At 64.2% G+C, this 44,977-nt stretch carries 41 protein-coding genes (1 of these 41 running past the window's edge); 15 read left to right on the top strand and 26 right to left on the bottom strand.

The features are described from left to right. From bchB to bchF, 3 genes are all read right to left on the bottom strand, one after another. Positions 1 to 1,549: ferredoxin:protochlorophyllide reductase (ATP-dependent) subunit B (gene bchB, locus ACTS1Z_RS12435; protein ID WP_442624791.1), on the bottom strand; the 1,549-nt coding region annotated here is incomplete at its 3' end. 2 nt (positions 1,550 to 1,551) lie between these two features. Next, positions 1,552 to 2,847, bottom strand: coding sequence for a ferredoxin:protochlorophyllide reductase (ATP-dependent) subunit N (locus ACTS1Z_RS12430; protein ID WP_442624790.1), 1,296 nt, complete (start codon positions 2,845 to 2,847; stop codon positions 1,552 to 1,554). After that, entirely contained in the window at positions 2,844 to 3,371 is a 528-nt protein-coding gene (gene bchF, locus ACTS1Z_RS12425) for a 2-vinyl bacteriochlorophyllide hydratase (RefSeq protein WP_442624789.1), read from the bottom strand. Before bchF ends, ACTS1Z_RS12430 begins: the two co-directional genes overlap by 4 nt. 220 nt (positions 3,372 to 3,591) lie before the next feature. Between bchF and ACTS1Z_RS12420 the strand changes: the two genes are divergently transcribed. The 7 genes from ACTS1Z_RS12420 (at position 3,592) to ACTS1Z_RS12390 (ending at position 10,158) form a co-directional block, all read left to right on the top strand. Then, complete coding sequence (locus ACTS1Z_RS12420) at positions 3,592 to 4,491, top strand: cobalamin B12-binding domain-containing protein (RefSeq protein WP_442624788.1); 900 nt, start codon at positions 3,592 to 3,594, stop codon at positions 4,489 to 4,491. A 16-nt stretch (positions 4,492 to 4,507) separates the two neighbouring features. Then, positions 4,508 to 5,932: a transcriptional regulator PpsR gene (gene ppsR / locus ACTS1Z_RS12415; protein ID WP_442624787.1), complete on the top strand. Its 1,425-nt coding sequence runs from the start codon at positions 4,508 to 4,510 to the stop codon at positions 5,930 to 5,932. Between the two features lie 74 nt (positions 5,933 to 6,006). Then, on the top strand, positions 6,007 to 6,909 hold the full coding sequence (gene chlG / locus ACTS1Z_RS12410; protein ID WP_442624786.1) for a chlorophyll synthase ChlG: 903 nt from the start codon (positions 6,007 to 6,009) through the stop codon (positions 6,907 to 6,909). After that, positions 6,909 to 8,225, top strand: coding sequence for a BCD family MFS transporter (locus ACTS1Z_RS12405; protein ID WP_442624785.1), 1,317 nt, complete (start codon positions 6,909 to 6,911; stop codon positions 8,223 to 8,225). The genes chlG and ACTS1Z_RS12405 overlap by 1 nt, the downstream gene beginning before the upstream one ends. Continuing rightward, positions 8,222 to 9,418 carry a geranylgeranyl diphosphate reductase gene (locus tag ACTS1Z_RS12400; RefSeq protein ID WP_442624784.1) on the top strand — a complete coding sequence of 399 codons (1,197 nt, stop codon included), beginning with the start codon at positions 8,222 to 8,224 and terminating at the stop codon, positions 9,416 to 9,418. The genes ACTS1Z_RS12405 and ACTS1Z_RS12400 overlap by 4 nt, the downstream gene beginning before the upstream one ends. A 20-nt stretch (positions 9,419 to 9,438) precedes the next feature. After that, positions 9,439 to 9,897 carry a TspO/MBR family protein gene (locus tag ACTS1Z_RS12395; protein WP_442624783.1) on the top strand — a complete coding sequence of 153 codons (459 nt, stop codon included), beginning with the start codon at positions 9,439 to 9,441 and terminating at the stop codon, positions 9,895 to 9,897. A 3-nt stretch (positions 9,898 to 9,900) separates the two neighbouring features. Beyond that, the gene (locus tag ACTS1Z_RS12390) at positions 9,901 to 10,158 is read left to right on the top strand and encodes a hypothetical protein (RefSeq protein ID WP_442624782.1); all 258 of its coding nucleotides are present in this window, start codon (positions 9,901 to 9,903) and stop codon (positions 10,156 to 10,158) included. 39 nt (positions 10,159 to 10,197) lie between these two features. On the opposite strand, the gene pufC is transcribed toward ACTS1Z_RS12390, so the two are convergent. The 10 genes from pufC to ACTS1Z_RS12340 form a co-directional block, all read right to left on the bottom strand. Next, on the bottom strand, positions 10,198 to 11,307 hold the full coding sequence (gene pufC / locus ACTS1Z_RS12385) for a photosynthetic reaction center cytochrome PufC (protein ID WP_442624780.1): 1,110 nt from the start codon (positions 11,305 to 11,307) through the stop codon (positions 10,198 to 10,200). After that, positions 11,304 to 12,278: a photosynthetic reaction center subunit M gene (gene pufM / locus ACTS1Z_RS12380; RefSeq protein WP_442624779.1), complete on the bottom strand. Its 975-nt coding sequence runs from the start codon at positions 12,276 to 12,278 to the stop codon at positions 11,304 to 11,306. Before pufM ends, pufC begins: the two co-directional genes overlap by 4 nt. A 14-nt stretch (positions 12,279 to 12,292) precedes the next feature. Continuing rightward, the gene (pufL, locus tag ACTS1Z_RS12375; RefSeq protein ID WP_442624778.1) at positions 12,293 to 13,117 is read right to left on the bottom strand and encodes a photosynthetic reaction center subunit L; all 825 of its coding nucleotides are present in this window, start codon (positions 13,115 to 13,117) and stop codon (positions 12,293 to 12,295) included. 101 nt (positions 13,118 to 13,218) lie between these two features. Then, positions 13,219 to 13,404 (bottom strand): light-harvesting antenna LH1, alpha subunit, encoded by a 186-nt coding sequence (gene pufA / locus ACTS1Z_RS12370; protein WP_442624777.1) that lies wholly within the window; start codon positions 13,402 to 13,404, stop codon positions 13,219 to 13,221. 45 nt (positions 13,405 to 13,449) lie between these two features. After that, complete coding sequence (gene pufB / locus ACTS1Z_RS12365) at positions 13,450 to 13,608, bottom strand: light-harvesting antenna LH1, beta subunit (protein ID WP_442624776.1); 159 nt, start codon at positions 13,606 to 13,608, stop codon at positions 13,450 to 13,452. Between the two features lie 123 nt (positions 13,609 to 13,731). Further along, positions 13,732 to 15,192, bottom strand: coding sequence for a chlorophyllide a reductase subunit Z (gene bchZ, locus ACTS1Z_RS12360; RefSeq protein WP_442624775.1), 1,461 nt, complete (start codon positions 15,190 to 15,192; stop codon positions 13,732 to 13,734). Continuing rightward, entirely contained in the window at positions 15,189 to 16,736 is a 1,548-nt protein-coding gene (bchY, locus tag ACTS1Z_RS12355; protein ID WP_442624774.1) for a chlorophyllide a reductase subunit Y, read from the bottom strand. The genes bchZ and bchY overlap by 4 nt, the downstream gene beginning before the upstream one ends. Positions 16,737 to 16,739: 3 nt before the next feature. After that, complete coding sequence (locus ACTS1Z_RS12350) at positions 16,740 to 17,723, bottom strand: chlorophyllide a reductase iron protein subunit X (protein WP_442624773.1); 984 nt, start codon at positions 17,721 to 17,723, stop codon at positions 16,740 to 16,742. Next, complete coding sequence (gene bchC / locus ACTS1Z_RS12345; protein ID WP_442624772.1) at positions 17,720 to 18,655, bottom strand: chlorophyll synthesis pathway protein BchC; 936 nt, start codon at positions 18,653 to 18,655, stop codon at positions 17,720 to 17,722. The genes ACTS1Z_RS12350 and bchC overlap by 4 nt, the downstream gene beginning before the upstream one ends. A gap of 121 nt (positions 18,656 to 18,776) precedes the next feature. Then, positions 18,777 to 19,928 carry a methyltransferase gene (locus ACTS1Z_RS12340; protein WP_442624771.1) on the bottom strand — a complete coding sequence of 384 codons (1,152 nt, stop codon included), beginning with the start codon at positions 19,926 to 19,928 and terminating at the stop codon, positions 18,777 to 18,779. 71 nt (positions 19,929 to 19,999) lie between these two features. Here ACTS1Z_RS12340 and crtD point away from each other — a divergent pair, with 71 nt between their 5' ends. Further along, positions 20,000 to 21,559, top strand: coding sequence for a 1-hydroxycarotenoid 3,4-desaturase CrtD (crtD, locus tag ACTS1Z_RS12335; RefSeq protein WP_442624770.1), 1,560 nt, complete (start codon positions 20,000 to 20,002; stop codon positions 21,557 to 21,559). Positions 21,560 to 21,678: 119 nt separating this feature from the next. Then, positions 21,679 to 22,398, top strand: coding sequence for a hydroxyneurosporene dehydrogenase (locus ACTS1Z_RS12330; RefSeq protein WP_442624769.1), 720 nt, complete (start codon positions 21,679 to 21,681; stop codon positions 22,396 to 22,398). Here the strand turns inward: ACTS1Z_RS12330 and ACTS1Z_RS12325 are convergent. The 7 genes from ACTS1Z_RS12325 to ACTS1Z_RS12295 all read right to left on the bottom strand — a co-directional run bounded on the left by ACTS1Z_RS12325 (position 22,324) and on the right by ACTS1Z_RS12295 (position 30,976). After that, positions 22,324 to 22,524 carry a hypothetical protein gene (locus ACTS1Z_RS12325; protein ID WP_442624768.1) on the bottom strand — a complete coding sequence of 67 codons (201 nt, stop codon included), beginning with the start codon at positions 22,522 to 22,524 and terminating at the stop codon, positions 22,324 to 22,326. The genes ACTS1Z_RS12330 and ACTS1Z_RS12325 overlap by 75 nt on opposite strands. A gap of 5 nt (positions 22,525 to 22,529) precedes the next feature. After that, positions 22,530 to 23,435: an alpha/beta fold hydrolase BchO gene (gene bchO / locus ACTS1Z_RS12320; protein WP_442624767.1), complete on the bottom strand. Its 906-nt coding sequence runs from the start codon at positions 23,433 to 23,435 to the stop codon at positions 22,530 to 22,532. Next, positions 23,432 to 25,177, bottom strand: coding sequence for a magnesium chelatase subunit D (locus ACTS1Z_RS12315; RefSeq protein WP_442624766.1), 1,746 nt, complete (start codon positions 25,175 to 25,177; stop codon positions 23,432 to 23,434). The genes bchO and ACTS1Z_RS12315 overlap by 4 nt, the downstream gene beginning before the upstream one ends. Beyond that, the gene (gene bchI, locus ACTS1Z_RS12310) at positions 25,174 to 26,175 is read right to left on the bottom strand and encodes a magnesium chelatase ATPase subunit I (RefSeq protein WP_442624765.1); all 1,002 of its coding nucleotides are present in this window, start codon (positions 26,173 to 26,175) and stop codon (positions 25,174 to 25,176) included. Before bchI ends, ACTS1Z_RS12315 begins: the two co-directional genes overlap by 4 nt. An 82-nt stretch (positions 26,176 to 26,257) precedes the next feature. Next, entirely contained in the window at positions 26,258 to 26,917 is a 660-nt protein-coding gene (locus tag ACTS1Z_RS12305) for a TetR/AcrR family transcriptional regulator (RefSeq protein WP_442624764.1), read from the bottom strand. Positions 26,918 to 27,026: 109 nt separating this feature from the next. Continuing rightward, a complete protein-coding gene (locus ACTS1Z_RS12300) occupies positions 27,027 to 29,951 on the bottom strand; it encodes a TonB-dependent receptor domain-containing protein (protein ID WP_442624763.1) in 2,925 nt (974 codons plus the stop codon). 410 nt (positions 29,952 to 30,361) lie between these two features. Next, on the bottom strand, positions 30,362 to 30,976 hold the full coding sequence (locus tag ACTS1Z_RS12295) for a TetR/AcrR family transcriptional regulator (protein WP_442624762.1): 615 nt from the start codon (positions 30,974 to 30,976) through the stop codon (positions 30,362 to 30,364). Positions 30,977 to 31,105: 129 nt separating this feature from the next. On the opposite strand from ACTS1Z_RS12295, the gene ACTS1Z_RS12290 reads away from it, so the two are divergent. Further along, entirely contained in the window at positions 31,106 to 31,783 is a 678-nt protein-coding gene (locus tag ACTS1Z_RS12290; protein WP_442624761.1) for a hypothetical protein, read from the top strand. 140 nt (positions 31,784 to 31,923) lie between these two features. After that, the gene (locus ACTS1Z_RS12285) at positions 31,924 to 32,823 is read left to right on the top strand and encodes an isoaspartyl peptidase/L-asparaginase family protein (RefSeq protein ID WP_442624760.1); all 900 of its coding nucleotides are present in this window, start codon (positions 31,924 to 31,926) and stop codon (positions 32,821 to 32,823) included. A gap of 1 nt (position 32,824) precedes the next feature. On the opposite strand, the gene ACTS1Z_RS12280 is transcribed toward ACTS1Z_RS12285, so the two are convergent. The 3 genes from ACTS1Z_RS12280 to ACTS1Z_RS12270 form a co-directional block, all read right to left on the bottom strand. Then, entirely contained in the window at positions 32,825 to 34,597 is a 1,773-nt protein-coding gene (locus ACTS1Z_RS12280; protein ID WP_442624759.1) for a Mur ligase family protein, read from the bottom strand. Continuing rightward, positions 34,587 to 37,385 (bottom strand): cyanophycin synthetase, encoded by a 2,799-nt coding sequence (gene cphA / locus ACTS1Z_RS12275; protein ID WP_442624758.1) that lies wholly within the window; start codon positions 37,383 to 37,385, stop codon positions 34,587 to 34,589. The genes ACTS1Z_RS12280 and cphA overlap by 11 nt, the downstream gene beginning before the upstream one ends. 64 nt (positions 37,386 to 37,449) lie before the next feature. Beyond that, positions 37,450 to 38,280, bottom strand: coding sequence for a cyanophycinase (locus ACTS1Z_RS12270; protein ID WP_442624757.1), 831 nt, complete (start codon positions 38,278 to 38,280; stop codon positions 37,450 to 37,452). Positions 38,281 to 38,494: 214 nt separating this feature from the next. Here ACTS1Z_RS12270 and ACTS1Z_RS12265 point away from each other — a divergent pair, with 214 nt between their 5' ends. Continuing rightward, positions 38,495 to 40,201 (top strand): solute:sodium symporter family transporter, encoded by a 1,707-nt coding sequence (locus ACTS1Z_RS12265; protein ID WP_442624756.1) that lies wholly within the window; start codon positions 38,495 to 38,497, stop codon positions 40,199 to 40,201. A gap of 6 nt (positions 40,202 to 40,207) precedes the next feature. Here the strand turns inward: ACTS1Z_RS12265 and ACTS1Z_RS12260 are convergent, their stop codons facing one another. From ACTS1Z_RS12260 to ACTS1Z_RS12250, 3 genes are read right to left on the bottom strand one after another with little or no spacing between them, the layout of a single operon-like run. Continuing rightward, entirely contained in the window at positions 40,208 to 41,122 is a 915-nt protein-coding gene (locus tag ACTS1Z_RS12260) for a TauD/TfdA family dioxygenase (protein ID WP_442624755.1), read from the bottom strand. Positions 41,123 to 41,136: 14 nt separating this feature from the next. Further along, positions 41,137 to 42,096, bottom strand: coding sequence for an aldo/keto reductase (locus ACTS1Z_RS12255; RefSeq protein ID WP_442624754.1), 960 nt, complete (start codon positions 42,094 to 42,096; stop codon positions 41,137 to 41,139). A 4-nt stretch (positions 42,097 to 42,100) separates the two neighbouring features. Continuing rightward, positions 42,101 to 43,174 carry a Gfo/Idh/MocA family protein gene (locus ACTS1Z_RS12250; protein ID WP_442624753.1) on the bottom strand — a complete coding sequence of 358 codons (1,074 nt, stop codon included), beginning with the start codon at positions 43,172 to 43,174 and terminating at the stop codon, positions 42,101 to 42,103. A gap of 146 nt (positions 43,175 to 43,320) precedes the next feature. Between ACTS1Z_RS12250 and ACTS1Z_RS12245 the strand changes: the two genes are divergently transcribed. The 3 genes from ACTS1Z_RS12245 to ACTS1Z_RS12235 all read left to right on the top strand — a co-directional run. Further along, entirely contained in the window at positions 43,321 to 43,623 is a 303-nt protein-coding gene (locus ACTS1Z_RS12245) for a GNAT family N-acetyltransferase (RefSeq protein ID WP_442624752.1), read from the top strand. Beyond that, complete coding sequence (locus ACTS1Z_RS12240) at positions 43,623 to 44,774, top strand: acyl-CoA dehydrogenase family protein (protein WP_442624751.1); 1,152 nt, start codon at positions 43,623 to 43,625, stop codon at positions 44,772 to 44,774. The genes ACTS1Z_RS12245 and ACTS1Z_RS12240 overlap by 1 nt, the downstream gene beginning before the upstream one ends. Before the next feature lie 100 nt (positions 44,775 to 44,874). Further along, on the top strand, positions 44,875 to 44,977 hold the 5' end (the start) of the coding sequence (locus ACTS1Z_RS12235; RefSeq protein ID WP_442624750.1) for an efflux transporter outer membrane subunit. 1,373 nt of this gene lie beyond the right edge of the window; 103 of the gene's 1,476 nt are visible here — the first part of the coding sequence; it begins with the start codon at positions 44,875 to 44,877; its stop codon lies beyond the right edge, outside the window.

The following is a 44,977-nucleotide window of genomic DNA, read 5'->3' as shown; positions in this document are numbered from 1 at the left end:
ACCGTGCATAATGCGCCTTCGCGTCATACAGGGTTTCGAGATCGATCGTCGCGCGGCCCTGCTCGCTCGCGAACAATTCGGTGTTGCGGCGCGCCTTGCCACGCACGAAGAACGGAATCTTTTTCAGCTCGCGCTCGGCATCCTCGGCCCAGGCGATGGCAGCCGCTTCGCCGGTCGCCGCCGGCGTTTCGTCGTTCGATGCGGCAGGCGGCGCGGCATGGCCGGGGCCGAGATGCGAGGCGCCTGCTTCGTCCGAAAATTCGAAATCGTCGCGGAACATCGTCAGCAGATGTTCTTCCAGCCCCATCACCAGCGGATGGACCCAGCTGTCGAAAAGCACATTCGCGCCCTCAAAACCCATTTGCGGGCTGTGGCGCGCGGGAAAATCCTGGACATGCACGGGCGCGGAGATCACCGCGCAGGGCACGCCGAGCCGCTTCGCGATATGCCGCTCCATCTGCGTGCCGAGCACCAGTTCTGGCTGGGCCTCGGCGATCGCGTCCTCGACCGCGAGATGATCGTCGGTGATCAGCGGCTCGACATCGTAGAGCTTGGCAGCGGCGCGGACCTCGCGTGCGAATTCGCGATTATAGCAGCCGAGCCCGCAGACCTTGAAGCCGAGCTCTTCATGCGCGACCCGGGCGGCGGCCACGGCATGGGTCGCATCGCCGAAGATGAAGACGCGCTTGCCCGTGAGATAGGTCGAGTCGATCGAGCGGCTCCACCAGGGCATGCGCGATCCGTCTTCGGCCATGGCTGGCGCCGGATCGACACCGGCAAGCTCGGCAACCTCGGCGATGAAATCGCGCGTCGCGCCGACGCCGATGGGGACAGTCCGCACGACCGGCTGCTTGAAAGTCCGTTCGAGCCAGCGCGCGGCCTCGTCGCCGATCTCCGGATAGAGCACGATATTGAAGTCCGCCGCGCCGATGGTCGCGATATCGGCAGGCGTCGCACCCATCGGGGCGACGATGTTGACGTCGATGCCGAGCGTGTCGAGCAGCCGTTCGATTTCGAGCACATCGTCGCGATGGCGGAAGCCGAGCGCGGTCGGGCCGAGCAGGTTGGCGGAAGGCCGGCGGCCCTCTTTCGCCGGGGGCGCCACATCCTGATCGGCAAGCCGGCGGACGATCTGGTAGAAGGTCTCCGACGCGCCCCAGTTTTCCTTGCGCTGATAGCTTGGGAGTTCGAGCGGCACTACGGGCACCGGCAGGTCCATCGCCTCGGCGAGCCCGGCCGGATCGTCCTGGATCAGCTCGGCCGTGCAGGAGGCGCCGACGAGCATCGCCTGCGGTTCGAACCGCGCATAGGCATCGCGCGCCGCCGCCTGGAACAGCGTCGCCGTATCCGATCCCAGGTCGCGCGCCTGGAAGGTCGTGTAGGTGACGGGCGGCCGCTCGTCGCGCCGTTCGATCATCGTGAAGAGCAGGTCCGCATAGGTATCGCCCTGCGGCGCATGGAGCACATAGTGCACGTCTTCCATGCCCGTCGCGACCCGCATCGCGCCCACATGGGGCGGTCCTTCATAAGTCCAGACGGCCAGCTGCATCTTTATACCCTCAACACATCACGGCGCCGGAGCGGCCGCGCGAACAGTTCGGCGAGATCCCCGGCCTGGTCGAAGCCGTGGATCGGCGAGAAGACGAGTTCGATCGCCCATTTGGTCGACAGTCCCTCGGCCTCCAGTGGATTGGCGAGGCCCAGCCCGCACACGGTGAGATTGGGCTTGGCCTCGCGAACCCGATCGAGTTGCTTGTCGACATCCTGCCCTTCGCTGATCCGCGTTTCCGGCGGAAGCAGCGCCAGCTCCTGCGCAAGATGCTGCGCATGGAGATAGGGGGTGCCGACCTCGATCGGGTTCATGCCCAACTCGGTCGCGAGGAAACGGGCCAGCGGAACCTCGAGCTGCGAGTCGGGCATGAAGAAGATACGGCGGCCTTCGAGCCGCTCCTTGTGATGGGCGAGCGCGCGTTTCGCACGTTCGCGGCCGGGCGCGACCACCCGGTTGAAGACCATTTCGTCGACATCGAATTCGACTGCCGCCGCCTTGAGCCAGGCGGTGGTGCCCTCCGCGCCGAACGGGAAGAGTGCATCGAGGCGAACCGCGCCCCGGGCTTCGAGTGCGCGCGCGGTATCGCCGAGGAAAGGCTGGGCGAGCAGATAGCGGGTGTTCGGGCCGACCGCCGGCAGGTCCGCCGCGGCGCGCGCCGGCAGGCAGCCGACGCGGTCGATGCCGAGTTCCGCGAACATGCGGAGGAACTGGTCCTCCACGATATCGGGCAGCGAGCCGACGATCAGCAGTTCTTTCGCACCCGCCGGATCGCCCGCCGGCATTTCGGGCACGAGCGAGGCGAGGCAGGCATCTTCGCCTTGCGTAAAGGTCGTCTCGATGCCGCTCCCCGAATAGTTGAGCACGCGGACCTCTGGCGCATGTTTGGCAGCCAGCCGCTGGCTGGCCTTGGCGAGATCGAGCTTGATGACTTCGGACGGGCAGCTGCCGACGAGGAAGAGCGTCTTGATCTCCGGCCGGCGCGCGAGCAGCCGGTCGACCACGCGGTCGAGCTCCTCGTTGCAGTCGGCGAGGCCGGCGAGATCGCGTTCCTCAATGATCGCGGTTGCAAAGCGGGGTTCGGCGAAGATCATCACGCCCGCCGCCGATTGCAGCAGATGCGCGCAGGTCCGCGAACCGACGACGAGGAAGAAGGCGTCCTGCATCTTGCGATGCAGCCAGACGATGCCGGTCAGCCCGCAAAAGACTTCACGCTGCCCGCGTTCGCGCAGGACGGGCGCGCAATCGGCCCCGTTTGCGGGGCCAGAGGCGGGGCGAGTGGCGAGCGTCGTCGTCATGCCGTCACCGCCTGGTCGGCCGCGGCGAGCCGCGCGGCGCGCAGCTTCAGGAGGAACTGTCCAGCATTGACGACATAGGCGGCATAGGCGGCGAGCGCGACGAACATCCGCGCCTCGACGCTGCCGATCCCGGCGAACAGCATCACCAGATAGGCGCTGTGCAGCGCCAGCACGAGCATCGAGAATACGTCTTCCCAGAAGAAGGGGCGGGCGAAGAGCCAGCGGCCGAACACCTCTTTCTCCCAGATCGAGCCGGTGACCATGATCGTGTAGAGCGCGATCGTTTTCGCGACGATGGAGACGTCCGCGGCGAAGGCGCCCTCGCCGGTCGCGAGATAGCGCAGCACGAGTCCGAGGCTGACGAAGAATATCGCGAACTGGATGGGGGCCAGGATGCCTTGAACCAGTGTCCAGACCGACTCGTCCCTGCGGCGGCGCTCCTCTTCGGTGTAGAGTGGCCTGCCTTGCCTCCGGTGACCGCCGTTACGGCTGCCGCTCCCGGGCGAGACGATATCCCCTGCCATTTCTCTGCGTTCAAACCTCCGCTGGCTTGTCCACAAGCTACGACTCGAACGGGCCATGTGTCAATATAGCTTGACGTCAAATTTAGTTGACAGATGGCGATTTGCCAGCGTACAAAAAAGCGCATAGCCTTTGTCCCGGAGAACAGAGTCGCGAGAGCAAAAATGATGACCGGGCTCCGAGTTGGGTATGGGATAAACCCACCAGACCGGGAGAGTCTGAATGGCATCACTAGGGACCGAAAACGCTCTGCAAACTGAGCCGGCGAAACATCGTCACAGCGACAGCAAAACCGACTCCAGACGCCGCAACGGCGCCAAACTCAAAAAGACCACCAAACCAAAACCGTCCGCCGACAGCATCGATCGGCTGATCCAGATCGAGATCATCCCGCGACTGGTCGCCGCCCATGCATTGCCCGGCGATGCCGATGAGGGTGAACGCATATCGCCAGTCGAGGCCGCAGCGTTCGCCGCCTTGCCGATTACGCTGGAGGCCAGCGAATTGCTGACCGAAGTGGAAATGTTTCTCTCGCGCGGCGTTGCGCCCGAAACCATTTTTGTCGACCTGCTCGCGCCGTCCGCGCGCCGGCTCGGCGAGCTGTGGGAAGAGGACAAGGCCGATTTCGTCGAGGTCACGATGGGCCTGTGGCGGCTGCAGGAAGTGATGCGCGAAATCGCCGCGCGTACACCCAGCATCGCCGGACGTATCTTCGCGCCGCGCGCGGCCCTCTTCGCCTCGATGCCGGGCGAGCAGCACAGTTTCGGTACGATGATGGTCGAGGAATGTTTCTCCCGCGCGGGCTGGGACACGGATTTGCTGACGAGCGGCGAACAGGAAGCGCTCGTCGACCGGCTCGGCGAACGCGTATTCGATCTGCTCGGATTGACGATCAGTTGCGACTGCCATATCGAGCCGCTTCCAAATTTGATCGGGATGCTGCGTAACGCATCGAAAAATGCGGATATCCGGATCCTGATCGGCGGACGCGTGCCCAACGAAAACCCCGGACTGGCCGAGGCCGCCGGGGCGGACGGAACGGCCACGAACGCCCGTACTGCTATTGAGGTCGCTGACGAACTGGTTGCCGATTTTGCACCCCAGGGGGCTCTATCGCGCTAGTCGAAGGGATGGTTCGGTGTTGAATCCGAGAGATGCTCTCGAAAACAAACAGGCTTTCGCAAAGCCTGAAGCGATCCTGAAAGCGCTGGACAGCGAAGCCGCGGCGAGGCTCGCCATGGCCGGCGGCGACATCGCCATCATCCTCGATGCCAAGGGCAAGATCGTCGACGCCTCGGCGAGCGTGCAGGGCTTCCCCGAACTCGGCGAATGGATCGGCAAAAAATGGGCCGATACGGTGACCGTCGAATCGCAGCCGAAAATCGAAGAGATGATCGAAGCCGCCCGCAACGGCGAGACGCAGCACTGGCGGCAGGTCAACCATCCGGCAGACGGCCTCGACATACCGGTGCGCTACCTGCTCGTCGGGCTTGCCGACAAAAAGCGCCTGTTGGCGCTCGGGCGCGACATGAGAGACGCGGCGGCGCTTCAGCAGCGCCTGCTCCAGGCGCAGCAGTCGCTCGAGCGCGACTATATGCGGCTGCGCCAGGCGGAATCGCGCTATCGCCTGCTGTTCGAAATGACGCCCGATCCGATCCTGATCGTCGAAGCGATGACCGGGCGGATCCGCGAAGCCAATATGGCCGCCCATGAGATCGCAGACGCCAAGCCGGGCAGCCTTACCGGCCGCGCGCTCTCGGGGCTCTTCGCAAGCGGCGCACGCGATACGCTTACGCGCCATCTCGGCTCGGCGATGGCGGCCGTCGCGCCGGCACCGATAACGCTCGAGCTTGCGAATTCCGATGCGGAAACCAGCCTTTCCGCGACGGGCTTCCGGCAGGACGGCACGCTCTACATGCTGGTCCGGTTGACATCGGCGGCCAAGCCGATCGACGAGCAGGTCGGCGGCGCCCCGGTGCTCGACATTCTCAACCGCATGCCCGACGCGTTCGTGATCGCGGATGCGGACATGAATATCGTCGCGGCCAATGCGGCCTTTCTCGAGATGGCGGGCGCGGCGACGCTCGATCAGCTGCGCAGCACCGCGCTCGACGACTATCTGGGCCGCCCGGGTGTCGATCTCGATCTTATTCGGACCCAGCTCAGCAACCATGGCGTCGCGCGCAATGTCGGCACGATCATCCGTTCGACGGGCGGCAGCGAGGAAGAGGTCGAAGTGTCGGCCGTCCAGACCAGCGAGGATGGCGAATATTACGGTTTCAGCATCCGGCTCGTCGGCCGCCGCCTCAGAAGCCTGTCCAAGGCGCCGCACCATCTGCCCCGCTCCGTCGAACAGCTGACCGAACTGGTCGGGCGGACGTCGCTCAAGGAGATCGTCCGCGAAAGTACCGACCTGATCGAGCGGCTGTGCATCGAGGCGGCGCTGATCCACACCTCGGACAATCGCGCATCGGCCGCCGAAATTCTCGGCCTCAGCCGTCAGAGCCTCTACTCCAAGCTGCATCGCTACGGGCTCGGCAACCTCGTGTCCCAAAAAGAGTAATCCGCGCGGCGAATAGCGGCCCGGAAGTGTCAAAATATATTGACGCCCCTGCCTGTCAGACATAGCCTGACTGTATGTCCCGAATGGCCGCTTCGACCCGCTCCGCGCCGCCCCCGGCGGTGTCGGACGTCGTCGAACTGCTCAAGCCGATCACATGGTTTCCGCCGATGTGGGCCTTTATGTGCGGCGTCGTTTCGTCGGGCGTTTCCGTTACCGACCGCTGGGCATTTCTCGTCGCCGGCATCGCGCTCACCGGGCCGCTCGTCTGCGGCACGAGCCAGGCGGTGAACGACTGGTTCGACCGGCATGTCGATGCGATCAACGAGCCCGACCGGCCGATCCCCTCGGGGCGCGTCGGCGGACGCTGGGGCCTCTATGTCGCGATCGCCGGCACGGTCATCTCGATGCTCGTCGCGCTCGCCACGGGTTTCTGGATTTTCGTCGCGACCTGTGTCGGCCTCGCCTGCGCCTGGGCCTATAGCGCGCCGCCCTTCCGGCTGAAGACGAGCGGCTGGACGGGCCCGGCGGTCGTCGCGCTGAGCTATGAAGGGCTCGCCTGGTTCACGGGCGCCGCGATCATGATCGGGGCGCTGCCCGGCTTCGAGATACTCGCCATTCTCGCGCTCTACAGCCTCGGCGCGCACGGCATCATGACGCTGAACGATTTCAAGGCGGTCGAGGGCGATCGCGAGATGGGGTTGAAATCGCTGCCGGTGACGATGGGCGTCGCGCGCGCGGCGCGCTTCGCCTGTACGGTCATGGCGCTGCCGCAGGTCGCAGTCATCGCCCTGCTCTTCTATTGGGGCCATACGATATCGGCGGGGGCGGTCACGATCCTGCTGTTGGCGCAGTTCGCACTGATGCCGCGCCTATTGTCCGATCCCAAACGCCATACGCCCTGGTACAGCGCGACCGGCGTGACGCTCTACGTGCTCGGCATGCTGGCCGCCGCGCTTGGCCTGGGCGGCTATATCTGATGGGTGGGCTCGGCTGGCTCTCGATCGTCAGGCTAGGGCTCGTCCAGGCATCGATCGGCGCGATCGTGATGCTCGCGACATCCTTGCTCAATCGCGTCATGGTCGTCGAATATGGTCTGGTCGCTGCAATCCCCGCCGGGCTTGTCGCCTGGCACTATGCGGTCCAGCTGTCCCGGCCGCTCTGGGGCTATGGCTCTGACAAGGGCAATATGCGCACGCCCTGGATCATCGGCGGTATGGGCATACTCGCATTGGGCGCGATCATCGCGATCAACGCGTCGATGCTGATCGCGGGCAGCCCCGTCTTCGGTGGCACATTGGCCGTGCTCGCCTTCACAATGATCGGTGCCGGGGTCGGCGCGGCGGGCACCTCGCTGCTCGCCCTGCTAGCCGCCGGGGTCGCGCCCGAGCGGCGCGCGGCGGCGGCGGCGCTGACCTGGATCATGATGATCGCCGGCATCGTCGTTGCCGCAGCGACGGCGGGCGCGCTGCTCGATCCCTTTTCCGAACAGCGGCTGGCGATCGTCGGCACGGGCGTCGCACTCGCCGCCTTCATCCTGCCACTGCTCGCGCTGGCCGGGCTTGAGCGGCGCATGGTCGCGCAGCCGGTCGCAAAGCCGGCAGACGAACCGCAGGAAACCGCAAGCTTTGGCGAAGCGTTGCGCGAGATACTGGCAGATTTCGAAGCCCGGCGCTTCACCATTTTCGTCTTCGTCTCGATGCTCGCCTATTCGATGCAGGACCTGATACTCGAACCGTTCGCCGGCCTCGTGTTCGAAATGACGCCCGGTGAATCGACCCAGCTTTCGGGCGTCCAGCATGGCGGCGTGCTGCTCGGCATGATCGTGGTCGGGCTGGGCGGCAGCGCGTTCGGCGGGCGCCGGCCGAGCGATTTGCGGCGCTGGATCGTGGGCGGCTGTCTGGGTTCCGCCGCCGCTCTGGCCGGACTGGCCGTGGCGGCGGTCACGGGCGGCGACTGGCCGCTCCGGGCCAATGTCTTCCTGCTCGGCTTTGCGAACGGCGTGTTCGCCGTCGCCGCCATCGGCGCGATGATGGGGCTGGCTGGCGCCGGCACCAAGGCGAAGGAAGGCGTGCGGATGGGAGTCTGGGGCGCATCACAGGCCATCGCCTTCGGCCTCGGCGGGCTGACCGGCGCGATCGGCGTCGATATCGCGCGCTCCGCGATCGGCATCGACGGCCCGGCCTTCCAGCTGATCTTCGCGTTCGAGGCGGGCCTGTTCGTCGTCGCCGCGATGCTCGCGATCCAGGCGACGGCCGCGCGCAAGACACCCCTCGGGATGGCGAAGACGTTATGAGTGAAGAAACGATCTACGACGCCGTGGTCGTCGGCGGCGGGCCTTCGGGCGCGACGGCCGCGACCGATCTCGCCAAGGCGGGCCGCAAGGTCATGCTGCTCGACCGGGCTGGGCGGATCAAACCGTGCGGCGGGGCCGTACCGCCCAAATTGCTCGAAGAGTTCGAAATCCCGCACAGCATCCTCGTCGGCAAAGCAAGCGCGGCGCGGATGATCGCGCCGTCGGGCCGCTCGGTCGACATGCCGGTCGGCGACGGCTTTGTCGGCATGGTCGACCGCGACGTTTTCGACGAGTGGCTCCGCGAGCGCGCAGCGGCGCAGGGTGCGACGCGCGTCACCGGCACCTTCGATCATATCGATCGCGACGAAGAAGGCGTCGCCACCGTCTGCTATCGCGAAGAACGCGGCGGCGATCTCAAGCGCGTCCGCACCCGCGCGGTAATCGGGGCGGACGGCGCGCGCTCCAAGGTCGCGCAGCAGAATCTGGACGGGGCCGAGCGCGTGCCCTGCGTCTTCGCCTATCACGAGGTCATCGAGTCGCCGCCGAGCACGCCCGAAGGCTTCGACGGCAAGCGCTGCGACGTTTTCTATCAGGACAAGCTGTCGCCCGATTTCTACGCCTGGATATTCCCGCATGGCGAGACGGCCAGCGTCGGCGTGGGCAGCGCGAACAAGGGCTTTTCGCTGCGCGGCGCGGTGCAGGACATGCGCGAAAGCACGGGGCTGAGCGCCAGCAAGACGATCCGCGAGGAAGGCGCGCCGATCCCGCTCAAGCCATTGAAACGCTGGGACAATGGCCGCGACCTCGTCGTGGCCGGCGATGCGGCGGGCGTCGTGGCGCCGGCCTCGGGCGAAGGCATCTATTATGCGATGACCTGCGGGCGGCTGGCCGCCAATGCCGTCGGCGCATTTCTCGAAAGCGGCAATCCCAAGGCACTGAAACAGGCCCGCAAGCAATTCATGCGCGCGCATGGCCGGGTGTTCTGGATACTCGGTATCATGCAATATTTCTGGTACAGCAGCGACAAGCGGCGCGAGCGGTTCGTCAAGATTTGTGCGGACCCGGACGTGCAGCATCTGACGTGGGAGGCCTATATGAACAAGAAGCTGGTGCGCGCGAAGCCAGCCGCACATGTCCGCATATTCTTCAAGGATCTCGGCCATCTGATCGGCCTGGGCAAGGTCGAACGGTGAGCCGCGCCTGGATACCGCCAATGCTCGTGGCAGCATTGGCGGCAGCCCTGATCGCCTTTCTCGGCGCCACGATCACCGATCTCGATGGCTGGTACCGCACGCTCGAACAGCCGGGCTGGGCGCCGCCCGACTATGTCTACGGCATGGCCTGGACGACGATCTTCGCATTGATCGCGCTTGCCGGCGTCACGGCCTGGCGCAGGACGCCGACGACGCAGGCCTCGGACATGCTGATCGGCCTGTTCGCGCTCAACGGTTTTCTCAATATATTGTGGAGCCTGCTCTTCTTCCGCGCGCAGCGGCCCGACTGGGCACTGATCGAACTCGTCGCGCTATGGATTTCGATCGTGGTGCTGATCGTCGTCTGCGCCCGCTATTCGAAGCTCGCGGCAATCCTGCTCCTGCCCTATCTCGCCTGGGTCACGGTCGCGGGCATGCTCAACTGGGAAGTCGTCCAGCTTAACGGCCCGTTTGGCTGAGCGGTGGAGACGCTCTTCGCCAGCGGCCATGCCGCCGACATCATTCTCGCGATACTGCTAATCGAGGCGATCTGGCTGATCGCGCGCGGCCACGCGACCGCCGATATCGCGGCGACGCTGCTACCGGCCGTATTGATCGTGCTGGGACTGCGCGCCGCGCTTACGGGTGCCGAATGGCCGTGGATCGCCCTGCCGCTCGCCGCGGCATTGCCCGTCCATCTCTGGGATCTCGCCCGGCGCGGCATGCTGCGCAGGCAATAGCGCCCGCTCAAGCAGGCCGGGCGACACGGTCGTGCCGCGTCACTGGCCGCGCGATGCGATCTCCTGTTCCACGATCTCCGGATCTTCGAGCAATTCCTCGACATCCTCGGGCGGTGCTGCGGGCGCCGCCGTGAAGCGCAGCGCCGGATAATCGGCGACCATCGCCACCCCGCCCAGCGGACGCGCCTGGCCCTGATGGCATGTAACGCAGTTCACCTTGTACGGATCGCCCTCCGGCCCCAGCCGGTTCGCGGGGAAGACCGGGGTCAGCGGCGTGATATAGGCGTCGTTGATATTCCGCACCATGCGGATCCCGAACCAAGACGTCCGCCGCTGCTCGCTGCTCAGCGACCATTCGCGGAACGACTGTGTGTTGTGGCAATGGGTGCAATTGACGCCGAGCGCCTGCGACAGATGCATCATCAGCGCATAGGTATGCTCGGTTTCCATCGTCGTGACGCGGTTGTCGGCACTCGGATGCATGCCGCTCGAGGCGACGCCGATATTCTGCGGCTCGCCGGCATCGCTCGCGAAGAAGCGGGCGATGCTGTCGGTCGGCAGCGAGGCATAGGCCGTGTTGGGATCGGGCGCATTCTGCGAATTGCGCCGGCCGGCGAAGACCCGCCGCTCCGCCGCCGGCATCGTCCAAACCGCTTCGGGCACCGCGTTGCCGCGATGGCAGGTCCAGCAGGTCACGCCGGTTTGCTGGACATGGTTGGACCAGTCGGCATTGATCGTCTGCGTCATCTGGATCATGCGCCGGGACACGCCCTTGGTATAGATTTCGTCCGAGGCGAGATTGGCCGGGTTGTGGCAATAGTTGCAGCCGGCGCGCGCCGGATCGGCGACATCCTCGGGCACGACCCATTCGGTGATCGCCGCCATCAGATAATCGAATTCCTCGACGCTGACATTGGAGAGCACCTGAACATTTTCATAAACCTCGCCGGCCGTGGGGCCGCTGGCTTCGGGCAGCTCGTAAGGCGGTGCGGGCACCTCATCGCCGATGGCCGAGGCATCGACCACGTCGATCTCGGCCATGCCTGTTCCGCGATAACCGGTCTGGGTCACTTCCTTGCTGCCGAGTTCGCAGCCGGCGAGCACGAGGGGCGCCAGCGCGACCGCGATGATATGATGCGCTTTCATCATTGTGTCATGCTCCCGGTTGCAGAAGGATCGGCCACGCCGGTGTCCGGATAGGCCGGGGCATAGCCATGCTGCTGTGCCCAGAGATACCAGTTGTCGACCACCGTTCCGGTCAACAGGATGCCGATACCGCCCGTGAGCGTCGTCAGCACCGCGAACCACCAGGCCCAGCGATGGATCGATTCCATCGTCGCGTTGAAGCCCATGGTCCAGCGCCAGAAGAGCGCCGCGCGTTCGGAGGCTGTCCCGCGATCGGTGATCTGTTCGAGCTCGCGCTCACCGCCATAGCGGCCGACCGCGAGGATCGTCGCGCCGTGCATCGCGAACAGGAGCGTCGAGCCGTAGAGGAAGACGATCGAGAGCGCGTGGAACGGGTTGTAGAAGAGGTTGCCGTAGCGGATCGAGAAGGCCGCGGTCCAATCGAGGTGCGGGAAGATGCCGAACGGCACGGCTTCGGCCCAGCTCCCCATGAAGAAGGGCCGGATGAAACCGAGCACGAGGAACAGCCAGATCGCGCTGAGGAAGGCCCAGGACACATGCAGGCCCATGCCGAGCGCCTTGGCGCGGGTATAGGTGCGTACCCACCAGAGCAGCAGCGACGCCGTCAGGCAGAAGCCGGCGATAATCCACCAGCCGCCCTCACCCAATGGCACGAACGGGCTGAAGCCATATTCGGGGCCCGGCGGTTCGAGCGCGAGCCAGAAGAACTGGCGGACGAACTGGACCGGATCCCAGTCCACCGATGCGAGCATGTTGAGCCCGACGATCTCAAACCAGATGAAACCGAATACGAGCGAGGCGACGCCGGCCCAGCCGAGATAGATCGGACCGATCTGCGCCTGGCCGATCTTGCCGGCCCAATAGTTGACGAAGGTTTCCTCGACCCGGCGTTCGCTGCCGGCGGGAAGCGGCACGCCCATTTCGGGCTCCGCCCTGAGCTGGACCTGGGTGAAGATGTTTTGATAGCGGGCCATCGTTCAAATCTCCTTCAGGACCAGATCGGCAGGTTGAGCCACCAGGTCCACCATTCGGGCCAGCCGCGCGTCCATAGCGGGCCGGAAATGATGATGCAGATCGCGCTCCAGAAACCGGCGTTGAGCGCCAGCAACAGGCCGAGCCGGTGGATGCCGAGCGTGCCGATCGAATAGCCGATCAGATCGCGGAAGAATGTGTCTTCATATTCGGGCGTCTTCACTTCCTCGTCCTTGCCCGGATTGACCGCCGACAGGATCAGTGAACCGTGCAGCGCGAGCGCGAAGGTCGTGGTGAAGAAGAAGGACACCGCGATCATGTGCGCGGGATTGTAGTGGAAGTGCAGATATTGATAGCCGACGTTCGAAACCCAATCGAGATGGCTAAATATCCCGTAGGGGAAGCCATGCCCCCAAGCGCCGAGCAATAACGGCCGGATCACGACCAGCGACACATAGGCGAAGATCGCGACGCCGAACGCGAAGGGCACATGATAGCCGATGCCGAGTTTCCGGCATATCTCGACTTCTCTCAATGCCCAGGACACGAAAGCACCGATCGCGCAGAAGGTGATGATCTGCCAGAAGCCCCCCTCGCTGAGCGGCGCAAGGCCGAGGCCGTAGCTGAGATCCGGCGGTTCGATGGATATCAGCCAGGGATTCCAGGTCGCCCCCTGCGAGGCGTCATAGAATATGAGCGCCGTTCCGAGGATCGAGAACAGGGCCGTCGTCACCCCGAAGAAACCGACATAGAATGGGCCGACCCAGAAATCGAACAGGTCGCCGCCGATCAGCGTGCCTCCCCGTACCCGATATTTTCGTTCGAAGCTCAACAGCGCCATGGCACTACCCTCCGCCCGCCGTTGCCGGCAGGTTAGTCATTATTGTTTCAACCGCGGGAGGCGCGCGGCAATCCTGCCGCGCCCTCTCGCAGAGGCCTGGATCAGGTTCTCGTTACCGTTTCGGTAACAGCGGCGGTTTCAGCCGCGGCGGCTGCGCCGCCGTCGATCCAGTTATATTTATCCGTGCTGAGCAGGATGAAATGAATGATGATCGCCAGCACGAACAGGAACACGAACAATGCGACCAGCGCTCTGCGCGGATCGAAGATTAACCAGGTTCTCCACATTTTGAGTCTCCGTATTAAAGATATGCGTTCAGTCTGCGCCGGCCCCTAGAACCAGGGTTTCCACATCCAGACGAGCAGGTGCGCGATCAGCGCGATGATCGTGAACGCGATGAAATTCCCCACGAAAATCTTGTGGAATTCCTTGGCTTCTTCGGGGGTCAGATATGTCCCCGGACCGAAGCGGTCGTCACTATTCTCAGTCATAACTCCATCTCCAAAATTGCCTCTTGAATGCGAGGCGCGGCACGCGCCTCCCGGCGGTATCCCCACGGTCTCCCGCGGGAATTTCGTGGCCCGGCGGCGGCCGGGCGGATGTCTGGATGGCGCTCATGCGGCCTGTCCTTCCATGAGAGTGTCGGCCAGCCTGTCGGCGGTGACGCGGGTTTCTCCGGCGCGGCGCGCGGCCCGTTCGGCGGCGTCGCGCAAGCGTTTGGCGGCCGAGATGCGGACGAGCACGGGCTGGGCTTCGACCAGCGCGTCGAGCTTCGCCTTGGCATCGGCATCCCAGGGCAGTTCGTCGTGGCGGCGCGCGGGCGTCGCCTCGGTCTTGTCCAGTTCGGTCGAGAGCGGAAGGATGTGGAACAGCGCGTCGAACAGCGCGTTGCACACTTCCTGCACGAGATAGGTCGCCCCGGCATAGCCCATGAAGGGCGTGCCCGTATGGCGGCGGATCGCCGCGCCGGGGAAGCTCGCGGGAATGAACTGGCCGCTCGGCCCGTGTCCCGATGAGCCGGCCTCGGCCAGATACATGCGCTCGTTGTAGCTGCCGAACAGGACAAGCGGTGGGTTGGTGTGGATCGCCTCGCGCACCTCGTCATTTTTCGGCTTCACGCCAGCCGTGCGGCTGAACGCGAAATTGCACGGCAGGCCCATATCGTCTTCGAGGAATTTGCGGATGCCCCGCGCATAGGTCTCGTTGGCGACAATCCCGAAACTGGCGGTGCCGAAGAAATCCTGGGTGACCGAGCGCCAGAGATCCCAGAGCGGCTTGATCGTCGTATGCTTTTCGCGCTCGATAAAGGGTTCGGGGTCGAGCCCCGTCTGTTCGCCCAGTTCGCGCAGGAACCTGGTCGTCGAATCCAGGCCGACCGGCGCCTGCAGATAGGGCCGTTCGAGCAGCTCGCACAGATTGCGGCCGAACTCGCGATACATGCAAACATTGACGCTCGCATTGGCGAGCTGGCGGATATCGGCGAGATGGCTGCCGAGCGGGAAGACCATGTTCACCTCGGCGCCGATCCCTTCGATCAACCTGCGGATCTCGGCGAGGTCGGAGGGCATGTTGAACATGCCGTAGCTCGGGCCAATGATATTGACCTTGGGCTTCTCGCCGTCTTTCAAAACTTTGGGCTTGGGTATCTTCTTCGGACCGAACTCGGTCCACAGCCAGCTCAAGGCGCGGTCTTCGGACTGCCACTGATCCTCGTCGATCGTGCGCGGCAGGAAGCGTTTGATACTGGTGCCCTCGGGCGTCACCCCGCCGCCGATCATCTCGGCGATCGATCCGGTGACGACCACCGCGGGGAGATCGGGATCGAGCGTTTTCCAGGCGCGCTTCATCGCGCCCTCGGTGCCCGTCTTGCCGAGTTCCTCTTCGGCCAGCCCGGTGACGACGATCGGCAGCTCATGCGGCGGCAGGCCGTCGGTATAATGCAGCACGGACGTTACCGGCAGATTTTCGCAGCCGACCGGCCCGTCAATGACGACCTGCAGGCCCTTCACCGCGGTAAAGGCGTAGACCGCGCCCCAATAGCCGCCGGCCCGATCGTGATCGAGGATCAGCGTCATGAGCCCACCGCCTCCGCGGCATTGGCGGCAGCGGCATTTTGCGCGGCATATTTCTTCTTGAATTTCGGCCGGTCGGTCGGCGTATCTTCCCAGACCCCGGCAGCATGCCCTTCGCCGACGCCTTCGAAAAATTCCTCCATCCGGTCGAAGCGCTCTTTGTTGGCGAGCGCCGCATTGACGACGTGGGCAAGGCTGCCCGCACCGGCCGGACCCATCAGCGGGCGGGCCGAAATCAGGTTGGTGAAATAGAGCGCCGGCGTCGCCTTGGCCTTGGCGTGCTGCACGACCGGCGTCGTGCCGATCGCGAGATCCGGCCCATGCTCCTCGACCGCCGCGATATCCTCTTCCAGACTCGCGCGGTAGTTGACCGTCACCCCTTTGGATTCGAGCCAGTCGCGATCCGGCTCGGACCAGGGAGTTTTGGGGCAGGCCGTGCCGACATAGGGCACATCGGCACCGCTCTCGATCAACAGCCGCGCGACCAGCAATTCGGACCCTTCATAACCGGACACGGTGATGCGCCCGTCGATCGGCATCGCGCCGAGCGCACCCTCGATCGCCGGCAGCATCGCATTCTTCGCCGTATCGACCTTGTCCTGCGCGACGCCGCACGCCGCACCGACCGCATCGAGCCAGGCCGCCGTGCCGTCGCGCCCGACCGGCGCGGAGCCGATCACGGGGCGGCCGGCAGCATCGAATTCGCGGATGCTCGCCGTGTAGAAAGGATGGATCGCGGCCACGACTGCGCAATCGAGCGCCGAATAGAGTTCGCGCCACTCCCGCGTCGGGACGACCGGGCCGGCCGCAAGGCCGAGCGGTTCGAGCATTTGCCCGATGCCGACCGGGTCGGCGGGGAACATCTCGCCAAGGAGAGTCACCGTCGGCCGGTCGGGCCGTTCCTTGGGCGCCGCAACGGGGCCCTGCTCGGCCTCGCCGCGCGCATAGGCCAGCATCGCGCCCGCCAGCACGTCCTTGGCCTCGGCATGGGTCGGAACGCCAAAGCCCGGAACGTCTATGCCAACAATCCGCACCCCGTTGATCTCGTCGGGGAGCAGGCGGAGCGGTACGCCGCTCGCCGTCGGCACGCACAGATTGGTGACGACGATCGTGTCATATTTCTCCGGATCGGCGAGGCCTTCGACGGCCTCCTTAATGTCCTCGAACAGTTTCCCGGTGACGAGCGTTTCCGAACTGAACGGCACATAGCCGACCGTCCGCCGTGCGCCGTAGAAATGCGAGGTGAAGGTCAGGCCGTAGACGCAGCAGGCGCTGCCCGAGAGTACGGTCGCCGTCCGCCGCATGCGGAGGCCCACGCGCAAGGATCCGAAGGCCGGGCACATGCTCTGCGGCTGATCGTGCGGGCCTTGCGGATAGTCCTGTTCATAGCGATCCAGAATCTCGCTCTTGCCGGCCTTCTTCGCGGCTTCGCGCATCGTCTCCGCTCCGCCGTGACAGCCGCTGCCGCCATCCCCCGGATCGATATCGATCCGGTCGGGCGCGCGCTCCACATCGCCATCAAGGTCAGGGGCGGCGAAGTCGGTCATCCGCTACACCTCGTCATAGATCACCTCGAGCGACGGTTTCTCTTCGTAACTGCCGCCGCGCATATCGGCCTGGGTCGCCGGCACGAGCTGGATATCGCCGCCGGTATCTTCGGGGCTGAAAAGGTCGAGCAGGCCATCCTGGTCGAGCGGGGCCGGCTGTTGCGGCGGCGCCTTGGCGACATTGGTCGCGAGTTCCTCGAACAGGCTGCTCCATTCGCCACCGGGCTTGCCGATAATCTGGTAGTTGGCGGACTTGCGCCGGATGTCCTCGTCGGCAGGAATCGCCGTCAGCACCGGAATATCGACGGCATCGGCGAAAGCCTGCGCCTCGCCCGTCCCGTCATCCTTGTTCACGATCATGCCCGCGACGCCGACATTGCCGCCCATCTTGCGGAAATATTCGACCGCCTTGCAGACATTGTTGGCGACATAGAGCGACTGGAGATCGTTCGAGCCGACGACGATCACCTTCTGGCACATGTCGCGCGCGATCGGCAGGCCGAACCCGCCGCACACCACGTCGCCGAGGAAATCGAGCAGGACATAATCGAAGCCCCATTCGTGGAAGCCCAATTTCTCCATCAGCTCGAAACCGTGGATGATGCCGCGCCCGCCGCAGCCGCGCCCGACCTCGGGACCGCCCAGCTCCATTGCGAAGACGCCGTCGCGTTGGAAACAGACATCTTCGATCGTCACTTCCTCGCCGGCGAGCTTCTTCTTGGCCGAAGTCTCGATGATCGTCGGGCAGCTCTTGCCGCCGAACAACAGGCTGGTCGTGTCGGACTTGGGATCGCAGCCGATCAGCAGCACACGCTTGCCCTGCTGCGCCATCATGTAGCTGAGGTTAGAGAGCGCGAAGCTCTTGCCCGAACCGCCCTTGCCGTAGATCGCAATGATCTGCGTTTCCTTGGTAATCTCACCCGTGTGCACGGGATCCGGCTCGATCGCGGCTTCGTCGCGTAGGGCTTCCGTGTCGAGCATGCTCATGCGCATTCACTCCAATCCAAAACCATTTTGAGGCAGTCCGGGTCCTCGAACGCCGCCGGATAGGCTTCGGCGGCTTCGTTCGCGGGCCGGACGTTCGAAATAAGGCCGTCGAGCGCGAGCGCTTGCGATTCGATCATCGCGCGCGTCGCGGCGAGATCGTCCGGACCCCATTCGGCCGCGATCCGGAACCGCGCCTCGCGCTGAAAGGCCGGCGGGAAGGTGAAGGACAATGGCGTGTCGTAGAATCCGGCGAGCACGATTTCCCCACCCTTCGCCAGGCGGGCGACGAGGCCGTCGAGACCGGCGCCATGGCCGCTGACATCGTAGATCGCGCGATAGTCGGAACGCTCGTCATCGTCGGGATGGATCACGGAATAGCCGCGCGCCCCATCCCGCCGGTCGGGATTGATGTCCCAGACCATCGGCGCGGGCGCGCCCGATGCAAGCGTCATCCGCGCCAGCAGCCGGCCGAGAACGCCGTGCCCGACGATCAGGTCGGGCGGGTCTCCGCCCTGCATCGAATGGAGCGCCGTGGCGGCGAGCGCGAACAGCACACCGTCGCGTCCGAGCGACTCGGAAACGGGCAGCGCACGCGCAGCCGGAACGATTACCCGGCTCGCCGAGCCGCCGAACAGTCCGCGCGCATCCTTGTAGCAACTGGCGCCGGGCACGAAGACCCATTCGCCGATTCGCGATGTGGCATCGGCGCCCGCATCGACCACCCGGCCGACCGATTCATAGCCGGGCACAAGCGGATAGCCCATGCCCGGAAATGCGGGCATCTCGCCCGTCCATAAGAGCTTTTCGGTGCCGGTGCTGACACCGCTCCACTGGATTTCGACAAGGACATCGGAGGGGCCGATTGGTTCCAGCGCGAGCGAACGGAGGGAGAGCCTTTTCGGCGCCTCGAGTATGACCGCCAATGCGTCCATACGACCTCTCACCCCTTATTCTTGGGCCGCGCCACCAGCCATGCGTTCAATCGATACGCTTACTCGACTGTCACATTAGCTTGACAGTTCCAATTGTCAATCAAACCTTACAGATAGAATGTCAGGATGAGGCGACGATGATGCGCGCGATCAGGGGCTGGTGCGTCCGCACCAGACGCCAGCGCGAAAACCCGGCATCGGCGAGCAGCGCGCCGATCTCTTCGGGATGTCGTGGGCGGCCCGATCGCATCGCCCAGAGATAGAGGCCGAAATAGGCGTCTCCCATGGCCTCGGCACCCCGCGTGCCGGCCATCGGTTCGGCGATCAGCAGCGTGCCATCAGGCGGCAGCGCGGAGCGGACCGATGCGAGCAGGCCCGCGACCACATCGTCGTCATGATCGTGGAGGATGCGCACGAGCGTGACGATGTCATAGCCATCGGGGATCGCGTCGCGGCGAAAATCGCCGGGATGGATGGTGACGCGCGGGCTGAGCCCGGCGGTTTCGAGTCGCGTTTGCGCAAGCTCCGTCACCGCCGGCAGGTCAAACAGACCGAGCGCGATTTCGGGCGTCGCCAGTCCGACCGCTTCGAGGAAGGCCCCGGCGCCGCCACCGATATCGAGCAGCCGATCGTGCCGCGAGAAGCGATAGGCCGAGACGACCTGCTCGGCGACCATCGGCTGGGACGCGGCCATGAGCTGCGAATAGGGCGATACGGCGGCTTGGCCCTCGGCCGCGGCGTCCACCGAATCGGCATAGGCCCAATAGCGCGAGAGCGCGCCCTCCTCGTCCCGATCCTTTCGGAGCAGCGCCAGCGGATCGGCGAGATCGGCATAGAGCAGATGATGGTGCCGGATCATCGCGACAGCCCCCGGATTGCCGGACAGCGCCGCGCCCTCGCCGCCCAGCGTCCACCAGTCGCCGTCCAACTGCTCGGCAAGCCAGAGCGCTTCGGCCGCGCGCAGCAGGCGATGCGTCGCGCCGGCGGAAAGATCGATATGGGCGGCGATGTCCGATTGCCGGCGCGGCGCTTCGGCGAGCCAGTCCAGCAGTCCGCTTTCGACGAACGCGTAAAGCGTTTGCGAATAGGCGAAACCGGCGACGAGATCGAAGAGCCGGGCGGCGCGGCGGCGCGCGATCGGGCGACTCAGCGGAAAGGCGGCGGCGCGTTTCTGGAAGGCGGGGCTCGAGAGGATCCGGTTCCGCCAGGCCGTCCAGCGGGCGCGCCAGCCGCGCGGAGCGGCCGGAACGGCAGGAGGGTCTGGCGTTGCCATATGTCCAAATGATTGGACAGATGCTATGTCCGCGTCAATCAACATGCCGCGCGGCATCGATGGAGACGAGTTTGCCGGAGACACGGGTAGCGATTATCGGCGCGGGCATCGGCGGCCTTGTGAGTGCCGCATTGCTGGCCGCGTGCGGGCATGCCGTCACCGTGATAGAGAAAGAGAAAACGCCCGGCGGGAAGGTTCGCCGCGTGCCCGTCGACGGCGTCGAAATCGATGGCGGGCCGACCGTGTTCACGCTGCGCGACGTGTTCGAGGAAATTTTCGACTCGGCGGGCGCGAACCTCGACGACCATGTGACGATGCACCGCGCCGACATCCTCGCGCGCCATGCTTGGAGCCCGGACGAGCGGCTCGACCTGTTCGCCGATCCGGCAGAGAGCGAAGCGGCGATCGGCGACTTCGCGGGCGCGCGGGCCGCGCGCAGTTTCCGGTCGTTCAGCGCCGAGGCGAAGCGGATCTTCGATCTGCTCGACGAGAATTTCCTGCGCGCGAGCAAGACCTGGCCACCGGGCCTCATGCAGCGGATCGGACTGTGGCGGATCGGCGCGCTGATAGCGCTCCGGCCCTATGAGAGCCTGTGGCAGGTGCTGGGCGAGCATTTCCACGACCCGCGCCTCCAGCAACTGTTCGGCCGCTACTCGACCTATTGCGGCTCCTCGCCCTTCCAGACGCCGGCGACGCTGATGCTTATTGCGCATGTGGAGCAACAGGGCGTGTGGCTGATCGAAGGTGGAATAAGCGCTCTATCTCAGGCACTTGCGAACGTCGCGGAGAAGAATGGCGCGCTGTTCCGCTACGCTGCCGGTGTAAACGAGATCGTCATCGAAAACGGCAAAACGGCAGGCGTGAAACTCGCCGATGGAGAGATTATCCCGGTCGATACAGTGATCGCCAATGCCGACCCCGCCGCGATCGCCGATGGCCGGTTCGGGGAGACCTCGCGCAAGGCCGTGCGCGCTACCCCGCACCGCCGCCGTTCGCTCTCCGCCTTCACCTGGCTCGCCCATGCGCAGACGAGCGGCTTCCCGCTGGTCCGCCACAACGTCTTTTTCTCGCCCGACTACACACAGGAATTTCGCGATATCGGCCGGGGCGGCCCGCCGCGCGATCCCAGCGTCTATGTCTGCGCGCAGAATCGCGACGCGAGCGAGGACGCTACCGCCGATGGCCGCGAGCGATTGCAGATCATCGTCAACGCACCCGCCAATGGCGACAGTCACGACTATACCGAAATGGAGAGAGAGCGATGCAGCATGCACATGATCGAGAGCCTGGCCCGGTGCGGGCTGGAGCTGGAACAGCCGATGCCGCATCATCTGGCGACGCCCAACGAATTCGAAACGCTGTTTCCGTCGACGGGTGGAGCCCTTTATGGACAGGCCTCGCACGGATGGGCGGCCTCCTTCCTCCGCCAGAGCGCCCGGACACGGATCCATGGGCTCTATTGCGCCGGGGGAAGCACCCATCCGGGGGCGGGCGTGCCGATGGCGGCCTTGTCCGGGCGGCTGGCGGCCGAGACACTGATGCAAGACCGCGCTTCGACCGCCCCGTCCCCCCTCAAGGCTATGGCTGGTGGTATGTCGATGCCATCAGCGACGACGGCCAGTACGGGCTGACCATTATCGGCTTCGTCGGGAGCGTCTTCTCGCCCTATTACAAGCGCAGCGGCCGCGGCGATCCTTGCGACCATGGCTGCCTGAATGTCGCGCTCTACGGCCCGCGCGCGCGCTGGACGATGACCGAGCGCCCGCGCGGCAATGTCGAAACGAGCGCCGACGATCTCTCGATCGGCGCCAGCGCGATGCGCTGGACCGGCGATGCGCTCGTCATCGATATCGAGGAGCGCGACGTCCGGCTCGGCATACCGTGGCGGCGGCGGGTCTGCGGTCAGGTCAAAGTCTATCCCGAAATGCTGAACGCGACCGCCTTCGCGCTCGACCCGATGGGCACGCATATCTGGCACGCCATCGCGCCGCGCGCCCAGATCGAGGTGGAGATGGAGCGGCCCGGGATCAGCTGGCGCGGCAGCGGCTATCTCGATTCCAATCGCGGCAAGGAATCGCTCGAGGACGGGTTTCGCGACTGGCACTGGTCGCGCGCGCATCTCGGCCGGGAAGTCGCCGTCATGTATGAGGGCCGCCGCCGGGACGGATCGACCTTCGCCAGCGCGCTGCGCTTCGACGCGGACGGGACACCTCACGACGCGGAGCTGCCGATGGTCGCGCCGTTGCCCAACACATGGTGGCAGATGGAGCGCAAGAGCCGCGCGGATCGCGGCCATGCCGGTGTTATCAAGACCTGGGAGGATTCGCCCTTCTACGCGCGCTCCACACTGGCGACGCGGCTCTACGGCGAACCGGTTACGGCGGTGCAGGAAAGCCTATCGCTCGACCGGTTCCGTTCGCCCATCGTCCAGTGGATGCTCCCCTACAAGATGCCCCGGCGCAGCCTCTGACTCTTCGCGCGCCGCTTTCTCCTTGTCCTTGCGGATTTCGCGATTGACCGACCAGAGCTGCCAAAAGGCGATGCCCAGCACGACCGTGTAGGTGAAGGCGATCTCGATCCAGCCGAAATTCTCCATGGGGCTCACTCCGCTCCGATGTCAGCAGAGGCGAGTATAGCATGATCCGCGGCGAAGCGCCGAATGATGGCAGCGGCTCGATCTGGCACCTCTTCATGCGCGAGATGGCCGAGGCCCTCCAGCATCTGCATCTCGGCATCGGGAATGATGGCCGCCGCGTTGCGCACCGCGGATTCCGGGACCGCCGTATCGGCCTCGCCATGCACCAGCAGGATCGGCGTCTCGAGATCGGGCAGCTTGCGCTTGAGCGCTTCCAGATCCCAGTTCGCCATCATGCCGATCGCGCCGGCGACATGCCCCGATGTGCCGAGCAGCCGCGCATAGCCATCGACGCCCGCCGCATCGATGCGCGAACCAGTCGACCGGATCAGGAAACGCTCCACTTCCCCCGATCCACGCGCGACGCGCGCAAAGATGCGCGGCGCGAGCGGATTGACGAAGAGCATCTTCGCCATTGCCGGAAAGAGGCGCGCGGCCAATCCCGGAAATGGCAGCAGTGCGGGATTGAAACCGACGACCGGCGCGCGGATTGCACCGGCCAGATTCATCTGCACGGCGATCGCCGCGCCTGCGGAATGGCCGACGATAATCGCCGGTCGGCGGTCCAGCGTATCGATCAGCTCAGTTACGGCGCTGGCCATCGTCGGAAGCGACAGACCGCCCCGCGGCCGACCGCAGGTAAATGCGTGACCAGGCAGGTCGGGCGCGATGACCGAGAAATGCTCGGCCAGCGCCGGCATCAGGGCGCGCCAGCTGTGGGTGCCCGCACCCGTGCCGTGAAGGAGCAGCAGAGCCGGTCCCTCGCCCATCGCCTGCACATGCCAGCGCAATCGCTCGGTCTCGACGAAACCGCTGGCCGCGCGGTTGGGCCAGTCCCGTCCGTCGGCCTCCCAGCGCGGCGATGTCGTCATGCGGCAACCGTTTGTTGCTGCACGGCATCTACCGCGCGGTGCAGCGTCGCCGCATCCGCGTGAGGCAGTGGCAGATATTCGGCGCGCATGGCCGCTGCCAGGGTCTGAGCCTCGCCCTGGGCGCGCGGGGAGATGTCGACGACGACTCCGGCAATGCCGGTCGCGGCGATCCGGTGCGCGGCCGTCTCGCTATCCGCCTTCGCCTGTTTCCGGCCCGGCGATCCGTCACGCGCCACATTGGCCTTGCCGTCGGTCAGCACCACGAGAAACGGCGTCCGGCCGTGCGACACAGCCTGCTCGCCGAGCGCCTGCGCCGCTTCGAGACCGGCAGCAAGCGGCGTACCGCCCCCACCGGGCAGTTCGGCCAGCACGCGGCGCGCGCGGGTAAGCGAGCGGGTCGGCGGCAGCAACAGTTCCGCACCCTCGCCGCGAAAGGCGATCAGCGCGACCTCCGCGCGTTTCACATAGGCCTGGGCGAGCATAAGTTCGATCGCGCCCTTCGCCTCGGCAAGCCGGGCCAGCGCCGACGATCCCGACGCATCGACGACGAAAATGGTGACCGTACCGGCGCGTTCCTCGAAGCGGCGTACGCGCAGGTCCGGACGGCGGATGCGAATCTTGCGTTCGGCGTCCTCACCCTCCTCCTCACGGCGCAGCGTCTGCCAGGGGGCGGCCGCGCGCAGCGTGTCGATCAACGCCAGCCGCGCACCGCCGCGCGGGATGCCGGGGCGGGCGCCGAGCGGCCGTCCGCGCAGTTTTGACTTGTGACGTTTGCCTGCACCGCCGCCCTGCGATGCACCACGGTGCACGCCATCGCCGATACGGCTGAGCATATCTTCGGGTACGCACGCGGCGACCGCAGCGAGGATCATGTCCTCCAGCGGCGGCGCATCGGCGGCGTCTGCATCATCGCTATCGCCAGCATCGTCCGGTTCGGGTGGCGGCATGTCGTCCGGTTCGGCGTCCGTAGTCTCCTCTGCGGGGAGTTGCGTGGCGCGAGGCGCGAGCACAAGCCGTGCGGCCATGGCGAGGTCGCTTTCCGCGACCGCATTGCGACCGGCAAGAGCAGCGCTGGCACGCGCGGCGCGCATCGCAAACAGCAACGGCCGGACCGACCGGACGCCCAGCGCCAGCGCTGTCGCCGCCAGCGCCTTCAGCATCGCCTCGTCGGGTTCGGCGACCTCCGTTGGAGAGATGCTGTCGTCAGCGGCAATATCCGGGAAATCGAGCGTCGCGATGCCGGTCAGATCGCAATGAAAAGCGAGGCGCTCGGTCAGGGCCGCTGGCGGGCGTTCCTCATCGGTCAGCCCATCGTCGAGCAGGACGACGCCGATGGTTGCCTGCAGCTCGGCCGCTATGCCGTCGCGCTCGACCTGCACGGCCTGCCAATCGAGCGCCTGACCGATACGTCCCGCGATTGTTTCCGACAGCCGCTCCGCCATCGGTGCGATGATGACGCCGCCATCGGTCTCGGCAAGCAGGCCTGTCTGCAGCACCGCCTTGCCGGCGCACAGGCTCGCCGAAATGTCGAGACCGCCGAGCAGTCGGTCGTCCGTGATCGCGCCGGGCATCCGGCGCACCGGCATATCGGGCGGCAGGTCCGCCTTGATCCGTTCGAGCAGCGCATCGCGAACCGGGCCCGCGCCGCGCAGGCAAATCCCGCCCAGACCCAGCGGGTCGAGCGCGAAAAGCTGGGCCGCCATGACCGCATCCGAAAGCGGGTCCGGCGGCTGCCCGTTCATCCGAACAGCTCGGTGATCGCACGTTCGATCCGCGCCGTCGATCCGGTTTCGTCGAGCACGTCGCGGCGCAGCCTGTGGCGCAGCGCCATCGGCGCGACCGCGATCAGATGCGCGCGCGTAACCTTGCGCTTGCCTTCGAGCGCAGCCAACGCCTTGGACGCGCGCATCAGGGTCAGCTCGCCGCGCAAGCCGTCCGCGCCGACCGCCACGCACAGTTCCGCCGCGTCGCTCAGCACGGCATCAGGCACGGCCATCTTGTCGACGGCCTTTTGCCCGCGCGCGATCTGACGCAATATCTTCCCGTCTTCCTTCTGCCATTCTTCGGCAAAACCCTGCGCATCGCGTTCCTGCGCGTTGCAGCGGCGCATGATCTCCATCCGCTGTTCGATATCGGTCGGCGTCTTCACCTCGACCGAAAGGCCGAAGCGATCGAGCAGCTGCGGCCTCAATTCGCCCTCTTCCGGATTGCCGCTCCCGATCAGCACGAAGCGCGCGGGGTGGCGCACCGAGAGTCCCTCGCGCTCCACCAGATTTTCGCCCGATGCCGCGACATCGAGCAGCAGATCGACGAGATGGTCCTCGAGCAGGTTGATCTCGTCGATATAGAGGAACCCGCGATGCGCGCGGGCGAGCAGGCCCGGCTCGAACGCCTTTTCGCCTTTTCCGAGCGCGCGCTCCAGATCGAGCGCGCCGACCACGCGGTCCTCCGTCGCGCCGAGCGGCAGGTCGACGAAGGGCACCGGCACACGGCGAACGCGCTTGCTCTTCAGCTCTTCGGGATAGTCTTCGCGATGCTCGGGGTCGCAGTTGAAACGGCTGCCTTCGACGATCCGCATCGGCGGCAGCAGGGTGGACAATGCGCGTGCCGCTGTCGATTTGCCGGTGCCCCGGTCGCCGAACACCATCACGCCGCCGATCCGCGGATCGACTGCGGCGATGAGCAGCGCCCGCTTCATCTCATCCTGACCGACGATCGCGGAAAAAGGAAATTGTGCCATGCCAATGCTGTAACAGCTTCGCCGCATCCGGCAAATCGGCGCAGTTTGCATGCGCGTCACGCAGGCTATGGCATCGTGCCGGCTAGAATACGCTTTCGGCCGATCGCGTAGCGCGCCAGATCTCGGTCACCGCTTTGCGTTTCTCAGCCTCGATCGCCCGGTCTTCGACGCACCCGTGTGCGAGAAGGCCGACGAGCGCCGTATTCGCTTCGAGGACGGTCAGCGATCGCGTTATCGCGGCGCTCTCGCAGACGAGCGAAAGACCATGCCGCTCGCCGGCGGCGATTATCCGCCGCTCGAGACTGGTGCGCAGGGGTCGGCGGATTTTGGAATCGATGTTCATGACCAGCCATGGTTCGGACGGCCCGTCGCGCATCTCGAGGAAAACCAGGTTGCGATAGTCCGCACGCAGGAAGAGTTTCGCGGCCCAGTCGATATAATCGGCAATTGTACCGCGCACCGTATCCGTGTCTGACGGCGCCGTCCGGATTGTCTTCTCAACGCCGGCTATAAGGCGGCCAACCACTGCGCGGTAGACGTCCTCCTGCCCGTCGAACGCATAATAGGCCTGCCAGAAAGACATGCCCGCATGCTCGGCGACAGCTTCGATACTGATATTCGGCCACGGCTTTGCGAGGTAGAGATCGACGACCTTGCCGACGATCGTCCGCCGGCGCTCCCGCCAATCCAGCTGCGCGGCGGCCACGTCTCGCTCGCGTTTCTGAGGTTCGATATCGAGCATGCCGCTCCTCATCGGAACTGGCCGGCTTTACCGCCGGAAAAGAATGGCGGGGGTGGGACTTCCAACTACCACCCCCGCCCAGGGCTGGAACGTGACCAAACGTTCCAAACTAGAAGCGCAAGCGACCGGTGACGGAGTAACTACGGCCAAGCGTGTCATAGGTCGTCGGATAGGTGTTGCCCGAGTTGTATGTGCTTGAACCGATGAACTGGCTCACATTTGGCGGATCACGGTCGAACAGGTTGAACACCGACAGAGTCACGTCGAAATTGTCGCTCACATTCGACCGGATCGAGAGATCGAAATAATTTGCAGCATCGATCGACCGAAACTCTTCGAACGTTGCCGGATTCGCGCCTGCCGAACTGATCGGCTCGACATCGACAGCGTCGATCCAGCGCCACAGCAGCGATATATCGACGAGATCGTCGATACTAACCGTCGTGCGCAGGTTGAATGTCCATTCGGGGATGATGGGTTCGCAGTTTTCGCTGTAGAATCCGACACACTCGCGGACGATCGCTGTCGGGTTGGCTTGGAACAGGAAGGTATCCGTCCAAGTACCGGACAGATCCCAATTCACCGAACCGAAGCTGACCGGCAGAGTGTAATTGACACGGAAGTCCACACCGCGCGTTTCAATGACCCCCTGGTTGGAAACCTGGAGTAGCAGGCCCGGCGTATCGCCACCGCCGTTCAACGATCCGTTCAGCGGATTTCGGACGATCAGGTTGCAGGCGGCCGGGTTGACACCGTTCCCGTCGTTGTTCGGACCGAAGCACGGTTCGACGACATCGCCCGAGGTCGGGATCGTAATCGCATCGGTGACGTCGATATCGAAATAGTCGACCGTAACGGCTAGCCCCGGCACCTGAGGCGGCGTGATAATCACACCGAGAGTGAGCGAGTCGGCCGTCTCGACATCGAGATTAGGGTTGCCGCCCGACGTCTGGTTGATCTGGGACGCTGAGGGCGGAGCGATCACACCGATAAGGGCGGAAGGAGCGCCCTGTGCGATGCAGATCGCAGTCAGGGTCGCGTTGCCTACCGGGTTGGTGCCTTGGCACGGATCGAATTCGAGTGCGGTCAAACCTGTCGTGACCGGCAAGAACAGTTCGCCAATGTTCGGCGAGCGCACCGAGCGCTGGTAGACGCCGCGGAAACGGAAGCCTTGAAACGGTTCCCAGCTACCGCCTGCTTTCCACGTAACCGACGTACCGGTATTGGAATAGTCCGACACGCGGATACCGCCTTCCGCGGTAAGGCTGTAGAAGCCCGGAACGTCTTCGAGGATCGGCACGATCAGCTCGGCAAAACCTTCGATTACGTCATAGCCGCCGCTGAAGGTCGGCGACGGAGCGCCGGTCCCGAGAACTTCGTCCTGAGTCCCCGCGGACACGTCAGCGACACGGCTCGCGCCATAGTCCCGATATTCCACGCCGGCAGCAAAACCGATGGGCGTCTGCGTGAATAATCCGCTTTCTCCCAAATCGCCGAAGATCGACGCGTTGACCTGGGTCAGCGACGTTTTGTCGTTGTACGCAGCCGGCTGATCGAAGAAAGCCACTGATCTTGGATCGATATTGGCACCGACCCCGCCACCGAACAGGTTGATCGGGAAGCAGCCGTTCGACGCGTCGACACACGTCGTGGTGTCCTGCGCACGCAGGGCCTGCTGCACGCGAGACTTGAGACCCCAGCCGCGCCGCGTAAAGGACAGATCCGATTCGCCGTATGCCGCAAACACATCGTAACTGATCGAATCGGTCAGTCCGCCGCGCACGCCGGCCCAAATCTGGAACTGGTTGGTGATGATTTCACTCCGGCGCGGGCCCTGCTCGACCAGGCGGCGGAAGATGGTCACGGGAACCTCCAGATAATTGGGGTCGGTCGGATCTGCCGCAGCGCCGGCGGCGGTGCAGGTCGCCGCGTCGATAGCGACAGTCGGCGATGCGCAGATCTGCTGGCGGATCGTCTCGTTGATGAACGGGTTGTTGAGCGGGAACTGCCAAGTATCGCCGAACAGGCCCGACGGAGCGAGCGACAGCCCGACCGTGGTTTTCGTGAACATCGCGCGCGAATAAACTTCGATTCCCGGCGTCACTTCATAGCTCGCCATGCCGAAGATGTTGTAGCGCTCGAGCGGCGTCTGGAAGAAGTTGAACGGGTTGAAGTTGAACGTGTTGTAGGTGGGAACCAGCGCAGTACCATCCGCATTGATCTGGTTTTCCGATCCGCCGCCCAGAACATTACTCGAAATGCGCGTCGGCACGGACGTACCAGAACCGACCGGCGTGTTTCGGGTCGAAAGCGCCACCTGCGAAATCTGACGCGCCGACTGGATAACGTCGTCAACCTCCTGGTAGCCGATGTTCAGAACCGCATTGCCCCGGCCGTCGTCGAAATTGGCGCCCAGCGTCAGGTCGGCTCGGAAGCGCTCACCGTCACCGCGCTCGGTAATGCCCGAAGTGACCGTCGCTTCGAGGCCTTCGAAATCGCTCCGCAGAACGAAGTTCGCGACGCCCGCGATGGCGTCCGCGCCATAGACCGAGGAGGCGCCACCAGTGACGACTTCCACTCGCTCGATGATCGAGACCGGGATGATGTTGAGATCGGTTTCGCTGAACAGCGTAGCGGGGACCAGTCGCGTGCCATCGAGCAGGATGAGGCTGCGCGTCGAACCCAAGTTGCGCAGGTTCAGCGTCGAAACGCCACCCGAACCATTATTGACCGAGTTATTTACGCCCGGCGAAATGCCCGGGAGATCGCCGATCAGCTCTTCGGCGTTGGTCGCCTGCCGATAGTCGATCTCGTCTTGGCCGACGACCTGGATCGGGCTCGACTGTTCGAGGTTCGGATTGGTGATACGCGTGCCGGTGACGACAATCGCCGGTTGGCTCGACACACTGGCTGAGGCAAGTTCGTTGCTATCTTGCGCGAACGCAGGCGTCGACACCATTGCCGTCCCGGCGAGCAAGCCGCCGATCACCCGCCGCCGCGCATCTGTCGAAACTCGAAAATCCCTGTAAGTCATCAAATTCTACCTTCCTCATTGCGGAGCGCCCGGTTGCGATTCGAAAGCGATCGCCGCGCGGGTTGCCCCAGAACCCCTTGATCCAGCCTTCTCCGACGCTTTCGCGGCGTATCCGCTCGGCTGCATCGCTCCGCCGCACCGCGCTCGGAGCTAATTGGTACGGTACGGTACCGTACTATTAGCGCCTACATGCAGATATTTCCGGGCGGCTCAATCTGTTTCCGGTCCAGATTTCAGAAATGAGGGCGAGGCGTGACAAAACTGCCACAGCCGAGCTCGCGGATCCTTGGCGGTGGAATAGACTCCCGAACGGCGATTCAGCGCTGGGCAAAAGGCCGGTAGTTAGCGATTTGCGAATTGCGAGGTGTTGCGATGCGGCGCTGCGCCGGTTGCGCCGATAACCGGCTATACTAGTCTGTCGACAGCCAGCTGATGAACTGCGCAATCGTTGTATCCAGCTCTTCGTTCATCTTTTTCCGACTCGGCAATTTCGTGTCGGCGAAGAGCGCGCCGTAAAGAAACGGCCCGAATATCATGTTCATGAAACGCAAAGCGGCCTGCTTCGCCGATACCGATTTCCTGCGCTTCCGGAACTTGCCGATCGCGTCCCTGACATAGGCCTCCGCGTAGCCGGGGCCGTTCTCCCAATAGATTTTCATGATCTGGGGCATTGTATTCTTTTCGCCAATCGCGACCTGGAGAACGGCTAGGCCGCGGGGCTGCAGTACGCGGAACAGCGTCGCCTGCCCGGCTGCCCGCAACGCGTCCTCCAGTGACGCATCGGCTTGCGGCATGTCGAGCGCGGGCGCATCGATATCGCGGCATGCCGATAACATGACGGCCGCGAACAGATCCTCCTTCGAGCGGAAACGCGCGTAGATGGTGCGCTTCGATGCGCGCGCCGCGCGCGCGACATCTTCCATGCTCGTGGCCGCGAAACCATTGGCAATGAACAGCTGCTCGGCCGCATCGATGATCTTTTCCCGCTTCGGATCTTCGACGGTTTCTGCGGCAATCGCCCCCATATGATGGATCCTAATTGACAAAGCGGTACGGAACAGTACCGTTTCATCGGTCGCTCCTGTGTTCGCATAGCGCGTTTGCGGCCAATTACCAACTCGAAAGGGACGGATTCTGATATGGGAAATGGGGTCATGAAGCTCGGAAAACTGCGATTCCCAGCATTGGCGGCGAGCGCGTTTTGCTCGACTGCCGTCGCCGGCCAGGTTCCGGACGACGGCTATTTCTGGCCCGAAGCGCGAGAGATCGCGATCGCCAGGAGCGCGGCGCCAGAGGCGGTCTCCGGCAACGCGTCCTACTGGGTGCTTACGTCGGAAGGCTATCGGCGTGTGGTCGAAGGGCAGAATGGTTTCAATTGTCTGGTCTTGCGCCAGTGGAGCGCAATTTTCGACACGCAACGCGAACTGTTCGAATGGGACGGCCTGATCGCGCCGATCTGCTACGATCCGATAACCAGTGCGAGCTCGATGCAGGAACAGTTTCTGCGCGCCGAGCTCGGCCTCGCGGGCAACGGCCATGACGCGATCAAGGCCGAAGTTATGGCGGCTTATGGCGAGGGGCGGCTGCGCTTTCCGGACCGCGTCGGATTTTCCTATATGTACTCCGCTGCCCAGCGGCTCACCCCCGATGCTGGCCATTGGCACCCGCATCTCATGATCCACGCGCCCTACTACACGAACGCGATGCTGGGCGGGCACACGTTCATGAGCGGCGACCCGATCGTTTTCGAAGCTCCCGGAACGTTTCGGTCCATCATCGCCGTTCCCGTAAACGGCCGTGACGGGCATATCGCGCCGGACTTCGAGCGCTGATTTCGCACCTGATCGACACACATCACGATCGATGCGCTTGCCGTCTTGGAAGCGCGAGCCGGCGTTTTTGCCGATAGACCCGGGTCGACAAGTGCTGCGCGCTTTCTCATAGCAACGGCTTCGTCACTGGAGTCGCCCCTATGTCGCGCGCATCTGAGAGATTTGCCCTGGCCTTGCACGGCGGGGCCGGCGCGAAGCCCGGCGAAGACTATGCGTCCGTGGAGGCGCATCTTGCGGAACTGGCGAATGCGGGAGAGGCCATGCTGCGCGACGGCCGGACCAGCCTCGACGTCGTCGAACATATGGTGTGCGAAATGGAGGTTTCCGGGCTTTATGTCGCGGGTAAGGGTTCGGCGCCGAATACGTCCGGCGATGTCGAACTCGACGCCAGCATCATGGACGGCGCGTCACGCGATGCCGGTGCGGTCGCGGCGATCCGGGACGTCGTCAGCCCCGTGGCGGTCGCGCGCGGAGTCATGGAGCGCTCGTCGAGCGTGATGCTGGCGGGCGCAGGCGCGAACGCATTTGCGGCGAACGAGGGCTTCGAAACGATCAATGATGCGGCCGACTATTACATCCTACCGGTCGGCGTGAGCGCGGACGATATCGCCGTCACCGACATGGTGCACGGCACCGTCGGCGCCGTCGCGCTCGATATCGATGGCAATCTGGCAGCGGCAACATCGACTGGCGGAGTTCTCGGCAAGCCCGCCGGCCGGGTCGGCGATACGCCGATTATCGGGGTGGGCACTTGGGCGAATCAGGATATCGCGATCTCCTGCACCGGCACAGGCGAGCATTTTATCCGCGCGGGCGGTGCATTGACGGCCGCCAACCGATTCAAGCTCGCCGGCGATACGCTCGAACAGGCGCTTTGGGCGATGCTGGACGATGTCGAGAGTCTGGGCGGCGATGGCGGCGCTATCGCGGTGTCGAGCAGCGGCGAGATCGCAATGCTCTATAACTCCGACGGCATGAAACGCGCAGCTGTGTCGGATGACATGGCGACGATGACGGCCGTTTTCGAACCCTGCCGTTAGCCTAACCCTTTTCCGCGCGGATCAGATCGAACACTTCGTCGCGATCCGCCAGCGCCAGCAGCAGTCCGACATCGCCCTCGCCGACAGCATCGAGGATGTGGCGCGCACCGGCTGCCGATGAGTCCACATGGCTGATCCGATCCTCAGCGATGCCATTGGCGATGCAGGCGGTCTCGATCAGCCCCGGCACCTCGCCGGGCTCTCGTCCGCGGAGATATTCGGTCAGCTCGACGATCACGACGTGATCGGGGCCGAACCCGATCGCGCCCTGCGTCAGTTGGCGGATTTCGGAGTCCGAGCGGTCGCCCGCCTGGCAGATCATCAGGAACTTGCGGTTGGCGGAGAGATTGTCGAGCAGGCTCGACATCGCCGCGATCGCATGGGGATTATGTGCGAAATCGACGAACAGCCGCGCGCCTTTCACGTCGAATTCATTGCACCGGCCGGGATTGTCGTCGGGAGAGGCCGTAAAGTTGGTCAGGCCCTTTTCGATAGCGGCATTGTCGATCCCCATCGCCTTGGCGAGGCCCATCGCGCCCATTGCATTCTGCACGTTGAACCGCGCCGCGCCGCCCATGGTGATCGGGATATCGGCGACGGGAATCCGCAAGGCGATATCCGTGCCGTCGAAATAATGGATCGCGTCCGCCGCATACCAGCAGCATGGCGCACCCTTCTCCCGGGCAGCCACGACCTTCGGATTGTCGGGCGAGAGCGCGAACCAGCATTTCGTCTTGTCGAATTTCTCGCCATTCTCGACCACGAGCGGATCGTCGGCATTGAGCACGAGCACACCGTCCTTCGACACGGCGCGCGCGACCGCAAATTTCGCCTGGGCCAGCGCCTTGACCGTGTTCACACCATATTGGCCGAGATGATCGTTGGCGATGTTGGTGACGAGCGCGGCGCGTGCCTGAAAAAGGGGCAGTCCGCGCCGCAAAATACCGCCGCGCGCGGTCTCCAGAAAAGCGATCTCCAGCCGCTTGTCGCGCAGCAACATGCGCGCCCCGCCCGGCCCCGAATAATCGCCATAGTCGAGAATATCGTCGCCGAGCTTCACATAATCGGTCGAGGTCGACCCTGCGACGAGCCCCGCCGCCTCGCCAATCGCCGCGCTCAGCCGTACGCTCGTCGATTTGCCGTTGGTGCCAGTAATCAGCGCGACCGGCAGATTATGCAGCGCTTCCCAGTCAACCAAATCGGGATCGGGCAGGTCGCCGACGTCCCAAACCTCCGATCCTTTGCCATGGCCGAGCGAGACATGATCGTCGTCGCTCAGGAAATCGACAGCCCGTTCCGTCGCCGCCCGTTCCAGCGCGATCAGTGGCGGGTTGTGTTCCATCGCGACGACCGTTTCGAGATCGGCAATCATGCTCTCGAAATCGCCGGCCGCCTCGCCAAGCAATGCGTTGGCCGTGAAATGCCAGGCCGTTTCGATCGCGAACACGGCGCTGTAGAGCAGGTCCGCCGGGGCGGAGATCATCACCGTCACGCCATTTTCGAAGATGCGCGAAATGCGCCGGCTGTCCGCCCAGCCGAGTGCGTCGAGTACGCGCTGCATGTCCGCTTCCCAGGCCGCAATCACTGCCGCCTTGTCGAAATCCTCGACCAAAATATCGAGCAATGCGCCGCGCCGGTCCCAGATCATCCCCGGACCGGTGATCCGCCGGCTTTCCTCGAGGATCAGCCGGTCCGATTCCGGCATCGGGATATCGAGATAGGTTTCGATCGTCTCGATATCGACGCGCGTCTGTTCCGCCACCTCAGTCGCCATCCTCGTCTTCGTTGCGCGCCAGCCGGACGCCGCGATCGTCGCTGACGAGCTGGTCTTCGGAATCGATCAGGTCCGCAAAGGCCGGCGCCGTCGCGGTCTTCTTTTTCTTGCTTTTCTTGGGTTTGACGACCGGCTCCTCATCTTTGCCGTAGCGCACGATCTGCTTCCAGGAACGCGTCACATTATCACCGATCACGAGCAGGAGATCGCCCTCTTCGGACGTCTTCAGGCCATGCGCGACCGCTTCCTGCTCGTCGGCGATGATCGTGATCGCATCTTCCGCCACGCCGTGATCGAGGAGGTGCGCCTTCATCATGTCCGGAATCTCGGTCTCGCCCCGCCCGCGCCGGTTATCGTCGGCCTTGAGGATATAGCGGTCATAATGTCCGGCCAGTATCTCGCAGGCTTCGGCGACATCCTCGTCGCGTCGATCGCCGGGGCAAGAGACGACGATCGTCTTGCTGTGATGCGTGTCGAGCTTGTCGACGAGATCGGTAATCTCCTCGAACGCCGCGGCGTTATGCGCATAATCGAGGATCACGCGGAACGGCAGCTTCTCGAACACATTCATCCGCCCCGGCGCTTGCGAGAAGGTGGTGTTGAAGCTCTTCATCGCCAGCTCGATCTGCTCGACATCGAGTCCGAAGCTATAGGCCATGGCGGTCGCGAACATCGCATTCTGCACATTGTGCATCGCCTTGCCTTCGATCGTCGCGGGGATCAGATGTGTCCAGATGACGGGCAGGTGCGTGCAATTGTCGTAGATGGCGATCATGTCGCCGTTCATGCCCTTTTCGAGCACCACGGCTTTGCCATGCGCATCGATATGCTGCTTCACCAGCGCATGTTCGCGGTTCATCGTGACGTAGAGGATATGCTCGGCGTCGCAATAATCGGCCATCAGCAGGCAATTCTTGTCGTCGGCGTTGAGCACGACCGTGTCCGTCGCCGATTCGGGCACGATCCGCTTGATCCGCGCCAGTTCCTCGATCGTATCGATCCCGCCCAGACCGAGATGGTCCGATGAAACGTTGAGGCATGCCCCGACATTGCAGCTCTGGAAACCGAGTCCGCTGCGCACGATGCCGCCGCGCGCGGTCTCCAGCACCGCGAAATCGACGGTCGGGTTGCGCAGCACCATCTGGGCCGATTGCGGCCCGGTCGTGTCGCCCTTCATGATCTGCTTGCCGTCGACATAAACGCCGTCGCTCGTCGTCAGACCGACGGTATGGCCGCCATTCTTCATGATATGGGCGAGCATACGCGAGGTGGTCGTCTTGCCGTTAGTGCCGGTGATCGCCGCGATCGGGATCTGGCGCGGCCGGTCCGGCGGGAAGAGCATGTCGAGCACCTTGCCCGCCACATCGCGCGGTTCGCCTTCGCTCGGCGCGACATGCATACGGAAGCCGGGCGCGGCATTCACCTCGACGATCGCCCCGCCGATACTCTTGTAGGATTTGGAGATATCGTTGGTAAGGAAATCGACGCCGCCGACATCGAGCCCGACCGCCCGGACCGCGCGGATCGCCATGTCGCGATTGTCCGGGTGCACGACATCGGTCAGGTCGATCGCCGTGCCGCCGGTCGATAGATTGGCCGTGTCGCGCAGATAGAAGGTCTCGCCCTCCGGCAGGACCGTTTCTTCCGAATGCCCGGCATTTTTCATCAGCCGCCGCGCCTGATGATCGAGTTCCAGCTTTGTGAGCACCTTTTCGTGGCCGACGCCCCGGCGTGGGTCCTCGTTCACGAGGTCGATCAGCTCGGCGATGGTCGACTTGCCGTCGCCCACGACATGACCGGGGACGCGCTTGGCGACCGCGACCAGCTCGTCGCCGACCACCAGCATGCGATGATCGAAGCCGGTGATATAGCTTTCGACGAGCACCGCGCTGCTCGTGCCCGCTTCCTGCGCCACGTCGAAGGCGGCGGCGACGTCCTGTTTGTTGTCGAGATTGATCGACACACCGCGGCCGTGATTGGCGTTGAGCGGCTTAACCACAACCGGATAGCCGATCTTGCGCGCCGCGCGCACGGCTTCGCGCGGGCCATAGACCATATATTGCTTGGGCACGGGCAGGCCGAGATCGTTGAGCAGGTTGTGCGTGTCTTCCTTGTCGCAGCTGATCTCGACGGCGATATGCTTGGTCTCGCTGGTGATCGTCGCCTGGATGCGCTGCTGGTGCTTGCCGTGGCCGAACTGGACGAGGCTGTATTTATTGAGGCGCAGCCAGGGCACGTCGCGCTCCTCGGCTGCCGCGACCAGCGACGCCGTGCTCGGCCCGAAGGCGTGGCGCTGGGCGTGCTTGATGAAGCTGCGCAGCTCCTCGTCCCAATCGAATTCGGGATCGAGTTCGTAATCGAGCTGTTGCTGCACTTCTTCCGGCATCAGGTGGATGAGCAGCTTGATCGCGAGCTCGCCCGCCGCCAGCCCGACATCGCGGTGAATATAGGCATAGACCATATTGTAACGGCCGATCTCGCCCGCCGACCGCGTCCGGCCGAAACTCACCTCGTTGCCCGCCACGCATTGCAGCTCGAGCGCGACATGCTCGGTGATATGCGCGATCCAGGTGCCCTCGTCTTCGCGCAGGCGGCGAACGAAACCGCCGGGCGTGCGATAGGAGCAGCCATGCTCCTCGAGCCCCGGCAGCGCGGCGATCAGGCCGTCGATGAAAGCCTTGCCCAGCCGGACCGACGGCCACTCCTCGAGAATGCCGATATCCATGACATGCCGGATGACGCGGAATTTCGCATATTGGTTGGGGCCGACATACAGGTTCGTGCTCAATATCTTGATTGTCTGTCCCCTTGCTAACCCGTCAGCGCGCTACGCACCGTTATGTATGATTGCCCTATCCTTCGCCCGGTGCAAAGGCCTCGCGCGCGTTCAGATCGTAGCGGCAACCCTCGTGCAGGATATCCAGTTTGAGCCCCAGCATGCCCAGCCCTTCCTTGCGGTTGGCCGCATGGGCAGATGAATATTTGAGATCCGCGCCGTCAACAATCGTCACGGTCCCGCTACCGACGATCTCCGCCACGCCGTCGGGATCGATAAAGGCACCCGTATCCTCGTCGATACCGATGCCGAGCAGAAACGGGTTGAGCGCGATCGCCGAAATTAGCCGGCCCAGCCGATAGCGTTCGGAAAAATGCTGGTCGATGACGCCCGCATTGGTGAGCCCGAGCCCGGGCGCCAGCACGGCGCCGCCTTCCGCCGGCCCAGCATCGCCCTCGCCGCCCGCGATCATATGCTCGGACATGATCGACGCGCCCGCCGACGTCCCGGCGATCGGCACGCCCTGCGCATTCACGCGCCGCAAGGTCTGCGCGACATCGGTGCCGCCGAGAATGGTGGACAGCCGCAACTGGTTGCCGCCGGTGATGAAGATACCCGTCGCCTGTTCGCAACTTTCGACATGCGCAGGATCGTTGCAGTCCTCACGCGTGGCGATCGGCATCGAGCGAACGGAAGCCGCGCCGAGCCCGTCGAAAAGTTCTTCGTAGAGCGGGCCGGTGCTTTCCAGCGTCGAAGCGGTGGGCAGGATCACGATCTCCGCCTTTTCGCCGCCGGCAATCTCGACAAAGCGGCTCAATACCGCCGGTTCGAGACCTTTATCCTCGCCGCCGCCGATGGGAATTATATAGCCGCGACGGTCTCCGTCGCTGACGGGCGCTGGACACATTCAGATATTCCTAACTGTCAAAACCTGTTGCGGCGCTGCTCAGCATCGCAAGTGGCGGCGAGTCAACAACTGGCTGCGCGCAATGACTGCATAACAAGACGAATATCGGCGCCGTAAACTTGCGGCATCGCCGGAATTTCGCGAGAGCATGGGCCACACGTCCTCGCGCCCGGCGGAGATGGGCCGTTCCGGCCATTCTGTTTTGGAAAACATAGTGTCGCACGCCTCGATCCTCTTCACGCTGCTGAGCTGCCTGTTCTTCATGGCGCTCGTCGGCTGGATCAGCTGGCTCAAGACACGCGGGACGGCGGATACAAAGGACGGCTATTTCCTCGCCGGACGGGGGCTCGGCGCGACGTTCATCGTCGGGTCGCTGCTGCTGACCAATCTCTCGGCCGAGCAGCTGATCGGCCTCAACGGCTCGGCCTATGGCTTCAACCTGTCGAGCATGGCCTGGGAGGTGACGGCCGCGGTTGCGACCATCGCGATGGCGCTGATCTTCCTGCCGCGCTATCTCGCCGGCGCGTTCACGACGCTGCCGGAATTCCTGAACGACCGGTTCGACCCGACGGTCCGGCGCATGTCGGTCATCCTGTTCATGCTCGGCTATGGCCTCGTGACGATTCCCTCGATCCTCTATTCGGGCTCGGTCGCCGTGCTGCAACTTTTCGACGTGCCGCGGCTGACCGGCCTCGACTATTTCCCGGCGCTCGTCGCGATGGTGGTGGTGATCGGCGTAACCGGCTCAATCTATGCGGTATTCGGCGGTCTGCGCGCGGTCGCGGTGTCGGACACGATCAACGGGATCGGGCTGCTGATCGTCGGCGTGCTCGTGCCAATACTCGGTCTCGTCGCGCTTGGCGGCGGCGATTTCGGCGAGGGACTGAACCGGCTGCTTACCGATCACCCCGACAAGCTCGATGCGATCGGCGGCCCGGAGGACCCGACGCCCTTCGGCACGATCTTTACCGGCATGATCTTCGCCAATCTCTTCTACTGGTGCACCAATCAGTACGTCATTCAGCGGACGCTCGGCGCGCGTTCGCTCGCCGAGGGGCAGAAGGGCGTGCTCTTCTCGGGCTTCTTCAAGGTGCTCGTGCCGTTCATGATGATGATCCCGGGCGTCATCGCCTTCCATCTCTATGGCCCCGGCCTCGGGTCCATCGACCAGGCCTATCCCCGGCTGATCCGCGACGTGCTGCCCGTCTATCTGAGCGGCTTTTTCCTCGCCGTGCTGCTCGGCGCAGTGTTCAGCTCGTTCAACTCGCTTCTCAACAGCGCCGCGACGCTGTTCAGCCTGGACGTTTACGCGCCGGCGCGCGGCGGGAAAGCGAGCGATGGCGAACTCGTGCGCGTCGCCAAGATCGCCAGCGTCGTCATCGCACTCTTCTCCTTCGCCGTCGCGCCGCTCCTCTACTTTGCGGCAGAAGGGCTATGGCAGGTGATCCGGATGTTCACGGGGTTCTACAATATCCCGACCGTCGTCATCGTGATCGTCGGACTGTTCACGCGGCGCGTACCCGCGCTCGGCGCCAAGCTGGTGATCGTCTTCCATGTTATCGCCTATGGCCTGCTGCGCTTCGTATTCGACGAGACGATCACGCTGCATTTCCTACATCAATATGCGATCCTGTTCGCGATCGAAGTCGCGATCATGCTGGCCTGCGGCCTCTGGCGGCCGCGCGCGGCGGCATGGTCGTTCACGCCGAACAGCCAGGTCGACATGACGCCGTGGTGTTTTACGAAACCGCTTGCGATCACGCTCTTCTCCTGCGTCGTCACGCTCTACCTGATCTTCTCGCCGCTCGGCTTCGCATCGGGCGCGGGGGCGACCGCGATGCTGCCGGTCCTGCTTGGAACGCTGGCGCTCGGCAACGGTACGATGTGGATCTGGGCGGCGCGACGCGCGGGGCCTATTTGATCAGCCCTATTCTACCAGAGAAGCCAATACCCGGCGCTGGCCTTCGAAAGGCCGGCGGCCGTGCATCACCAGGAAATTGTCGACCAGCGCGACATCGCCGGCCTGCCAGTCGAGATCGTAGGTCAGCGCGTCGGATAGCGCGATCGCATCGGCCATCTGTGCGGACGTGATCGGCGTGCCATCGCCGAAGGTGATCGCCTTGGAGGGGTCGTTACGGCTGTCCGACCAGCCGCGAAACGCGGCGATCAACTGGTTGAAAAAGGTCCGCCGGCCATCGGGCAGCGTCCGGACGGCGTCGAGCACCGGCGTGGTCGCGCGCAGGCTGTCATCGTCCCGCCATTCCCAATCATAGCCGAGCGCGCGCAGCCGCGCCTCGGCTGCATCGCGATCCTCGGCGCTCAGCGTGCTGCGCCAGCTGCGCCCCTGCCCCGATCCGGCGTCATCGTCGCCCGGCATCACATTGGTGTAGCGCACGCCTATCGCGGCGAAGTCGCCCACGAGATCGGGATCGGCCGCCGCCAGTTTGTCTAGCAGGATATCCGAGCGGCACAGCGGCGTCGCGCCGCCGCCGCCCGGTGCAATCTCGCAATAGAAGAAGAGCTTGCTCGGATAGACGGGCGTCTGTGCCATCTCGTGATGGAGATAGATGCTGGTCTCGGGCGGCGCTTCGTTCGCGGTGAAGACACGGTCGGTCACATTGACGCGCACCGCGTTGGAGAGCGATTCCGCATAGGGAAAGTTCGGTTCGTCATAGGCGATCACCGCCGCATCGAAAGCCTGCGCGTCGGGCACGTCGAAGCCGCGAAACAGGATCGCACCGCTCTCGGCCAGTTGCGCATCGATTCCGGATTTCCCAGCGGCGATATGGGCAGCGAGATCACCGGAGCCCTCAGTGATGGATGGAAAAGCGCTGTCGGTCATGGCCACCACCATAGCTAATCGTAGATCGGGTGGAAGCTGTTGAACGCGGCTTCCGTAAACACGCCGGGATCGTTGAAGCGGCGATTGGCGTTGAGTGCCGTGATCGCAGCCATCTCGTCCTCACTCAACGCGAAATCCGTGATGGCGAGATTTTCACGCATCCGCTCGGGCTTGCTCGTCTTGGGAATAATCGACGTGCCGCGTTGGATGCCCCAGCGTAGCACGATCTGCGCGGGTGTTTTCTCGTGCACCTCAGCCGCCCCGCGCACGACGGATTCCTCGAGGACGCTGTCACCCGCGCCGGCCATGTCGAGCTCGACATAGGAAAGAGCGCCGAGCGGCGAGAAGGCGGTGACATGAATGCCATAATCGCCAGCGAGCCGGACGAGCTTGTCCTGTGTCAGATAGGGATGGGCCTCGATCTGCAGCACGCTAGGCGCGATCCGGGCATAGCTCATCAGGTCGTGGACCAGGCCGCTATTGTAATTGCAGACGCCAATCTGCCGAACGAGGCTTTTCTCGACGAGTTGTTCCATCGCGCCCCAGGTCTTGTACAGCGGCACCGCGGCGCGCTGCATCGCCGGACTGTCGGCATCCGGATCGTGAATCCATTCGGGCGGATAGCGCGTCTCGATCGGGACGAACTCGAGCGCGATCGGGAAATGGATCAGATAGAGGTCGAGATGGTCGAGTCCGAGATCGGCGAGCGATTTGCGACAGGCCAGTTCGACATGCTCGGGCGCGTGAAAAGTGTTCCACAATTTCGATGTGATCCAGAGATCGTCGCGCGTCACCAAGCCCTGCGCGATGGCGCTCGCAAGACCCTTCCCGACGGCGGCTTCGTTGCCATAGTCGGCGGCGCAATCGAAATGGCGATAGCCCGCCCGAATCGCTTCGAGCACCGTCTCCTCGCAATCCTCCGGCGCGACTTTCCAGAGGCCGAAGCCGATCTGCGGCATGGTGTCGAGCGGCATAGATTCAGTCTCCGAAATCGAGAGGTACGGGCTGGCCGATGGCGATGGACTCCTGCGCAGCTGCGCCCATTTGCACTGAGCGCAGCCCGTCTAGCGCCGTGACGGTCGCCGGCTCGCCCGCGCACAGCGCCGCGTGGAAATCGCGGAGCTGAAAATAGGTCGCGCCGTGATGATAGCCCGCCGCCAGCGCATCGGGCGGCGTCGCCACGGTCTCGACGACGGGCCCGCTGCGGTCGCGCGGCGACCAGGTCACTTCGGCGGCCGGGATCTTCACCTCCAGCTTGCCCACCGGGCCGAGCGCATAGATATCCTCCTGCTGCTCGGAACCCTCGGCGAACATGCACAGATCGAGTATGGCGCGCGCGCCGCGCGCGAAATCGACAATCACATAGGCGTTGTCGAGAATGTCCGGCGTCTCGCCGTCATAGCGCTCGTCGAGATGGTTCACGTCCTGCGCGCCGCTTGCGAACACGCGCACCGGCTCGTCGCCGAGGATGTGGCGCATCAGATCGAAGAAATGGCAGCATTTCTCGACCAAGGTGCCGCCGGTGTTGCGGTTGAACCGGTTCCAGTCGCCGATCTTGGGCAGGAACGGAAAGCGGTGTTCGCGGATCGAGAGCATCTTGACCGGCCCCGTTCCGCCCGCCTTCACGCGCTCGATAAAGCGCGTCACCGGCGGCATGTAGCGATATTCGAGGCCGACCCAGAACAGCGGATCGTAATCGCGCTGGAGCGCCGCCAGCGTTTCGGCATCGGCAACCGTCGTGCACATCGGCTTTTCGAGCAGGATCGCCGCGCCGTGCTCCATCACCTGCTGCACGACGGCGAAATGCGTGTGATTGGGCGAGGCGATAATCACCGCGTCCGGCTGCACTTCGGCGAGCATCTTCGCGATCTCGGCATGGCAGGCGATATCCTGCCCCAGCGATGCGGCGAGCGTCTGCGCGAATTCGCGCGACGACGCATCGGGATCGGCGATGGCGACAAGCGCCGCGCCTTCAACGAGCGCGAGATTCTGCATATGCTCGCGCCCCATCATCCCGCAGCCGATGATCGCATAGGTTCGTTCCGCCGCCACTCCGCGCTTGTGTGTCGCGACACGAAAAAACACAAGATCGGACTGTGTGTGGCCGAACTCGTCGGAAACTTCGCGCGTCGGGCTTGCAGAGGAGCGCGGGAGGCGCAACTGTCGGCGGGCCTCAACCACGAACCAGGAGCCCTGCATTGCCCGACAACGCATTGGACATACAGCTGGACGATAGCGGCTCGAAGGGCCGCTATTCCGTAAAGATCGACGGAATCGACGAAGGGGCGGAGCTTACCTTTTCGCGCGCATCCGAGACGCTGGTGATCGTCGACCATACCGGCGTGCCGGACAGTTTGCGCGGCAGGGGGCTCGGCAAGGCACTGGCCGAGCGTGTCGTCGCGGATGCACGGGCCAAGGGATTCAAGATCATGCCGCTCTGCCCCTTTTTCAAAGCGATCGCGCAGAGAAATCCGGACTGGCAGGACGTCGTACAGGGCTGATGGCGGAGGATTTTTTGGCCATTCGCGAAGAGGTCGCGAAGCTCTGCGCGCAGTTTCCGGGCAGCTATTGGCAGGAGAAGGACAAGGCGCGCGCCTATCCCGGCGAGTTTGTCGAGGCGCTGACCGAGGCCGGCTATCTCGCCGCGCTGATCCCCGGAGAGTATGGCGGCGCCGGATTGCCGCTATCGGCCGCGGCCGCAATCCTCGAGGAGATCCAGTATCGCGGCTGCAATGGCGGCGCCTGCCATGCGCAGATGTACATCATGGGCACGCTGCTCCGCCACGGGTCGGACGCGCAGAAGCAACAGTATCTGCCGAAGATCGCAAGCGGGGAATTGCGGCTCCAGGCGTTCGGCGTGACCGAACCGACGAGCGGCACCGATACGCTCTCCTTGAAGACCGTCGCGAAGAAGGACGGCGACAGCTACGTCGTCAACGGCCAGAAGATCTGGACGAGCCGCGCCGAACATTCGGACCTCATGCTGCTGCTCGCCCGCACGACGCCGCGCGACGCGGTCGAAAAACGCACCGACGGGCTGTCCGTCTTCATCGTCGATATGCGCGAAGCGCTCGGTAACGGCCTGTCCATCAAGCCCATCGATACGATGATGAACCATTCGACTACGGAAGTGTTTTTTGACGATATGCGTGTGCCGGCGGCCAATCTGATCGGCGAAGAGGGCAAGGGTTTTCGCTACATCCTGTCGGGCATGAATGCCGAGCGCATCCTGATCGCCACGGAATGCATCGGCGATGCGCGCTTCTTCCTCGACAAGGCGACCGCTTACGCAAGGGAACGGCAGGTGTTCGGCCGCCCGATCGGTCAGAATCAGGGCATCCAGTTTCCGCTCGCCAAGGCCTATGCGCAGATGCGTGCGGCCGCGCTGATGGTCAACGATGCGCTTGCGCGATACGAAGCGGGCGACAATGCCGGGGCTGAGGCCAATATGGCGAAGATGCTTGCCGCCGATGCGAGCTGGGCCGCGGGAGAAGCGTGCATCCAGACGTTCGGCGGTTTCGGCTTCGCGGCAGAATATGATGTCGAGCGCAAATATCGCGAGACGCGCCTCTATCAGGTCGCGCCGATCTCGACGAACCTCATCCTCTCCTATCTCGCCGAACATGTGCTGGGCCTGCCGCGTTCCTATTGACCATAATTATTGAACGCAAACGTACATTTACTATTGCAGCCCGGCATCCGGCGTGACAATGTCCGCACCGAGTAGCGAGTTTCACCATGGGCGCCGGCGCTTGAAACGATTGTCGATCATTCCGATGCTGGCACTGGCCGCATGCGCGGATTTTTCGCCGCCTGAGAGCCTGCCCGCGCCGGTCACCGAACTTCCCGCCTCCT

Source organism: Parasphingopyxis sp. (genome assembly GCF_052168295.1).
In the GTDB taxonomy this organism is placed as follows: domain Bacteria; phylum Pseudomonadota; class Alphaproteobacteria; order Sphingomonadales; family Sphingomonadaceae; genus Parasphingopyxis.
This window is presented reverse-complemented; position numbering and strand designations above follow the sequence as displayed.

Coding starts and splice junctions, on each gene's coding strand:
- ACTS1Z_RS12430 (WP_442624790.1), bottom strand. CDS start 2,847: ATGACGACGACGCTCGCCACTCGCCCCGCCTCTGGCCCCGCAAACGGG.
- bchF (WP_442624789.1), bottom strand. CDS start 3,371: ATGGCAGGGGATATCGTCTCGCCCGGGAGCGGCAGCCGTAACGGCGGT.
- ACTS1Z_RS12420 (WP_442624788.1), top strand. CDS start 3,592: ATGGCATCACTAGGGACCGAAAACGCTCTGCAAACTGAGCCGGCGAAA.
- chlG (WP_442624786.1), top strand. CDS start 6,007: ATGTCCCGAATGGCCGCTTCGACCCGCTCCGCGCCGCCCCCGGCGGTG.
- ACTS1Z_RS12405 (WP_442624785.1), top strand. CDS start 6,909: ATGGGTGGGCTCGGCTGGCTCTCGATCGTCAGGCTAGGGCTCGTCCAG.
- ACTS1Z_RS12400 (WP_442624784.1), top strand. CDS start 8,222: ATGAGTGAAGAAACGATCTACGACGCCGTGGTCGTCGGCGGCGGGCCT.
- ACTS1Z_RS12395 (WP_442624783.1), top strand. CDS start 9,439: ATGCTCGTGGCAGCATTGGCGGCAGCCCTGATCGCCTTTCTCGGCGCC.
- pufC (WP_442624780.1), bottom strand. CDS start 11,307: ATGATGAAAGCGCATCATATCATCGCGGTCGCGCTGGCGCCCCTCGTG.
- pufM (WP_442624779.1), bottom strand. CDS start 12,278: ATGGCCCGCTATCAAAACATCTTCACCCAGGTCCAGCTCAGGGCGGAG.
- pufL (WP_442624778.1), bottom strand. CDS start 13,117: ATGGCGCTGTTGAGCTTCGAACGAAAATATCGGGTACGGGGAGGCACG.
- pufA (WP_442624777.1), bottom strand. CDS start 13,404: ATGTGGAGAACCTGGTTAATCTTCGATCCGCGCAGAGCGCTGGTCGCA.
- pufB (WP_442624776.1), bottom strand. CDS start 13,608: ATGACTGAGAATAGTGACGACCGCTTCGGTCCGGGGACATATCTGACC.
- bchZ (WP_442624775.1), bottom strand. CDS start 15,192: ATGACGCTGATCCTCGATCACGATCGGGCCGGCGGCTATTGGGGCGCG.
- bchY (WP_442624774.1), bottom strand. CDS start 16,736: ATGACCGACTTCGCCGCCCCTGACCTTGATGGCGATGTGGAGCGCGCG.
- ACTS1Z_RS12350 (WP_442624773.1), bottom strand. CDS start 17,723: ATGAGCATGCTCGACACGGAAGCCCTACGCGACGAAGCCGCGATCGAG.
- bchC (WP_442624772.1), bottom strand. CDS start 18,655: ATGGACGCATTGGCGGTCATACTCGAGGCGCCGAAAAGGCTCTCCCTC.
- ACTS1Z_RS12340 (WP_442624771.1), bottom strand. CDS start 19,928: ATGGCAACGCCAGACCCTCCTGCCGTTCCGGCCGCTCCGCGCGGCTGG.
- ACTS1Z_RS12330 (WP_442624769.1), top strand. CDS start 21,679: ATGACCGAGCGCCCGCGCGGCAATGTCGAAACGAGCGCCGACGATCTC.
- ACTS1Z_RS12325 (WP_442624768.1), bottom strand. CDS start 22,524: ATGGAGAATTTCGGCTGGATCGAGATCGCCTTCACCTACACGGTCGTG.
- bchO (WP_442624767.1), bottom strand. CDS start 23,435: ATGACGACATCGCCGCGCTGGGAGGCCGACGGACGGGACTGGCCCAAC.
- ACTS1Z_RS12315 (WP_442624766.1), bottom strand. CDS start 25,177: ATGAACGGGCAGCCGCCGGACCCGCTTTCGGATGCGGTCATGGCGGCC.
- bchI (WP_442624765.1), bottom strand. CDS start 26,175: ATGGCACAATTTCCTTTTTCCGCGATCGTCGGTCAGGATGAGATGAAG.
- ACTS1Z_RS12305 (WP_442624764.1), bottom strand. CDS start 26,917: ATGCTCGATATCGAACCTCAGAAACGCGAGCGAGACGTGGCCGCCGCG.
- ACTS1Z_RS12300 (WP_442624763.1), bottom strand. CDS start 29,951: ATGACTTACAGGGATTTTCGAGTTTCGACAGATGCGCGGCGGCGGGTG.
- ACTS1Z_RS12295 (WP_442624762.1), bottom strand. CDS start 30,976: ATGGGGGCGATTGCCGCAGAAACCGTCGAAGATCCGAAGCGGGAAAAG.
- ACTS1Z_RS12290 (WP_442624761.1), top strand. CDS start 31,106: ATGAAGCTCGGAAAACTGCGATTCCCAGCATTGGCGGCGAGCGCGTTT.
- ACTS1Z_RS12285 (WP_442624760.1), top strand. CDS start 31,924: ATGTCGCGCGCATCTGAGAGATTTGCCCTGGCCTTGCACGGCGGGGCC.
- ACTS1Z_RS12280 (WP_442624759.1), bottom strand. CDS start 34,597: ATGGCGACTGAGGTGGCGGAACAGACGCGCGTCGATATCGAGACGATC.
- ACTS1Z_RS12270 (WP_442624757.1), bottom strand. CDS start 38,280: ATGTGTCCAGCGCCCGTCAGCGACGGAGACCGTCGCGGCTATATAATT.
- ACTS1Z_RS12260 (WP_442624755.1), bottom strand. CDS start 41,122: ATGACCGACAGCGCTTTTCCATCCATCACTGAGGGCTCCGGTGATCTC.
- ACTS1Z_RS12255 (WP_442624754.1), bottom strand. CDS start 42,096: ATGCCGCTCGACACCATGCCGCAGATCGGCTTCGGCCTCTGGAAAGTC.
- ACTS1Z_RS12240 (WP_442624751.1), top strand. CDS start 43,623: ATGGCGGAGGATTTTTTGGCCATTCGCGAAGAGGTCGCGAAGCTCTGC.